Consider the following 54,477-nt stretch of genomic DNA (forward strand, 5'->3'; position numbering starts at 1 on the left):
GGCCGTTGCGCGCGAACGCGCCCGAGAACGCACGCGGCCAGGCATAGGCCGCATAGGATTCGGCGCGCGCGACCGCGAGCGTCTTCGGCACATTGACGTTGAACTCGTGCGGCGGCGAGAACTGGCAGTCGGTGTAGCAGGCGCCGCAGGAATGGCAGAGATTGGCGAGATAGTTCAGGTCGCCGTCGGAGAACGCGCGGCGCATCTCCATCGCGGGAAACACCGCGCACAGGCCCTCGCAGTAGCGGCAGGAATTGCATACCGTCATCAGGCGGTCGGCTTCCTGCAATGTCCTCGTCCCGTGCATCGCTAGTGTATCCCGTATCTCGCTACTTTTTCGTCAATCCCTTGCCTTCCAGCCATGTCTGGATCAGGCCGGCGACCTCGGCGTTGTTCTTGTCCATCATCATCATGTGCGAATTGCCCTTGATGCCGACCTTGGGCAGATCGACCACATCGACGCTGCCTCCGGCGGCGCGGATGGCGTCGGCAAAGGCGCCACCGGTGGCGCGGATCTTGGGCCAGCGCGAATCGCGCTCGATATAATCGCCGTAGACCATCAGCGTCGGAATGTTCTTCAAGCTTTCGACCTTGGCGGGATCGCCGACGCCGGCCGGCTCGATCGCGATCAGCGCCTTCACCTTGTCGGGCCGCGCCTGCGCGACCTTGAAGCCGAACGTGCCGGCCTGGCTGTGGAACAGGATGATGCACGGGCCGACGCGGTCGATCTCGGCAATGTAGGCGGCGATCGTCGCGTCATCGGTGGTGGTCCAGCGCGGCACGTTCTGCTTGACGAAGTTCTCGTAGCCTTCGTTCGGGAACTGGCTGCCGGGCATCAGCTTGCGCTTGGCCGGATCGGGATCGTAGGAGCCCGCGCCGTCGCCGATGCGGAAGCGCTCGAACGGATTGGCGGTGGTGAGAAACACCGGCTCGCCCTTGAAGATGTCAGGATATTGCGCCCAGCCGGCGCGGCCGCGCTCGACCGCGTCCGAATTGTAGACGCTCCAGCCCTTGCGCAGGAAATAGTTCAGCCAGCCCTCGCGTCCGTCCGGCGTCGTCTCATAGGTGACGCCGGTCAGGCCGCCGCCATGCCACAGCAGCAGCGGATAGGCGCCCTTCTCGTTTTGCGGCAGGAAGTACTGCACGTACATCTGCTCGACCTGGTAGGTGCCGTTCGGGTCGACTTTCGCGGGCACACCGCCGGGCGTGAAGGTGACTTCCTTCACCGGCTTGCCCGTAATCTCGACCAGACGGCCGCCGACATGGAACGAGCCCATGTCGCGCAGCGCGATCGGCTCGGCGGCGTGAGCGGTGGCCGAGGCCATCAGGACAGCCGCAGCGGTGACAATCGCAAGGCGTGACATCGTTCCTCCAATCTTCCCCTTCTCCCCGCGTGCGGGGAGACGGTCGGGATGAGGGGGCTCTCCCAGCACCGCGCTCTTGGAGACTCCCCCTCACCCGTATCGCATCTTCGATGCGATACGACCTCTCCCCGCAAGCGGGGCGAGGTAAGCAAGGCGCGAAACTCAGTTCCGCGCATTCTTCGCCGCTTCCCGCCCGGCGACGCGGCCGAACACGCTGCCGATGGTCATGCCGATGCCGGCGGCGTAGCCCTTGCCGAGCACGTTGCCGGCCATGATCTCGCCAGCGGCGAACATGTTGGCCGACGGCTTGCCGTCCTTCATCAGCATCCGTGACTGTTTGTTCACGCGGGTGCCGAGATAGGTGAAGGTGATGCCGGGCCGCACCGGATACGCGAGATAGGGCGGCGTCTCGATCCTGCGCGCCCAATGCGTCTTCGCCGGCGTGATGCCTTCGGTCCGGCAGTCGTCGAGGATGGTGTGATCGAACGTCCCGGGCTGCACCGCGGCGTTGAAGTCGGCAATGGTCTTTTCCAGCGCGGCCGCGTCGAGCTCGAGCTTGCCGGCGAGCTCGGCAAGCGTGGCGCCCGCGATCGGCGGAAACAGCGTCGGCATGAAGCTCGTTACGACGGTCGAGTCGAAGATGATGTAGGCGATCTGGTCCGGCTGCGCGGCGACCAGGCGGCCCCAGATCGCATAGCGCTTCGGCCAGATGTCCTCGCCCTCGTCGTAGAAGCGCTCGGCATGCTTGTTGACGACGATGCCGAACACGACCGAGTCGTGGCGCGTGATGATGCCGCCGTCGAATTTCGGCGCACGGGCGTCGATCGCGACCGCGTGGCACTGCGTCGGATCGCCGATCTCCTGCACGCCCTTGGCCAGCAGCATCTTCAGGATGGCGCCGCGGTTATACGGCGTGCCGCGGATCAGGAAATTGTCGGCAGCCTCGCCCCAATATTGCTTCAGCCATTCGATATTGGCCTCGAAGCCGCCGGCGGCCGCGACCAGCGTCGAGGCGCGCACTTCGGTCCTGCCGCCGACCGGCTGCTTCAGCTGCGCCGACAGGAACATGCCGTGCTCGATATTCAGATCGATCACCTCGGCATCGTAGAGAATGTCGACGCCGAGCTCCTCTGCGGTGCGATAGAGCGCGTTCAGCATCGCGCGGCCGCCGCCGAGGAAGAACGAGTTGGTGCGGCCGAGGCTCAGCGTGCCCCCGAGCGAGGGCTGCCAGCGTACGCCTTGCTCGACGATCCAGTTCAAGATGTCCTTGGACTCGTGGATCATGAAGCGGGCCAGCTCCTCGTCGGTCTGGCCGCCGGTCACCAGCAGCAAATCCTTCCAGAATTCCTCCTCGGTGTAGGGACCGGTGAGGATCTCGGTCGCCGCGTCATGGGCGCAGCGCATGTTGCGGGTGTGGCGGGTGTTGCCGCCGCGGTAGAATTTCGGTGCGCCTTCCAGCACCAGCACGGAGGCGCCGGCGCGCCGTGCGCTGATCGCAGCGCAAAGGGCGGCGTTGCCACCGCCGATCACCAGCACGTCGAACCTGCGCGTCAGATCAACCATGCGTTCTTGTGATCGTTGTCGGCATGGAAAGCAACATGTCGGGGCAGGCGATCGGCCTGCCCCGAATGCATATGCCAATCAGGCCGCGACCGTCTCGCGTTGCTCGATGGTCTGGCCGCCGCGATAGACGATCAGCGCCGCGACGATGCCGAGCACTGCGGCGCACATCAGCCAGTAGCCGGGCGAGGCCTTGTCACCGGTGTGTTGGATCAGCCAGGTCGAGGCGAACGGCGTGAAGGTGCCGAACAGGCCGGCCGCCAGCGCAAAGGCGAGCGAGAAGCAGGTGGTGCGGACATGCGCGGGCACGATCTCGACCAGGCAGCCGAGCATGGTGCCGCTGTAAACGCCGAAGTAGAACGAGAACATCATCTCGACCGCCAGCATCTTGCCGAAGGTCGGCTCCGTCACCAGCCAGTGCAGCGCCGGATAGGCCGTCACCAGCGACAGGCCGGCGATCGCGAGCAGCACCGGTTTGCGGCCGAGCCGGTCGGAGACCGCGCCGCCGACCGGATTCCAGATGAAGTTGGTTACCGCAACCAGCAGCGTCACCAGCAGCGCATCCTGGGTCGAGAGCTTCAGAACGGTCTTGCCGAAGGTCGGCGTGTAGACGGTGACGAAGTAGAAGGTGGTGGTGGTGAGCACCGCGATCATCATGCCGAGAATGACGATGCGCCAGTTGGCAATCGCCGAGGCGAACACCTCGCTTGCGGTTGGATGCTTCTTCATCGCCAGGAATGCCGGGGTTTCCTCCAGCGTACGGCGTAGGAAGAAGATCACCGGAATGATCATACAGCCGACGAAGAACGGAATGCGCCAACCCCAGGCCGCAACGGTCGCGGCCGGCATGCTCTCGCTCAGGATGTAGCCGAGGATCGAGGCAACGAAGATCGCGACCTGCTGGCTCGCCGACTGGAACGAGGTGTAGAAGCCGCGATTGCCGGGCGTGGCGATTTCAGCGAGATACACCGAGACACCGCCAAGCTCGACGCCGGCGGAGAAGCCTTGCAGCAGGCGGGCGATCAGCACGATGATCGGGGCGGCAATGCCGATCGTCGCATAGGTCGGGCAGATCGCGATCACCACGGTGCCGACAGCCATGATCGCCAGCGTCACGATCAGGCCTTGGCGGCGGCCGATGCGGTCGATATAGGCGCCAAGCACGATCGCGCCGACCGGGCGCATCAGCGCGCCGAGCCAGAACACGCCGAATGCGTTGAGCAGTGCGGCGGTCTCGTTCTCGGATGGGAAGAACGCCTTGGCGATCAAGGGCGCATAGAAGCCGAACAGGAAGAAATCGAATTGCTCGAGGAAATTGCCGCTGGTCGCGCGCAGGATCGCGCCGAGACGTGACTTGATTTGCGGTGCTTGCGATGGACTCGTCTGCGACATAACGCCCTTTCCTCCCCGTGACGAAACGGCCGGCGCAAATTGTCTCGCCGGCCAAGGCAGTTGACTGCCATATGCGGCAATTTGGCACGCCCGTCCGGTGTGACCAACCCGAAATCGCGCCGCCGCTATCGGAAAAAAGCCGTAGAGAAAAAACTGCGTGCGCCGCATCAGGCCGTGGTATGCGCCGTGGCGCCGAGCCAGGAGCGGAATGCCGACAGCTTCGGTGAATCGGCGCGGCCCTGCGGTGTGACCAGATAGAAGCCGGCGTCGGCCGGCAGCGCGATCTTGAAGGGAACCACGAGGCGGCCCTTGGCGATGTCGTCCTGCACATAGGAGGTGCGGCCCATCGCGATGCCGATGCCGTCGATCGCGGCCTGGATCGTCACGAACAGCAGGTCGAAGGTCACGCCGGGCTGCTTCGAGATGTCGGTCGGCAGTCCGGCCGCGGTCAGCCACAGCCGCCAGTCGTCGCTGTTGGCGTTGCTGGTGTGAAGGAGCACGTGGTCCCTGAGGTCCTCAGGGCATTTGAGCGGCCTGGTTCCCTGCAGCAGCGACGGGCTGCACACCGGAAACAGCTCGTCCGCCATCAGCCAGTCGGCGCGCAGGCCGGCCCACTGGCCGCGGCCGTAGCGGATCGCGGCGTCGACCTTGTCGCGCTGGAAGTCGACCAGGCTGGTCGAGGTGGTGATGCGGACATCGATGCCGGAATGCGCCTCCTGGAAGGCCGACAGCCGCGGCAGCAGCCATTTCGCCGCGAGCGATGCCAGCGTCGAGACGGTGAGCACGTGATCGTCGTCCCGGCGCAGCAGCCGGTCGGTCGCGAGCCTGAGGTCATTGAAGGCGGCGCGGACGCCGGGAAGGTATTCGGCGGCCTCCGGCGTCAGGCTCAGCGAGCGGTTCTGGCGGATGAACAGGCGGGCGCCGAGCTCTTCCTCGAGGCGGCGGATCTGATGGCTGATCGCGGTCTGCGTCACGTTCAGCTCGGACGCCGCCAACGTGAAGCTCATGTGCCGCGCGGCGGCCTCGAATGCCCGGAGGCCGTTCAGCGAAGGCAGGCGGCTGGTCATCCCTGGGTGGTCTCCAAATACATGACTTTAATTCATGCGAAACGGTACAAAGTGTCGTTTGTGAACGGGCCGAATAGCTCCGATATTACCGCCAACAGGTTACCGATAGGAGCCGTAAATGTCCATTTTCACCCATGAATCGATGACAAATCATCATACGCCGGATCATCATGCGTCGGGGCTTTTGAACCAGGTCGGCGAAACCCTCCATGTCTGGTGGGAGCGTTATGAGCGCCGCCGCGAGCTGTCGCAGTGGACCGAGCGCGACCTGCACGACATCGGCATGTCCCGCAGCGACATCGTTTTCGAGACCGAGAAGCCGTTCTGGCGGGCCTGATAGGCCGTCATCGCTGGCGCCGCCTCGATTGAGGGGCGCCGGGCCAATACTTTCACCCGAGGAGCGTGTCATGACTGCGCTGCATCTCGACGATCTCAAGCAATACTCTGACTTGCTGCGCGCCAAGAACGGCAGCGAGATCAAGGTGCGCTTCGTCGAGCCGCGCGACCGCGAAGAGCTGCAGAGCTACATCCGCTCGCTCTCCGCGGGGTCCCGTTACAACCGCTTCCTGGGTGCACTGAGCGAGCTGCCGAAGACGGAGCTCGAGCGTTTCGTTCACGTCGGCGAGGCTGACCGGTTCACGGTGGTCGCGACGATGCTGGTCGATGGTTTTGAGACCATCGTCGGCGAAGCCCGCTATGCCTTCCATGCCGATACGTCGAGCGTCGAGTTCGGCCTGTCGATCGATGACCGGTGGCAGCGCCACGGCATTGGCAAGGCGCTGTTGAAGAATCTCGAATGCCGCGCGGCGTCGTTTGGAGCCGAGCGCATCTTTGGCGACACGTTGCGGTCCAACGCGACGATGATCGGCCTTGCCCGCAAATCCGGTTACGCCTTCGCTGCAAGCCCCGGCGACTGGAAGCTGGTGCGCTTTGCGAAGGAGATCCACGTCGAACCGCAAGACATTCCATGTGCCAGCTGGCGGCTTGCCGCCACTTCCCGCTCGGCCGCGATGTCCTCGCTTGCGGTTTGACTGACTAGGCCCGGTTCTGGCCCCTCCAGAACCGGGCCCTTTTCTTTTTTGATTGCTCTGTCCTTACAGCTTGCTCTGCTGCAGCCTCTCCCCCTGTGGGAGAGGCCGCAACGGATGCAGCGCAGCGGAATGCGTTGCAGGTGAGGGGTGTGGTCTCTCGGCAGGCTCGCCCCCAGGAGGGACCTGAGCCCCTCACCCGGATTGCATCTTGCGATGCAATCCGACCTCTCCCACTCGGGGAGAGGTGACTCCAAGGGCGCTACGCGCCTAGTTCCCCCGGAACACCGGCTTGCGCTTCTCGATGAAGGCCTGCACCGCCTCCTTGTGATCCGCGGTCGTGGTGAGGCGGATCAGCCGCTCGGCCTCGTGGTCGCGCGCGGTGGCGAAATCGAACTGTAGCGCTTCGTCGAGATTGTCCTTCATGTAGCGCAGCGCCAGCGTAGGGCCTTCGGCGATCGACTTCGCGAGCGCAAAGGCTTCGTCCTGCAGCGTCTCGTCCGGCACCACGCGGTTGACGAGGCCGATCTGCTCGCACCTTGCGGCGTCCACCTTCTCGGAGGTGAACATCAGCTCGCGGGCGCGTGAGGTGCCGACCAGGCGGGTCAAGAGCCAGGCCATGCCGTAGTCGCCGCTCAGCGCCACGCGCAGATAGCCGGTCGAGATGAAGGCCGATTGCGCCGCGATCCTGATGTCGCAGGCCATCGCGATCGCAAGCCCCGCGCCGACCGCGGGACCTGGCAGCGCGGCAATGGTCGGCTTGCGCACCGAGGCCAGCGCGCCGGTGAGCAGGCGCTGGCGCTCCTGCAGATCCGCGACCTTGTCCTCATAGGACATTTCGAGCTTCTTCGGATCGCGATTGGCGCCCATGCCCTTGACGTTGCCGCCGGCGCAGAATGCCTTGCCGGCGCCGGTGATCAGCAGAACGCCGACCTCGGGGTTCTCGCCGCAGGTCCGGATCATCGTGCGCAGCGCCGGCGTCAGCGTGTCCGACAGCGAGTTGCGGGCATCGGGGCGGTTCAGCGTGATGACGGCGACGCGGTCGCGGATCACGCAGAGCAGTTCGTCGGTGCCGGTCTCGATCTTGATTTCGCTGGTCATGTTTCCTTCCCCTGTTTCCGTCGTCATTGCGAGCGGAGCGAAGCAATCCATAGCGCCGCAAGTGGAGAAATGGATTGCTTCGTCGCTTCGCTCCTCGCAATGACGAATGCGGTTGCGGTTTGCCCTCAGCCTACGCCGCTTACATGATCTCCGTCATCTCAAAACTTCTCAACCCAGGGCCGCAATTCCAGCTCCCAGGTCCAGGCGCTGCGCGGCTGTTGCAGCACGTTCCAGTAGCTCAATGCAATCGCGTCGGGATCGAGCATCGAATCCGGCCGATCGGCGGGCTCGGCGCGCGCTGCGCTGCGGATGCCGCCGTCGATCACGAAATGCGCGACATGGATGCCCTGCGGCGACAATTCGCGCGCCATGCTCTGCGCTAGGCCGCGCAGCGCGAACTTGCCCATCGCGAACGGCGCCGATTGCGCATAGCCCTTGACGCTGGCGGAGGCGCCGGTGAACAGGATCGCGCCCTTCTTGTTAGGGAGCATGCGCTTCGCCGCCTCCTGCGCCACCAGGAAGCCGCCGAATGCCGAGACCGCGATCGCCTGCTCGACCTCGGAGGGGACGAGTTCAACGAACGGCCCGCGCGAGCGGCCGGAGGCGTTGTAGACCACGAGGTCGGGTGTTCCGATCTCGCGCTCGACCAGACCGAACAGACGTTCGACATCCTCGGCCTTGGTGGTGTCGCAGGCATAGGCGCGCGCGCCGGTTTCGGTGCAGAGCGCGCCGAGCTTCTCGATGCTGCGGGCGCCCAGCGCCACGCGAATTCCCTCTCGCGAAAATAGCCGCGTCAGCGAGGCGCTGAGGCCCGCGCCGGCACCGACGATCAGGGCGATCTTGTACTTGGGAATATCCATTGGGCTTTCCTTTGCTCGGCCGGAGGAGGATAGTCGTGCCCAAACAAATGAGCACCGCAGCCGGAAATTCAATGCAGCCGCACAAGCAGGATCCGAAAACGCCATCCACCAGCCAGCCGGGCCTGTTGGCGCCCGATACGACGGGAATGAATTTCTACCGGGCCGATCCGGCGCTGACCGATCTTCTGAAACTGCATCTTCCCGAAGCGTTGTTCCGCCACATCGAGCCGCATCTCGACCGGCTCGGCGGCCTGGCCGGCGGCACTCTCGACGAATGCGCGCGGCTTGCCGACCGGCACACGCCCGTGCTGCACCAGCGCGACAAGTTCGGCCGCGACGTGCAAACAATCGAATATCATCCGGCCTATCGCGAGATCGAGAAGGCCGCGTTCGGCGAATTCGGCATCCACGCGCTGTCGATCCGCAAGGGCATCATGGGCTGGCCCGACAAATATCCCGTCGTCGCCAAGCACGCCTTCACCTTCCTGTTCAACCAGACCGAGTTCGGCATGGGCTGCCCGATCAACGTCACCGACGGGTGCGCCAAGCTCTTGGCGAATTTCGGCAGCGAGGCGTTGAAGGCGAAATATCTCGACGGCCTGACCCAGACCGACATGAGCAAACTGACGCAGGGCGGCCAGTTCATGACCGAGAAGGAGGGCGGCTCCGACGTCGGCACGCTCACCACGCGCGCCGTGCAGGACGGCGACCACTGGCGGCTCTATGGCGAGAAATGGTTCTGCTCGAACGCCGACGCCAAGGTGGTGATGTTGCTGGCGCGCCCCGAGGGCGCGGGGCCGGGCACGAAAGGCGTCGGCTTGTTCCTGATGCCGCGTTTCCTCGATGACGGTTCGCAGAACCACTACCGGATCGTTCGCCTGAAGGACAAGCTCGGCACGCGCTCGATGGCTTCCGGCGAAATCAAGTTCGACGGTGCGATCGCCTATGCCGTCGGCAAGCTCGATCGCGGTTTCGTGCAGATGGCCGAGATGGTGAACTCGTCGCGGCTCTCCAACGGCGTGAAATCGACCGCGCTGATGCGTCGCGCCTGGCACGATGCGATCACGGTCGCGAAGGGCCGCGTGGTATTCGGCCAGCGCATCATCGATCTGCCGCTGGCGCGACGGCAGCTGATGAAGATCATGCTGCCGACCGAGCAGGCGCTGTCGATGAGCTTTTTGACCGCTGATGCGCTCGACCGCGCCGAGGCCGGCAGCCAGGATGCCGCGGCGCTGCTCCGCATCCTGACCCCGACCTTGAAATTCCGCGCCACCCGCGACGCCCGCAAGGTCTGCGGCGACGCGATGGAGGTGCGCGGCGGCATCGGCTACATCGAGGAATTCGTCACGCCGCGGCTGCTGCGCGACGCGCATCTCGGCTCGATCTGGGAGGGCACCGGCAACATCGTCGCGATCGATGCGCTGAAGCGCGCGGTCGGCCGTCATGGCGCCGACAATGCGCTTGCCGCCGATCTGCACGCGCGGCTCGACGATAGTCCCAATGTGCCGCAAGCATGGCGCAACCGGCTGCGCGATCTCAGCGACCGCGCGATCGCGTTTGCGCGCGAGGTCGCGAGCCGCATCGACAATGAGGGCGATGCGCGACGCGCCACCAGCCTGCTCTATCATGTCGCAAGCGCGGTGGCGCTGGCGTGGGAAGGTGGACGTATTCACGAGATGCGCGGCGACGCGCGCCGGCTGTTGCTGTCGCGGATGGTGGTCGATCACCGCGTGACGCCGGGCGATCCGTTCCGGCTAACGGAAAATACCGTTCAGCGCAGGATGACCGAGCACCTGCTCGGCGATCGCGCCATCGGCATGGCCGAGGTTGGCGAATTGCTCATCGCAGCGTAGGCTCGTCGTGGCCGCTCGCGCAGTCTCACCTCTCCCATCGGGAGAGGTCGGATCGCGCCAGCGATCCGGGTGAGGGGTTGCGCTCTATCGACCGACCTGAACCCCTCACCCGGACCGCATCTTCGATGCGCTCCGACCTCTCCCCCTGGGAGAGGTGGAGAGCGTGCGCAACAAAAAACATGAGAGGAAATTCCGATGAAGGCCGCCGTCCTGCATGAAGTCAATCAGCCGCTGGTGATCGAGGATGTCAGCGTGCCCAATCCGGGGCCGCGCGAGGTCCTGATCCGCACCGCGGTCGCGGGCCTCTGCCATTCCGACCTGCATTTCATGGAAGGCCTTTATCCGCATCCGCTGCCCGCCGTGCTCGGCCATGAATCGGCCGGCGTGGTCGAGAAGGTCGGCTCCGACGTCAATTACGTGAAGCCCGGTGATCACGTCGTCACCTGCCTCTCGGTGTTCTGCGGCACCTGCGACAACTGCACCACCGGCCGCACCGTGCTGTGCACCGACACCACGGTTAAAATGCTGCCCGGCGCCTCCAACCGTTTGTCCTGGGGCAGGAAGGAGAAGCTGAACCAGTTCCTCAATCTGTCGTCCTTTGCCGAGCAGATGCTGGTGCATGAGAACGCCATCGTGAAGATCAAGAGGGAGATGCCGCTCGACCTCGCCGCGCTGATCGGCTGCGGCGTCATCACCGGCTACGGCGCCGTGGTGAACACCGCGAAGGTGACCGCGGGCGAAACCGTGGCTGTGATCGGCTGCGGCGGCGTCGGCATGGCCGCGATCAACGGTGCGCAGATCGCCGGCGCCGGCCGCATCATCGCCATCGACACCAATCCAGCCAAGCTGCAGCTCGCGACCAAGCTTGGCGCGACCGACATCGTCGATCCCGCTCGCGGCGACGTGGTGCAGCAGGTACGCGAGCTCACCGGCGGCGGCGTGCAGCACTCCTTCGAGGTACTCGGCCGCAAGGACACCGCCGAGCAGGCCTTCGCCATGCTGGCGGCGGGCGGCACCGCGACCATCGTCGGCATGATTCCGTTCGGCCAGAAGATCGAACTGCACGGCTTCGACTTCCTGCGCGAGCGCCGTATCCAAGGCTCGTCGATGGGCTCCAACCACTTCCGCGTCGACATGCCGCGCCTCGTCGACTTCTACATGCGCGGCAAGCTGCATCTGGAAGACTGGATCTCGGCCAAGCTGAAGCTTTCCGAGATCAACGAGGGGTTTGCCAACATGAAAGCCGGCAAGACGCTGCGCAGCGTAATCATGTTCGACAGCTGACGCGGACTCTTCACCTCTCCCTGCGCTTTGCGGGGAGAGGTCGGATCGCCCCGGCAATGCGCAGCATTGTCGCAGCGATCCGGGTGAGGGGCCGGGCACGATTCTGTAACACGGACAGTCTCTCCGACTCCGCGATCGACCTGTCGGCACAGATCGAAGCCGCGGTTGGCAGCGTGCCATGCCCCTCACCCGCCGCCTCCGCTGCGCTCCGGCGTCGACCTCTCCCCGCAAAAGCGCGGGAGAGGTGAATCCGCGCGCCGCCTTGCAGAGATCACATTGATAGTTCGATATCTGCCGTAGTATGGTGGGCATCTGCTGCCAGGCCACCACCCATCCTCCCGCCATGACCACCGTCGTCGAAGTCTTCTACGATTTCAGGTCGCCCTACGCCTACTTTGCCTCGCACCGTCTGCGCGGCGACGCGATCGTGCGCCGGGGCTACGACTGGCGATGGTGCCCGGTTTCCATCGACGTGCTGCTCAACCTGCAGGCCGGCCGCGAGCCGTGGGCGGCCTATGTCGATCCATTGCCGGGGCCGAAGCGGGCGCATCTGATCGCCGATGTGCGGCGTCTTGCGGCGTATCACCGCCTGCCGCTGCGCGCGCCGAGGCCGCTGCGGCCGAATCCGATTCCGGCGCTGTGCCTGGCGCGTCTGCTCGACGATCGGGAGCGGCAGGGCTTCAGCTTTGCCGTGTTCGATGCGCTGTGGCAGGAGCAGCAGGACATCTCGACGCCGGAGGTGCTGCGAGCGTGCCTGGCGCGCGCGGGCGCCGGGACGGACCTGCTCGATGCCGCATTCGATGATGCTGCGCGCGCCGATCTGGCCGAGGTCACCCGGCAGGCCTATGCCCGCGGGGTATTCGGTGTGCCGAGTTTCGTCGCCGGTGATGAGGTCTTCTTCGGCAGTGACCGGCTGGACTTGCTGCTCTGGAAAATCGAGAGCTAGCACCATGCGTCATGGCCGGGCTTGTCCTGGCCATCTCTGTCTTGGGGTGAGCGAAGACGTGGATGCCCGGCACATGGCCGGGCACGGTCGTGGAGGGCGACGCTCTCTTACCGCGCGACGTGTGCCGAGACGGCGAGCCATTTTCCGTCCTGCCTCGCCCAGCAATCGGTGTAGCGGCCATAGGCCTGCTCGCCGTCGGCGTTGGTGTAGCTGGTGCGGGCGTGGATGATGGCGAAATCGCCGAGGATGCGGATTTTGACGTCCTCGGCCTTCAGGCCCTTGATCTTCACCGGGATCGCCGTCTGCTTGAGGAAGGCTGAGCGATCGACCAGGCTTTTGTCGGGATTGGTGGCGTAGAAGTCCTGCGCCAGGATTTCATCGAAGCGCTTGACGTCGCAGTTCTGAACTGAATCGACGTAGTCCTTGTTGAGTTTCGTCAGCTCTTCCAGGTCTGTGCCCATTGGTTTTCTTCCTATTCCCTTCGTCATTGCGAGGAGCGAAAGCGACGAAGCAGTCCATGCCTCCGCATACGCGGATATATGGATTGCTTCGCTTCGCTCGCAATGACGATGCGGCCGGCTCTCAATCATCGAACATCTTCGGCGGCGCGAAACCGCCGAACTCGCGCTCGATCAGCTCGGCGAGCTTGAGCGGCGTGCGGTCTTCGAGCCAGGGGCCGACGATCTGCACGCCGACCGGCAGTCCGTCGGGCGCAAAGCCGGTCGGGATCGCGGTCGAGGGCAGGCCGGGCAGGGTCGCGATGCCGGGCCAGGCGAGCTGGTCGGTGTAGACGTGCGGCTCGCCGTCGATCAGGATCTTGCGCTGCTCCTGATCGGGCGAATGATCGTGCGGATAGGCCGGCGTCGGCATGATCGGGCAGATCACTGCGTCGAACGATTTGAACAGCTCGCGCCATTGCGCACGCAGCCGCGCGCGGCCGCCGTCGGCGATCACCCAGTCGCGATGGCTGAGCGCGATGCCGCGCAGCCGCTCGGCCTGCAGGCTGGTGTCGCTGGCCGGCAACGCGGCTGCCGCCGCGCAGGCGCCGGCATAGACCTCCGGCGGGAAGGTCGCTGCCAGGAACGACAGCAGGATGCGCATATAGAGCCGCGAGGACGCAGCAAAGTCCGGCAGCAGCGGGCTCGAGCGCGACACTTTCGCGCCGGACTTGTCGAGATTGCTTGCGAGCTTATCGATGCTTCCGCGGATCACCTTGTCGGTCGGCAGCACCGGATCGCTGTCGATCACGAGGATGCGGAAATCCTTCAAGGCGGTGTGGCGCGCCGCCGGCAGGTCCAGCCGGTAGGCCTTGCCGGCTTCGAGCGGATCGGGGCCGGCCATCACGTCGAGCACGAGTGCGAGGTCGGCTGCGCCGCGCGCCATCGGGCCAATCACGGACAGATCACGATCGAACGGCAGTGGCGGCAGCGGCGGCGGGGTGTGGCCGCGCGACGGCAGCAGCGCGAAGGTCGGCTTGTGCGCATAGATGCCGCAGTGGAAGCCCGGCACGCGCAGCGAGCCGCCGATGTCGGAGCCGAGCGACAGCGCGCCGTAGCCCGCGGCAAGCGCTGCCGCCGATCCGCCGGAGGAGCCGCCCGGCGTGCGGCCGAGGTCATAAGGGTTGTTGGTGGTGCCGTAGATCTCGTTGTAGCTCTGCCAGTCGGCGAGCGCGACCGGCACGTTGGTCTTGCCGAGGATCACGCCGCCGGCGTCCTTTACCCGCTGGATCGAGAGTGCGTCCTCGGTCGGCACGAAATCCTTTTGCGGCAGGAAGCCCCAGGTGGTCGGCAATCCGGCGACGTTGAAGGATTCCTTCACCGTCATGGGGATGCCGAGCAGTGGCTTGTGCTCGCCGCGCGCGATCGCGGCGTCGGCGGCGCGGGCGGCAGCGAGGCCACGCTCGAAATCGCGCACGCAGACCGCGTTGACCTTGCCGTCATGACGCTCGATGCGGCCGATCGTATCTTCCGCGAGCTCGACGGCGGAGACCTGCTTGGTGCGCAGCGCCTCGGACAGTTCGACGGCGGTCTTGAAACTGTATTGTGATTTGGCCACGGCGTGCTCCCGGTTTGTTGTTGGCGCGATGATGGGCAGTTTGGCTGCCGCCCGCAAGCGCTGCGCGATCAACGCAGCGTGCGGGCCGTCACACATCGCTTAGCCGCGGGATTTCCGCCGTGTTTGATCGGAATTGCTACGCCGCGCCGATCAAGATGCCGACTGCGAGCACGATCGCGCCGCCGAGCACGATCTGGAACACCGCCTGCAGGAACGGCGTGTCCATGTAGCGCGAGCGTATGAAGGCGATCGCCCACAATTCGAAGAACACCACGATCCCGGCGATCGCGGTCGCGATCCAGAATGCATTCGGCCAGGCATCGGGCACGAGATACGGAATGGTATGCCCGAGACCGCCGAGCGTCGTCATCAATCCGCAGGTCAGGCCGCGGAGCCATGGCGAGCCGCGGCCGGTCAGCGAGCCGTCGTCCGACAATGCTTCGGCAAAGCCCATGCTGATGCCGGCGCCGATCGAAGCGGCGAGGCCGACCAGGAAGGTCTGCCAGTTGTGATGCGTGGCGAAGGCGGCGGCGAACAGCGGTGCGAGTGTCGAGACCGAGCCGTCCATCAATCCGGCGAGGCCCGGCTGGACATATTGCAGCACGAACATCCGCCGCCGCGTGCGGTCTTCCTCGGCGCGCACATCGGGCTTGAGGATCTCGCCGGTCAGCTTGACCGCGAGTTTCTCGTGGCCCTTCTCCTCCTCGGCGAGATCGCCGAGCAGACGGCGGACGCCGGTATCCTCGGCCTTCTCCGCCGCCTTGGCGTAGAAGCGCTCGGCTTCCAGCTCCATGGTCTCGACTTCCTTGCGGATGGTGTCGAGCGGCAGGTTCTTGGTCAGCCAGATCGGACGCCGGCGCAGGAAGCCTTTGACGTCCTCGCGCCGGATCGGCGGCAGATGCGGGCCGAAGCGCTGCTCGTAGGTTTCGAGCAGCCGGTGGCGATGGCCGCGCTCCTCCTCCGCCATCTCTTCGAAGATCTTTGCGGTATCGGGATAGCGGCCGGCAAGGTCCTCGGCGAAGGACATATAGATGCGGCTGTCCTCCTCCTCGGAGGCAATCGCGACCGCCAGCACCTCGCGCTCGGTCAGATCGGCGAAATTCTTCACAGCAACGCCTTCTTCACCTAACTTAGAATTAGAATAATTCTAATATTGCTTGGCGATGCCGTGGTCAATCCAAAGGGCCCTGCCTTCGTTGCGTTTTTGATCACGAACAGGGGAACCAGGCGATCTCGCGCCCGTTCGAGTTCCACCCCTGATCAGCGGAGACTCCATGAGCACGGTCAAATATCGCCTGAATGATCCACGCCTGGCACCGCGGCGGACCAAGCTCGAGATTCCGGGCTGGGCGGGACGACGCGAGCCGCGCACCGACGGTTCACGCGAGCAGGTCTGGCACTGCGTGCCGTTCTCGGAAGGCGCGCAGTATGGGATCGAGCTGTTCTACCCCTACGACTTCGAGCTGCACGTCACCACGCGCGACGGCCGGTTGCACCTCGATGCGGATTGGGGCGAGCCGCCGGACAGCGGCGTGCAGTGGCCGCCCTTCCGGGACTTCGGCACCACGTTCTACACCTACCAGATCCTGCTCGACCTCAAGGTCGAACGGGGCATGGCGGTGCGCACCGAACCACATCCGCGCTTCTACACTGACCGCACCGACACCGTGCCGATCGCCGTTCCGGCGCTGATCCGCAACTGGTGGCCGATGATGTTCTTCTGCGTGTTCAAGGCGCCGGCGGAAGGACGCACGCACATCTTCCGGCCGAATGAGCCGTTCGCGCAGATCATCGTGATTCCGGAGGAGGCGGATTTCCAGCTCGAGCCGATGGGCGAGGAGGAAGCCGCCGAGCGCGAATTGCAGGCGCGCCGCATCTACAGCAATCGGCCCAAACTGGCTGCCGGCACCGAATGGACCTCGTCGACCGACACGGTGTTCGACGGCACCTATCGCCATCTCCACCGCGCCGCCAAGGAGAAGGCGCGAGGGACCTGAGGCGCGGTCGCATCATTGCAGGCAAAAACAAACGGGGCCCGCAGGCCCCGTTGTCGTATCGCCCAACCGCCGCGGCTCAGTAGTCGCGCCGATAGAAGCTGTGGTGATGATGGTGGTGGTGATGATGGTGATGGTATCGCCGATAGCGCGGCACCACGATAACCCGAGGTCCATAGCCACGATCATAGTCGCGATAGTAGCCATGGTGGTGGTGATGGTGATGATGGTGGTGGTGATAGAACTGCGCGAGCTGGACGGTCTCGCGCGCCGGAGGAGGCGTCGCCTCGTCCAGGGCTTGCAGCTTTGCCGAGGCGTTGGTGATCGGCTCCAGCAATTCTGCGTAGGAGTTCGCCTGTAGTACGTCAGTCGGTGCGGGTGCCGGCGCAGCTTGCGCGGCCCCGAGCGCGCCCAGCGATGCGACCGCTCCCAACAGTCCGGCAATCTTCTTTTCCATAGTCCTCCTCCAGATCGGTCCGCCGGACAAGACCGGCTGACTGCAACGCCAGGTTCCATGGAATGTTCCCGGAAATGTCCCGACGATTTCCCGGAGATTTCCCGGGAATTTCCTCTTGCGTCAGCCCGCTACTGCGCCGCACGCGCGAGAAACTGAAGCAGCAGCCGGGCCACTTCATCCGGTTGCTCCTGCTGCACCCAGTGGCCAGCGCCGTCGACCAGATGGCAACCGATCATTTTGGTACAGGCCTTCGTCTGCATCGCCTCGAACACGCCGGGCCGCTGATAGGTGCCCCAATCCTGCTTGCCCGAGATGAAGGCGGAAGGTTGGTCGATGCTGCGGCCGCTCCAGGTCTGCAATTCCGGCGTGAACGCGCCCGACGTGCCGCAGCGATACCATTGCAGCCCGCCCTGGAATCCGGTGCGCTGATACTCGGCGCTGTAATAGGCGAGCTCGCGGTCCGGCAGCCATGTGTTGGCGGCGATCGCCTCGCGCGAGGGCATCTCCTTGGCGACCGTAGCGGCCATGTCCTTGGCGAGATCCATCACATAGTAGGTCGGCAGCTTTGCCAGTTCGCTCGCAGACCATGACTCCAACCGGTAGGGCTTGTTGTCTTTCCAGTCCGCACTCTTGTGATGGTAGTAGGCGCGCAGGAAGTCGTGCACGCCCTGCGGGGCGCGATGCATGTCGTCATTCGCCGGACGCGTCGAATAGTACCATTGGTAGTGCTTGCGCGGACGCGGCAGCGCGGCGAGCTCGCGGTGCACGGGGTCGTCAGTCGCGGGCCTTGCCGTTTCGTTGGCGGTGTTGAACGGCAGCGCCGGCGGGCCCGAGAACGGCGCGCTCATCATCACGACCGCGCGGAACACGTCGGGGCGGATCAACGCGCACCACGCCGCGACCGACGAACCGAAATCGTGCCCGATCACCGCATCGACGTGGCTGTAGCCGAACGCCGAGACCAGCCCGAGCGCATCACGCACCAGATTGGGCAGGCGGAAGGTGGCGAGATCGGCGTCATAATCCGCGCTCCAGCCCGTCGTGCGGCCATAGCCGCGCTGGTCCGGCGCGATCACGTGATAGCCGGCAGCGGCAAGCTTCGGCATCACCTTGCGCCAGGAAAACGCCAGCTCCGGAAAGCCGTGCAGCAGCAACAGGCAGGGCCGGCCGGACGTCTCGAAGCCGGCTTCGAGCACATGCATGCGCAAGCCGTTGATCCCGTCGACATAACGCGAGCGGATGGTGGAGGGCAGCGGGACGTCGGAGAGGGCTTCCATCTGAGATCACCTGTTGGGCATCGCCGCACAACCAGCGCAATTTGCTGTATGCTGGCGGCCATTGTCTCACGATAGCAACATTGCCCAGGGGATGCATACCGCATGCGCCACGCGAGGATTGCAGAGCTGCCCGGCTGGATGTCGCGTCTCGGTCTGACGATCGTGGCGGCAAGCCTGCTGCTGATGTCGGCCGCGCGCGCCGCCGACATCAAGCAGCTCACCGACAAGCTGCCGCGCGCCTATATCGGCGAATTCCTGTGGGACGGCGATACCACGGTGCAGAACGTCGTCATCACCTTCGACAAGGTCAAAGCGCTGAACGAGCAGAACGCGGAAGCGCGCGGCTGCGGTTCATACGAGATCGGTCGCCACGTGACCAAGATCGGCGTCGAGATGTTCATCCGGCTGTCCGATCTCGAGGTCGAGATCTTCGAACGGCCGCCCGATGGCGACGGTGCGTTCGAGTCCGAGGGCAGCCATCGCGGCAAGCTGTCGGAGGATTTGCAGCAGATCGATGCACAGTGGACCACCACGGCATCAGGCAAGCACGGCCGCCTGCATCTGCGCGCCGCGGCCTCCGCCGCCTGCGAGCCGGCGGCGGAGTTGTAGGTCTGGGTCAGCAAAGTCGGCAGGTTGGGAGCAAGCAGCATCCCCGTGCACCTTCACCCTCCCCTGGAGGGGATGGGTCGGCTCACAGCGAGCGAAGCGAGATGTGAGGCGGGGTGGGGTGATCTCGCCACGCGGGCAGCGCTCGATATGAGAGACCTTCACCCCACCTCGGTTCGCATTTCATGCGAACCGATCCTCCCCCTCCAGGGGAGGATAAGAGGCGTCCCCTCCAGGGGAGGGTGAAGCGCGATTACGCCTTGGCGGGCGCCTTCGGCCAATAGCGGTCGCGCAGATGGCGCTTCACCAGTTTCCCGGTTGGCGTGCGCGGCAGCTCCTGCTCGAAGTCGATGCTCTTCGGGCATTTGATCGGCGACAGATGCTGGCGGCAGAACGCGATCAGCTCGGCCTCGAGCTCCTTGCCGGCCTTGCCGATGTCGTGCGGCTGCACCACGGCCTTGACCTCTTCGCCCATCTCCTCGTTCGGCACGCCGAACACCGCGACGTCGGAGACCGCAGGGTGCGTGATCAGCACGTCCTCGGTCTCCTGCGGATAGATGTTCACGCCGCCGGAGATGATCATGTAGCTCTTGCGGTCGGTGAGATAGAGGAAGCCTTCCTCGTCGAGGTAGCCGACGTCGCCGAGCGTCGACCAGCCCCTGGCGTTGTAGGCCTTCTTCGTCTTCTCGGGATCGTTGTGATAGCTGAAAGCCGGCGCGTCGGCGAAATAGACCTGGCCGATCTGGCCGGTCGGTGCCTCCTCCTCGTTCTCGTCAAGGATCTTGACCTTGCCGACCACCGCGCGGCCGACCGTGCCGCGATGGGTCAGCCATTGCTGCGAGGTCGAGACCGTGACGCCGTTGCCTTCGGAGCCGGCGTAGTACTCGATCAGGATCGGTCCCCACCAGTCGATCATCTTGGCCTTGACGTCGACCGGGCAGGGCGCCGCAGCGTGGATCGCGCCCTTCAGCGAGGTGACCTTGTAGCGGGTGCGCACCTCGTCGGGTAGCTTGAGCATGCGCACGAACATGGTCGGCACCAGCTGTGACTGCGTCACCTTGTGCTTCTCGACCTGCTTCAGGAATTCCTCGGCGTCGAAATGCTCCATGATCACGGAGGTGCCGCCTAGCACGGTCGCCATCATGTTGAAGCGCAAGGGAGCCGCGTGATAGAGCGGCGCCGGCGACAGATAGATAGAGTCAGCGTTCATGCCGCACATGTCGGCGGTGAGGATCCGCAGGAACGGGTTCGGCACGTCGATCCGGTTGCCCTCGAACTCTTTCTTGATGCCCTTGGGGCGGCCGGTGGTGCCGGAGGAATACAGCATGTCGTAGCCGGCGACCTCGTCGGCAACCGGCGTGGTCGGTTGCGCGGCCGCCTCCTTGTCATAGAAGCGGAAGCCCGGTGCAGGCTCATCCATCATGTAGAACAGTGGTTCGCCCGCCTCGCCCTTGATCAGGCCCTTCACCTTGTCGGCACACTGCGGGGTGGTGATGAACACCTTGGCTCCGCAATCCTTGATGATGTAGGCGATCTCTTCTTCGGTGAGGTAGCGGCTGATCGCCGTGTAATAGAGCCCCGAGCGCTGCGCGGCCCAGCAGATCTCCATGAAGGCGAGACGGTTTTCCATCAGCAGCGCGATGTGGTCGCCGGGCTTCAGGCCGAGCGAGCGGAACAGGTGTGCGCCCTGGTTCGAGAGCTCGTCGAGCTCGCGATAGGTGATCGCCTTGCCGGACGCCGCCATCTGGTAGGCGATCTTGTTCGGGGTGTTGCGCGCGTGGATGGACGGATGGGTCAAAGATGTTTCCTCAAACAAGCTGGTCGTCCCGGCGAAGGCCGGGACCCATAACCACTAATGATTGTTGTTGGACTGGGTTGTGGCCCCAGCCGGGCCTAACCACAAACGGCTGTGGTTATGGGTCCCGGCCTGCGCCGGGACGACATCTTTTGTGTGGAGAGCCTTGGGCTCGCCTAACGCTACTTTACAGCCGCTCGACAATCGTCACATTCGCCATGCCGCCGCCTTCGCACATGGTCTGCAGGCCGTAGCGCTTGTTGCGCTGCTTCAGCGCATGCAGCAGCGTGGTCATCAGCTTGGTGCCGCTGCCGCCGAGCGGATGGCCGAGTGCGATCGCGCCGCCATTGACGTTGAGCCGGGCTGGGTCGGCGCCGGTGGTCTTCAGCCACGCGGTCGGCACCGAGGCGAAGGCCTCGTTGACCTCGAACAGGTCGATGTCGTTGATCTTCATCCCGGCCTTCTGCAGCGCGCGCTGGGTTGCCGGCAGCGGCGCTTCCAGCATGATCACGGGATCGCCGCCCATCATGGTGAGGTGATGGATGCGCGCCATCGGCTTGACGCCGAGCGCCTTCAGGCCCTTCTCGTTGACGACCATGACGCCGGAGGCGCCGTCGCAGATCTGGCTGGCGCTCGCCGCGGTCAGCTTGCCGTTCTCGGCGATCAGCTTGACGCCCTTGATGCCGTCGAGGCTGGCATCGAAGCGGATGCCTTCGTCGATGTGGTGGGTGTCGGTCGAGCCGTCGGCGCGGGTGATCTTCACCGGCACGATCTCGTCCTTGAAATGGCCGGCTTGGGTCGCCGCGATCGCGCGCTGGTGGCTGTTGTACGAGTATTCGTCGAGCTCATCCTTCGACAGGCCGTACTTCTCGGCCATCATCTCCGCGCCGGTGAACTGGCTGAAGACGATGTTGGGATACTTCGCCTCGATGCCCGGGCTCTTGTAGTGGCCGAAGCCGTTCTTGGCGGGCAGCGACGAGGCGAGCCCCATCGGCACGCGGGTCATCGATTCCACGCCGGCGGCGATCACGCAGTCCATGGTGCCAGACATCACCGCCTGCGCCGCGAAGTGCAATGCCTGCTGCGAGGAACCGCACTGCCGGTCGATCGAGGTGGCCGGCACGCTCTCCGGCAGCTTGGAGGCCATCACCGCGTTGCGCGCGATGTTGGTGGACTGCTCGCCGGTCTGCATCACGCAGCCCATGATCACGTCCTCGACCTGCGCCGGGTCGGCTCCGGAGCGTTCGACCAGCGCATCGAGCACGGTGGCGGCCAGATCGGCCGGATGCCAGCCGGCGAGACGCCCTCCCTTGCGGCCGCCCGCGGTGCGAGCGGCGGCGACGATATATGCCTCGGCCATGTCTGATCTCCCTGATGTTTTCTGGATTTGGGGTCCTAAAAGTTGGGCCGGATTTAAGGGGCGGCTCAGCATTTAGTCAATCAATCAATTAACTCTTGAGTGCAGCCCCGCCATGGGCTTATGTGCGGCCTCGATTTACCGTCGAGTCCAGACACAGAGCGGGACCAGAGCGCAGTTGAATACCAGCGTACCGACGAAACTCGCCGCGGGCAGAAACGCCACTGCCGACAAGCTATTGGTCGCAGCCAGCGAGCTGATGATCGAACGCGCCTCGATCGAGGTCTCGCTGTCCGACATCGCGCAGAAGTCCGGGGTCAACGCCGCGCTGGTGAAATATCATTTCGGCAACAAGGACGGGCTGTTGCTGGCGCTGCTGGCGCGCGACGCCGCCACCGAGATATCGCAGCTCGAATATTTGCTGGCGCAGCCGATCACGCCGTCGGAGAAATTGCGCCTGCATATCGGCGGCATCATCCGCGCCTATCACCAGTTCCCCTATATGAACCGGCTGATCCATTATCTCCTGCACGAGAGCTCGGCCGGCGCCGCGGACGAAGTGTCGAAATTCTTCGTCGCACCGCTGTTGGATTTTCACCGCCGGCTGCTCGCAGAGGGCATCAAGGCCGGTCAATTCCGCAAGATCGATCCGGTGCTGTTCTACACCAGCCTGATCGGCGCCTGCGATCACCTGTTCTTCGGCCGCCACGCGATGTCGCGCGCGGTCGGCGTCGGTCCGGTCACCGACGAGGTCTGCCGCGAATACATCAAGCACATGGAAGCCTTGATCTTCGGCGGCGTGCTCAATCCCGATAAGGAAACGGCAGCGATCGCCGCCGGATAAAAAAGTTCGAGTCTAGAGAAGAAACGCCCAAGGAAAGGTTGTTCTCATGCAGTTGAAAGACGTTGCCGTTCTCATCACCGGCGGTGGCTCCGGCCTTGGCGCCGCAACCGCGCGCGCCATGGCCGCCAAGGGCGCCAAGATCGGCGTGATCGACCAGAACAAGGAAAACGCCGAGAAGGTCGCCAGTGAGGTGAAGGGCGTTGCCCTGCACGCCGACGTCACCGACGAGGAAGCGATCAAGGCGGCGATCGCCAAGGCCGAGGCCGCGCACGGCATCGCGCGCGTCTTGATGAATTGCGCCGGCATCGGCGGTTCGCAGCGCATTATCGGCAAGGACGGAACGTACCCGCTGGCCAAGTTCGTCCGCATCATCAACGTCAATTTGATCGGCACCTTCAACGTGCTGCGGCTGTTCGCCGAACGCCTCGCCACCGCCGAGACGATCGGTGAGGAGCGTGGCGTCGTGATCAACACCGCGTCGGTCGCGGCCTATGAGGGCCAGATCGGCCAGATCGCCTATTCGGCCTCGAAGGGCGGCGTCGTCGGCCTCACGCTGCCGGCCGCGCGCGACCTCGCCAGCCTGAAGATCCGCGTCAACACCATCGCGCCCGGCCTGTTCCTGACGCCGCTGCTGATGGGTCTCAACGAGGAAGCCCGCAAGAGCCTCGGCGCCCAGGTGCCGCATCCGGCCCGCCTCGGCGACGCGTCGGAATACGGCAACCTCGCCGTCCACATCGTCGAGAACCCGATGCTCAACGGCGAGACCATCCGTCTCGACGGCGCCATCCGCATGGCGCCGCGCTAGCGCGAGCGCCGCCTCTTGCCCTCCCCCCTTGCGGGGGAGGGCGGCAGCGAAGGCTGCCGGGAGAGGGGTTCTCTCCGCGGCCACCCCTCTCCGAAGCGAATACGCGGCACCGACGCGCATGCCCTCTCCCGCAAGGGGAGAGGGCGCATCAACCGGCACCGCATCTGCAGATGCAGGAGTGTGACGCGTGACAAATCCGCTGCTGATCGAACATCACGACGGAGTCGATTGGGTCACACTCAATCGACCGGAGAGCCTGAACGCACTCGATCCGTCGTTGATCGATGCGCTCAACACCTATTTCCAGGGCCTGCAGCGCAATCGCGACACCCGCGTCGTGGTGCTGAAGGGCGCCGGCGCGAATTTCTGCGCCGGGCTTGATCTCAAGCACGCGATGGCCCGCCGCGGCGGACAGACCGAGCCGCCGAGCGTCGCTGACTCCTTGGACTCGCAGCGCCGCATTGCCGACATCGTGATGCTGATGCGGCGCGCTCCGCAGCCGATCATCGCGCTGGTGCAGGGCGCGGCCGCCGGCGGCGGCTTTGCGCTGGCGCTTGCCGCCGACATCCGCATCGCGGCGAAGAACGCGCGGATGAACTGCGCCTTCATCAAGCTCGGCTTAGGGGGCTGCGACATCGGCACCAGCTATTTCCTGCCGCGCCTCGTCGGCGTGTCGGTCGCCTCCGAATTGATCCTCACCGGGCGCTTCATCAACGCCGATCGCGCGCTCGCCGTCGGTCTCGTATCCGAAGTCGTCGAGGCCGCCGATCTCGATACCGCTGCCAATCCCTATGTCGACGCGATGATGACGGCCGCGCCTGTCGGTCTGCGCCTCTCGAAGGAATGCATCAACATGAGCGTCGATGCCGGCTCGATCGAGGCCGTGATTGCGATGGAGGATCGCAACCAAGTGCTGTGCAGCCGCTCGGAAGATTTCCAGGAGGGCATCAGGGCCTTCCTTGAGAAACGAAAGCCTGTCTATATCAGGCGCTGAGAACAGATCCTCAAAAGGACAAGAATTCCGGGAGACGCAAAATGGATGGAGACGCGGCGATGCTGACGAAACCCGCCTTTCGCAAGGTGGATTGGCTCGCGCGTGACATCGCGATTGAACGGCGCGCCGACGGCACCGTCGTCCTGAAGTCGCGGATTCCGCTCCAGGCCTATGAGACGCACATCCCGGCCTATCTCGCCAAATGGGCGACGCGGGCGCCGGAGCGCATCTGGCTCGCGCAACGCGGCGGCCCCGACCGGCAGTGGCGCAAGGTCTCCTACGGTGAAGCCAAGCGCACCGTCGATGCGCTGACGCAAGGCCTGCTCAACCTCAGCGTTGCCGACGGCCGGCCCGTCGCGATCCTCTCGGGCAATTCGATCGAGCACGCGCTGATGACGCAGGCCGCGATGCAGGCGCGGCTGCCGGCCGCGCCGGTGTCGCCGGCCTATTCGCTGATGAGCCAGGATCATCTCAAGCTCAAATATCTCTTCAACCTGATCAAGCCCGCCGTCGTGATGGTGCAGGATGGACCTGCCTTCGAGAAGGCGCTGAAGGCGATCGACCTCACCGGTATCACGGTCGTCCACGTGCTGCGCCCTTGCGAGGGCATCAAGAGCGTGGCCTTTGCCGAGCTCGCGGCAACGCCTGTCACGGCTGATGTTGACAAGTCGATCGCGAAGATCACGCCCGACACGGTCGGCAAGCTGCTGTTCACCTCGGGCTCGACCGGCATGCCCAAGGCCGTCATCAACACCCAGCAGATGATGTGCGCCAACGCGGCGATGATGATGCAGGTGCGGCCGCGTGAAACGGCAGGGCCGATCCCGACCGTGCTCGACTGGATGCCGTGGAATCACACCATGGGCGGCAATGCTGCATTCAATCCGGTGCTGGTCGATGGCGGCACGCTCTACATCGACGATGGCCGGCCGATGCCGGGCCAGCTCGAGGAGACCATCCGCAATCTGCGCGAGGTCTCGCCGACCTATTACGCCAACGTGCCGGCCGGCTATGCCGCGCTCGCGGCCGCGATGGAGAAGGATGAGGCGCTGTGCCGAAGCTTCTTCAAGAATCTCTCGATCATGGCATATGGCGGCGCCCGCCTGCCCGACGATCTCTATGACCGCATGCAGGCGCTGGCGGTGAAAACGACCGGTGAGCGCATCGTGTTCTACACGGGCTGGGGCTCGACCGAGACCGCGCCGACCTCGACCGGCACTTATTGGGACACCGAGCGCGTCGGCCTGATCGGCCTGCCGTTCCCCGGCGTCGAGCTGAAGATGGTGCCGTGCGGCTCGAAGTTTGAATTGCGGCTGCGCGGCGTCAACGTCACGCCGGGCTATTTCGGCCAGCCCGATCTCACGGCGAAGATGTTCGACGAGGAAGGCTTCTACTGCATCGGCGATGCCGGCGTGTTCGTGGAGCCTGCGGATCCGCTGCAGGGCATCATCTTTGCCGGCCGCGTGGTCGAGGACTTCAAGCTCACCACCGGCACCTTCGTCCATGTCGGCTCGCTGCGTACGGACGCGATCGCCGCCGCGACGCCGGTCGTGCATGATGCGCTGGTGGCGGGGCAGGACCGTGAGTTCATCGGCCTGCTGTGCTGGCCGAACCTGCATGCCTGCCGCCAGCTCGTCGGCAATGCGGATGCGAGCTATGAGGAGGTGATCCGGCATCCCGACGTGATCGCCTGTCTCGAGAAGGGCCTGCAGGCGCACAACGCGTCCACCACCGGCAGCAGCATGCGGATTGCGCGTGCGATGCTGATGGTCGAGCCGCCATCGATCGACGGCAACGAGCTCACCGACAAGGGCTACATCAACCAGCGCGCCGGCCTCGAACGCCGCGCCGCACTGGTGGAGAAGCTCTACGCCGGCAAGCCCGGCGACGACGTGATCATCTTGAACTGATCGTAGGATGGGTAGAGCGCAGCGAAACCCATCACTCCTGACGAAACAACCGATGGGTATCGCTTCGCTCCACCCATCCTACGAAAAACAACAGCAACGCGGGTAAACGCCATGAATTTCGATTTCTCCGACGAACAGAAGCAGATGCGCGACGAGGCGCGGAAGTTCCTCAGCGAGCAGTGCCCGCCGAAGGCCGTGCGCGAGGTGCTCGACGGCAAGGCGCCTTACGACAAGTCGCTGTGGAAGGGCCTCGCCGAGATGGGCTTCCTCGGTGTCGCGATCCCTGAGCAGTTCGGCGGCGCGGGCGCAGGCCATCTCGAGCTTTGCGTGATCGCCGAGGAAATGGGCCGCGCGCTGGCGCCGGTGCCGTTCTCCTCGACGGTCTATCTCGCCGCCGAAGCGATCCTGATCGCGGGCAGCGACGCACAGAAGCAGAAATGGCTGCCGAAGATCGCCTCGGGCGACGCCATCGGCACGCTGGCGCTGTTCGAAGGCAAGGGCAATCCCTCGCCGAAGGCGGTCAAGGTCACGGCCAATGGCGGCGTGCTCAACGGTGTCAAGAAGCCGGTCGCCGATGGCGCGATCGCCGATTTCGCCGTGGTCGCGGCGCGCACCGGCTCGAGCGGACGCGAGTCCGACATCTCGCTGTTCATCGTCGACCTCAAGGGCGCCGGCGTCGAGGTGAAGCCGCTGACCAACATCGACCTCACCCGTGGCCAGGCCGAGATCACCTTCAAGGATGCCAAGGCCGAGCCGCTCGGCGCCGCCGGCGAGGGCTGGAGCGTGATCACCCAGGTGCTGGATCGTGCCGCCGTGCTGACCGCGTTCGAGCAGGTCGGCGGTGCTGACCGCGCGCTGGAGATGGGCCGCGACTACGCGCTCGACCGTATCGCGTTCGGCCGTCCGATCGGCTCGTTCCAGGCGGTCAAGCACATGCTGGCCGACATGTATGTCTCGGCGACGCTGGCGCGCTCGAACTGCTACTACGGCGCCTGGGCGCTCTCGACCAATGCCGGGGAATTGCCGGAGGCGGCGGCCGCCGCGCGCATCAGCGCGACGCAGGCGTTCCAGCACTGCGCCAAGAACAACATCCAGGTTCACGGCGGCATGGGCTTCACCTGGGAGTTCGACTGCCACATGTACTATCGCCGCGCCAATGCGGTCGCGCTCGGTCTCGGCAGCCTGTCCTATTGGGAAGACGCGCTGATCGACCGCATGCGCAAGAAGAACGCGGCGTAAGCGAGGTACAGTCATGAATTTCGACGATACCCCGCAGGAGGCCGCATTCCGCGCCGAGGCGAAAGCCTGGATCGCGGCCAATGCGCCGAAGCAGTATGAGGACGAGCTGCGCAAGGCCTCGCTCGGCCGCGTCGCGCTCAAGGGCGCCAACATCCTCGAGGTCGCCAAGGCCTGGCAGAAGAAGAAGGCCGACGCCGGCTGGGCCTGCCTGCATTGGCCGAAGGAGTATGGCGGCCGCGGCGCGTCGCCGATCGAGCGTGTGATCTGGCAGCAGGAGGAGGGCCCGTTCGGCCGCCTGAGCTCGATGTTCATCATCGGCCACGGCATGTGCGGCCCGACCATGATGGCGTTCGCTGGCGAGGAGCAGAAGCGGAAATATCTGCCGCCGCTCGCCTCCGGCGAGAAGATCTGGTGCCAGCTGTTCTCCGAGCCCGCCGGCGGCTCCGACGTCGCCGGCCTGCGCACCCGCGCCGAGAAGCATGGCGACGAATGGGTCATCAACGGCCAGAAGATCTGGACCTCGGGCGCACATTATTCCGACTACGGCATCCTGCTGACCCGCACCGATCCTGATGTCGCGAAGCACAAGGGCCTGACCATGTTCTTCCTGGACATGAAGAGCCCGGGCGTCGAGGTGCGGCCGATCAAGCAGGCGAGCGGCGCGTCCGACTTCAACGAAGTCTATTTCACCGACGTGCGGATTCCGGACACGCAGCGGCTCGGCAATGTCAATGACGGCTGGAACGTGTCGCTGACCACGCTGATGAACGAGCGGATGTCGATCGGCGCCGGCGTCGCCACCGGCTTCCCCGAGCTGTTCGACTTCTGCAACAGCCTGATGCTGGAAGATGGTCCCGCGATCGAGAACCGCGCGGTGCGCTCCAAGCTCGCCAACTGGGCGGTGAAGGCGAGCGGGCTGAAATACACCAGCATGCGCGCGATCTCCGCGCTCTCCCGCGGCGAACGTCCGGGACCGGAGAACTCGATCGGCAAGCTGGTCGCCGGCTCAATGATCCAGGACGTCGCGACCTACGCGCTCGATCTGCAGGGCGCAGCCGGCGCCTTGAGCGGGCCCGAGGATGCCGAGGTCGCCGGCAAATTCCAGGCGATGCTGCTGCGTGCGCCGGGCACCCGTGTCGAGGGCGGCACCGACGAGATCATGCGCAACATCATCGCCGAACGTGTGCTGGGTCTGCCCGGCGACATCAGGGTCGACAAGGACGTTCCCTTCAACAAGATCCCGACCAAGGGCCGCGCGTAACGGCGCCGGAACAACGAGAGAGGTTCGCCATGAATTTCGATGACACGCCGCAGGAAGCCGAATTCCGCGCCGTTGCCCGCAAATGGATCGCCGCCAACGCGCCGAAGGAATTCGAGGAGGAACTCTCGAAGTCCTCGCTCGGCCGCATCCGGCTCGCCAAGCACAACATGGTCGAGGTCGGCAAGGCCTGGCAGAAGAAGAAGGCGGAGGGCGGCTGGGCCTGCCTGCACTGGCCGAAGGAATATGGCGGCCGCGGCGCCACCCCGATCGAGCGCGTGATCTGGCAGCAGGAAGAAGGCGTCTACGGCAAGCTGACGCAGCCGTTCCAGATCGGCGAAGGCATGTGCGGCCCGACCGTGATGGCCTGGGGCAGTGAGGAGGCCAAGCGCCGCTATCTGCCGAAGCTCGCTGCGGGCGAGGAGATCTGGTGCCAGCTGTTCTCCGAGCCGTCGGCCGGCTCAGACGTCGCAGGGCTTCGCACCCGCGCCGAGAAGAAGGGCGACAACTGGGTCATCAACGGCCAAAAGATCTGGACCTCAGGCGCGCATTACTCCGACTACGGCCTGTTGATCGCGCGCACCGATCCGAATGTGCCGAAGCACAAGGGCCTCACGATGTTCTTCCTCGACATGAAGAGCCGCGGCGTCGAGGTCAGGCCGATCAAGCAGGCCAACGGCATGCAGGAGTTCAACGAGGTCTATTTCACCGACGTCGTGATCCCGGACAGCCAGCGCCTTGGCGCCGTCGGCGAAGGCTGGAGCGTGTCGCTGACCACGCTGATGAACGAGCGCATGTCGATCGGTGCGCGCCTTGCGACCGGCGTGCCCGAGATGTTCGAGTTCTGCTCGAACCTGATGCTGGAAGATGGCCTTGCGATCGACGATCCGGCGGTGCGCTCCAAGCTTGCGAGCTGGGCGGTGAAGGCGAGTGGGCTGAAATACACCAGCTACCGCGCGATCTCGGCGCTGTCCAAGGGCGAGCGGCCAGGTCCGGAAAATTCCATCGGCAAGCTCGTCTCCGGCCTGATGCTGCAGGACATCGCGACCTACGCGATGGACCTCGAGGGCGCCGCCGGCAGCCTCACTGGCACTGATGAGGAACAGGCCAACGGCCAGTTCCAGCAGATGCTGTTGTCGTCGCCCTCGATGCGTATCGCCGGCGGCACCGACGAGATCCTGCGCAACATCGTCGCCGAGCGCGTGCTCGGGTTGCCGGGTGATATCCGGGTCGACAAGGACGTGCCCTACAACAAGATCCCAACCAAGGGGCGCTGAGCATGGATGCGAAAACGAACACGCGCTATTCATCCGAGGACCGCATTGGCGCGCTCGAGGAGTTGCTCAACGAGCGCTACTCGGTGCGCGCGTTCCTGCCGCGCGAGGTGCCGCGCGACGTCATCGAACATATCCTCAGCGTCGCGCAGCGCACCGCGTCCTGGTGCAACAGCCAGCCCTGGCAGGTGCTGATTGCGAGCGGAGAGGCCAAGGAGCGCTTTCGCAAGGCGATCTATGCCGAGGCTGCGTCCGGCGCCAAGGACGACCACGACTTCACGCCGCCGCGCGAATATGTCGGCGTCTATCTGGAACGGCGCCGCGAGAGCGGCTTCCAGCTCTACAACACGCTCGGCATCGCGCGCGGCGACAAGGCGGCCTATTCAAAGCAGGCCCTGGAGAACTACAATTTCTTCGGCGCGCCGCATGTCGCCGTCATCCACACCAACGAGCCGCTCGGCATCTATGGTGCGATCGACTGCGGCGGCTATGTCTCGAACTTCATGCTGGCCGCGCAGGCGCTCGGGCTCGGCACCATCCCGCAGGCCGCGCTCGCCCGCCATTCCGGCTTGATCCGCCGCCATTTCAACCTGCCTGACGACCGCCGGGTTGTCTGCGGTATCTCGTTCGGCTATGCGGACCATGCGCACAAGGTGAACAGCTACCGCACCTCGCGCGCAACTGTGGCTGATACTGTCACATTCGTTGATGTATAGTTTCCTCAAGGCGGGATGTATCCTCCCGCCGAGGACAAGAAGAAGCGACAAGAAAAACCCAAGAAGAACAATGGCGAATAACGCCACTCCGACGCCGGCCGAGATCAGCTGGCAACTGCACCGCCTGCCTGCGCTCGATCGCGACGCGTTCATCGCCGCGCATTATCTGGGACAGCCCGTTGCCTGGAAGACCCGCTTCTTCGACGCGATCGACTGGGGCGCGGGCCAGGTGCTGCAATTCAGCTTTCTGCAACGCGGCTGGCACCGCCATTCGCGGCTCGACAACCCGATTTATGCCTATATCGACGTCGAGCAACATCCGGAAACACGCGGCCTGCGCCGCGGCCGGCGGATCGATCTCCAGGGCACGATCAAGGGCGTCGATTTCGTGACCGGGATTACGCTGACGCTCGACAAGTTCGAGATCCTGCCGGTCAATTTTCTCGACCGCTTCGTCATCAGCTCCGACAGCCGGTACTAGCCCTTGCGTCCTGCCGCCGCGCGGCGCGGCGGCGCATCGGCGTAGCGTGCGGCCATCGCGCCGGTGAGTTCTGCCATCTTCTCGCGCAGCCCGTCGGGCGCGATCACCTCGACCTCGGCGCCGAGCCGCAGCAGCTCGGTCGCGGCATGCCACACCGTCTTGCCGACCGGCATGGTGGCGATATGCCAGCCGTCGGCGTCGGTGCCATCGGCGAGCTGCATCCGCGCCTTCACGTAAGGATGCGCCAGCGCATCGAACAGCTTCAACCCGAGCGGCGACAGCCGCACCGTGGCCTCGTTCGGATGCAGCTCGGCCTCGAGCCGCTCGATCGAGGCGCGCCAATAGGAAGCGAGGTCGAAGTCCGCCGGCCGCGCGAACGGCGTCTCCAGGACGGTGCAATCCAGCACGCGCGCGACGCGGTAGGTGCGCACATTGCCGTCGACGAGGCCCGCGAGATACCAGCTGCCGCCCTTCAGCACGAGGCCGAGCGGCGCCGCGCGCCGCCGCTTCTCGGCCTTCCAGCTCTGGTAGCGGATCTCGATCAGGTTTTCGCGCAGCACCGCGCCGGCAATCGCGCGCAGATGCTTCGGCTCCTCAGACTCGCCGAACCAGTTGGGCGCGTCGAGGTGGAAGCGCTGCTGCAATCGGTTGGCGTTGGAGCGCAAATTCTCCGGCAGCGCCGCCATCAGCTTGGTCTGCGCCGCGGCCATCGCGGCATCGAGGCCGAGCGCGGCGGCGGGCCCCGGAAGCCCGGCCATGAACAGCGCCTCGGCCTCGCCCTGCGACAGGCCGTTCAGTCGCACCCGGTAGCCGTCGAGCAGGCGGTAGCCGCCCTCGGCGCCGCGATCGGCATAGACCGGCACGCCGGCGGCAGCGAGCGCGTCGATGTCGCGATAGATCGTGCGTACCGAGACTTCGCAGGCTTCCGCCAGCTCAGGCGCGGTGACCTGTCCCCGCGCCTGCAGGGTGGTCAGGATGGAAAACAGCCGGCTCGCGCGCATGGGAAAATCATACCTGACGCAGGATGTCAGGTATAGGCGGACATAAGGAGGCCATGCCCCTGTCGGCGCAAGGAGACCTGCCCATGACTACCGCTGCAACCACCGACCGCGTCACGCTGTATTACTCGCCGCAGAGCCGGGCCACCGGCACCCGCGTGCTGCTGGAGGAACTCGGCGCGCACTACGACCTGCACATCCTCAACATGAAGGCGGGCGAGCAGCGCAAGGACGCCTATCTCGCCATCAATCCGCTCGGCAAGGTGCCGGCGATCCGCCACGGCGACGCGCTGGTGACCGAGCAGGTTGCGATCTTCATCTATCTCGCCGATCTGTTTCCGCAGGCCGGCCTGACGCCGGCGCTGGACGACCCGCGCCGCGGCCCGTATCTGCGCTGGATCGCCTATTACGGCTCCTCATTTGAGCCCGCCGTGATCGACCATTTCATGAAGCGCGTGCCGGCGCCGATCACGCAGTCGCCCTATGCCGATTACGACACCATGCTGGGTGCGCTCGAGGCGCAGCTCGCCAAGGGGCCCTATCTGTTCGGCGATGAGATCACGGCGGCCGACATCCTGTGGGGCGTCGCGCTGAGCTGGACCATGATGTTCGGCATCGTGCCGAAGAGGGACGTCTTCGTCCGCTACGCCGAACGCATCACCGCGCGCCCGGCTTTTGTCCGGATCTCGAAGGCCGACGATGAGATGGCGGCGCAGCATGCGGCCGCCGTGGGAGTGTGATACGGATCGTGCCGATGGCGAAAGTCCTGCACAGCACCAACTGCTTCAACACCCTGATCCGCGTCGCCGAGGATTGCCCGGCACAGCGCGGCGAGGAGCCGCAGCCGCGCGGCGGCCAGCCGACGGTCGCCGTGCTGCAATTCCGGATGATTTCAGGCGCGCCCTACAAATACACCTCCGATGACGTGGTGTTCGCCACGTCGTCGGCCGGCCGCGCGCTTGATGCGAAAGCCGCGAAGAAAGAGCGTAGCCTCGCCAGGGAGATCTTCTTCTCCCGCGGCCAGGCCTGCATGCGCGCCTCGCCGCTCGGAAAACGCTTCGGCTGGGGCGTGCACGCCGATGCCGAAGGCCGCATCGCGATCTACGCCGTCGACAGCAAACGCTACCAGGCGCTGGCGCACGACCCTGACATCACGCAGACCCGCGCGATGCGGTCGAAGCGAGCGTGAGGTGCTCCCCGCGTAGCGCGTCTCGAAGGATGCACGGCCACCAGCTGGGCCGTCGACCCTTCGAGGCTCGCTCCGCTCGCACCTCAGGGTGACGGTATTGGTAGCGCCATGCGCCGCGCTAAAACCTCGGCGCCCGCTTCTCGGTGAAGGCCTTGATGCCCTCCTTGATCTCGTCGCCGCGCATGCTGTCGCGGTGGCGGGCGTCGGCGGCGGCCTCATCCAGCTCGCCGCGGGCGAATTCGTTGATCGCGCGCTTCATGCCGGCCATCGCCTTCGGCGCATTGCCGGCCAGGATCGTCGCAAGCCTGTCGACCTCCTCGTCGAGCAGGTCGAGCGACACCATCGCGGTGAGGTAGCCGATCCGCAACATCTCCGGCGCCGTGATCTTCTGCGCGGTCAGGAACAGCATCTTGGCGTTGTCGACGCCGAGCCGCGTGACGTAGCGCTGGATACCGCTCTTGTAGTAGTGCAGGCCGAGCCGCGCCGCCGGCATGAACATCTCGGCGGTATCGACGCCGATGCGGAAGTCGCAGGCGAGCGCAAGATCGGTCGAGCCGCCATAGACGCCGCCATTGAGCCGGCAGATCGTCGGCACGCTCAAATCCTCGAGGCGGTTGACCACGACCTCGAACGCCGAACCCGCGCTCTGCTGCTCATTGGCGCTCACCGCACGCTCGGCCACCGAGTTGAGGTCGTAGCCCGCCGAGAATGCGCGGCCGGTTCCGGTCAGCACCAGCACCCGGATCGCAGGATCGGCCTCGATGCGGTCGAACAGGCGGACGAGCTCGCCGAGGTCCTCGGCCTGCAGGCGGTTGAGATGCTTCGGCCGGTTGAGGCGGATCGTGGCGCGCGCGCCCGCAATTTCGAGCACGGGTCCGCTGGCGGTGTCGGCCGCATCAGCCATCTTGGTCTCCATCATTGGTTCTCACGTTCGCGCCGCTTCGCCTCGGCGTCGATGGTCTCGGCGAGATCGGGATGCCTTGCCATCAACAGGCGGAAATCGACCAGGTCAAGCACCAACAGCCGGGTCACCTTGCTGGTCGCGACGCTGGCGCCGCGCTTGGCGTTGCCGAGCAGCGCCATCTCGCCGAAGAACGCGCCTTCGCCGAGCTTGACCTTGCGTCCGGGCAGGTCGACCTCGACCTCGCCGGCGGCGACGAAATACATGCAGTCGCCATTGGTGTCCTTGCGGATGATCATGGTGCGCGGCGGCAGGTCGATGGTCCGCAGCACCTGGGTGACGTCGGCGATCGCGGCGGGGCCGAGATGCGCGAAGAACGGCACCTTGCTGACGGTCTCCCAGGTTTTCAGGAAATTGTCGCGGCGGGTTTCGTTGGCAAAGCCGGTCGCCAGAATACCGGTCCACAGCCCGAACACGCCGAGGCCCGAGATCATCACCATGGCGGCGACCATGCGGCCGAGCGGGGTGATCGGCACCACGTCGCCATAGCCGGTCGTGGTCAGCGTCACCACCGCCCACCACAGCGCCGCCGGCACGCTGCCGAAGGTTTGCGGCTGGACGTCCCGCTCCAGGAAGTATTCGGCGACCGAGGCCAGGAACACCACCATCAGGAAGATCACGAGCACGCTGAGCAGCGGGCCGGATTCGACCACCAGCACGCGGCGGAGCTGGCGCAGGCCGGGAATGCCGGGCACCACCTTGAGCACCCAGAGCACGCCGAGCAGCCATGCGGTCTTCGGCTCGAGGCCGGCGAGCAGCGCCAGCGGCACCGCCAGTGCGCCGATCGCATCGACGATGCCGGCGCTGGACAGCTGGTAGAACCAGAACTTGTCCTGCCGCCGCATGTGACGCAGCCGCACCAGCCATTCGAACACGAAATAGGCAAGGCAGGCCCACAGCAGCGCATCGACCCAGTGCGGCACCGCGTCATAGGCCGGCGCGACCGTCAGCAGCGTCATCATGGCGACGCCGACCGTGACCGCGACATAGGCCGCCGTGGTCATGTTGCGGCCGGCGGTGGCGGAAACGAAGCGCGTCAAGGCCGGAAGGACGAGCGGCTTGGACATCGGAACGGAGCTTGCCTGTCGCTGAACTGCTGGAATCAAGGCCCTGCGAGCGGCGGAGCCTGTGTCACAAACTGCCTCTCCCGGTTGAGGCCGTCAACGCGCAGGCCGCGACGGCATGATCGCGGCGAAGTCCCATATGCTGGACAAATGGCCTAACCATGTTGGCCCGTTTTTGCGCCCGCGAATGTGAGAAATCAGACAAATCATCGCTTTTTCCCCGTATATCAGGGATGCTGGCCGCCGACGCGAGGGCAGGCAACCTCGGCAGGAATGAAGCGACTAATAGGGCGATCTTGTACACTTCTTGAGAATTGGTTGGTTTCCGATGGATACCTCACATCTCGCGGAGCACGCCGGCGCCGCCGGCAGTTTCTTCGCATCGATCTTCGTGGTCGCGACGCTGTCGATGCGGACCATGATCCCGTTGCGCGTCTTCGCCATCCTGACCAACATCATCCTGATCGCGACCGCGGTCCCGACCCACAATTACGCGACGCTGATCCTGCATGCCGTCCTGCTGCCGGTGAACACCTATCGTCTGCACCAGATGCTGCAACTGGTCCGCAACGTGAAGAAATCGGTCAACAGCGATCTGTCGATGGATTGGCTGCGGCCGTTCACGACGGAGCGCAAATGCACCGCGGGCGAGGTCCTGTTCTACAAGGACGAGAAGGCCGACAGCATGTTCTACATCGTCAGCGGCCGCTTCCGCCTGGTCGAATCGGGCATCGAGCTCCCGGTCGGCGCCCTCGTCGGCGAGTTCGGCATGCTGTCGCCGTCGAACACGCGAACCCAGACGCTGGAATGCGTCGAAACCGGCATGGTGCTGTCGGTGACCTATGACCAGGTCGAGCAGCTCTACGTCCAGAACCCGGCGTTCGGCTTCTACCTGCTGCGTCTGTTCAGCGCCCGCCTGTTCGAGAACATCGCGACGCTCGAGCAGCGGCTCGCGCACCACGCCACCCCGCAGGTCGCGGAGCCAAAACCTGCATGAGCCCCACGACCAGTTCTGGAGGCGTCGCAGTGCCGGATGACGACAGTCTGCTGGCTTCGCTCCGTTACCTGTTTGCCGATATCATCGGCGATGAGGACGAGGGGCCGCCGGTGCTGCCCGAGGCCTGCCCGGACCATCTCGGGCCGGCGGTCACCGCGGCCATCCACCTGTTGATCGTCTATCAGAGCACGAGCTACGCCCAGCTCTATATCGACCGGCTCAAGCGCTTCGTCGGGCGCCGCGGCGTTGACGACACCCTGCTTGCCGAGATCGCGCGGCTGATGGCCGAGCGCATGGCCTATGAGGATGCGATCCGCATCGCGCAGCTCAAGCTCGGCGAAGTCAATGCGGCGGGCGGCCTTGCGGCGCGCTCCGCCGACGACGTCAAGAAGCTGCGCCTCGACGAGCTGATCGACGCCTTGCCCGAGATGGTGGCCGATCCGGTCCTCGGCGTGCTCGATCAGTTCGGCTGGCGCCGTCGCCGGGTCTCGATCCGCTTCAGCGCCAACACCCGCTTCAGCGTTCGCCGGCTCAGGATCGAGGCGGGCCTGAAGCGCTGGCGGCTGTTCTCGGGGCGCTATGCCAAGGAGCGCGTCTGGGTCGAGCGCTGGCTGCACATGATCGACCGCAGCCTGACCAAGCAGCCGGCCGCAGCCCCGGCCATCGTCGAGACCGCGACCATGATCCAGGGTTACGGCGATCCCTATCGCCAGGGCATCGCGGATTGGCACGTGATCATCGACGGGTTGGTCAAGCCGACCTTCGACGGCGCGCTCGCGCTTGCCGACCTTGCCGGCGCCATCACCGAGGCCCGCGCCGCCATCATGCCCGATCCGCGGCAGGCGTCGCTGAAGCGCAAGATCGCCGAGATTCGCGCGCGGGTGCCGGCGGCGGCGTCGCGTTGAACGGGGCAGGCGCTCTCCGCCGTCATTGCGAGGAGCGAAGCGACGACGCAATCCATATCTGAACTTGCGGCACGATGGATTGCTTCGCTTCGCTCGCAATGACGCGGGGATGGAATGCGTACCGTCATCCTGAGGTGCGAGCGGAGCGAGCCTCGAAGGATGAATCGGCCCCGCTGATGGCCGTCCATCCTTCGAGACGCGCTACGCGCTCCTCAGGATGACGGGACGGACATCGCGGAGCTAAGCCTTCCTCGAAACCACCTACCGCTTCACGTGTGGCGGCTCGTCGTAGCCGCGGCGGCTGGAATAGAACAAGAGGCCCATCAGGCCGACGCAGACCGTGGCCAGAACCGCAATTCCGATCGTGAACATGACGATGCCGTAGGTCGGCACCGGAGCGTCTACAGCGAGTCCTTCATAGGCGTAGACGCCGACGGCGACCAGGAAGACCAGCAGGCCGATGCTGATTGCAATGCGCATGGGGTTCTGCCTTTCCTGAAGGCCAGGAGCACGGCAGGCTGCGAGGCAGGTCGCAGGCAAGGCAGGTTGTGCCGATTATCCCGCCACCGCGGTGACCTTGGCCAGCGCCTGCTGTCCGGCTTGGGTGAGCTCGGAGAGCGTCGTCCTGCCGCTCTTGGCGCATTTGATGATGTATCTGGCAACGCGCCTGCGGGTGTCATGTTCCTCGCCGTGAAGCGCGTTGGCGCAGACGCGTTCGAGCGCAAAATTCATGGCGGCGAGCGTACGTGAGTCAAATCGTTCCTCGATCATCGCGGCTCTCCCATCGCAGCTTGCTCCGGCCTTGCGGCTATTTGCGGAGTGTCAGCGACTCGCTGACTTCCATCACGGTCTCGCTCTGTCTGGCCTTCTTCATCAGCGTTTCGCGCTCCCGCCCCGGCGGCAGCTTGCGTGCTGCGATGCGCGAATCCTCGGCGAATTTTTGCAGGCGTTCCTCGAATGATCCGGGAGGTCGTGACCTGTTGCGCTTCTTCTTGATCATGCCGCCTCCTCGCTGGAACCAGCAATACTAGGCATGTTCCCTGGAGGGCGTCGTTAACCCATGACATCGGCTTAAACGAAATCGCCGTCAGCACCGCAGGAACGATCTTCGGCGCCATGCGTAACGCTCACACGTTCGCTGCTTGCTCCCCGAAGGCAGTGGACCAATCCGGTGACGGGCCTCGGCGAATTGCATCGCCGGGGCCCGCATCGCTTCAGGCAATTGAGTCAAAGGATACCAACCAAGGGAAACGAACCAAGGGAGACGAGCAATGGCACATTCGAACCACGGCATCGTGAAGGACGACAAGGGCCAGGAGCAGCCGGCCGACAAGGCGCGCGCGCAGACCGCCCACAAGACGGATCGGCGAAAGCCGGCAAAGCCCGAAGCGACGCGCGATCCGAAGTTGAACGACGCGGACAAAACTCCGGGATCCGGCATGACGGCTGATGATCGCGGAGATCCCCCGACCGCGGCTGAACCGTGTTTTGCTGTGCAGCAACTGCGGCAACCTGACAGGAACGAAGACCCTGCTCCACCGTTGGCCCGGGGAGATCGATGGAGAATGATATGGCGATGGACGAGAGGGAGCTCGGGAACCTGATCGGCAGCGACAAGGTCGAAGGCACCGCGGTCTATGGATCGGACGAGCGCAAGATCGGCTCGATCGAGCGCGTGATGATCGACAAGAAGAGCGGCCGGGTGTCCTATGCCGTGCTCGGCTTCGGCGGCATCCTCGGACTCGGCAACGACCACTATCCGCTGCCCTGGCAATCGCTCAAATACGACACGCGGCTCGGTGGCTATGTCACTGGCGTGACCGAGAGCCAGCTGCGCGGCGCGCCGAAATACGGCAGTGAGCGGGACTGGAATTGGGCCGACATCGGCACCACGCGGGCGGTGAACGATTACTACGGTGTGCCGCTCGTCTGAGCGACGACGGCTCCTGCGAGGCTCGCTCTTTGCAGGCTCCCCCTTGCAAGGCTCTTGGGACGCCAACGGCGGCGATGCCCTGACAGCGACCGAACTATACGGCGCATGAGGACAATAACCGTCGCGTCTTCCGGCGTCAGTACACTAGTGCACATACGTCAATAGCTGTGCAATGTAACATACGTTATTGAAAACGGCCCGGCAGTTACCCGATTAAACATGCGGGGAGATCAATGTCGTTGGCGTCGCTAGTCCGGAAATTGGAGCAGTTTGTACGGCTTTCGCCGGTCGACCACGTCATTCTCAATCGCGCGGCGACGGAGCGTGTCCGCCATTTCGCACCGCGCGTCGATATCGTCCGTGAAGGCGAGAAGCCGAAGGATGTCCATCTAATCCTGTCCGGCTGGGCCTATCGCTACAAGCAGCTCGAGGACGGCCGGCGCCAGGTGGTGTCGTTCTTCCTGCCCGGCGACATCTGCGACGTGAATGTCTTTATCCTGCGCGAGATGGATCATTCGATCGGCACCATCACCGCGGTGTCGATCGCCGATCTCTCGCGCGAGTTCTTCGACAAGGTCGCAGCCGAACATCCGCGCATCGTCACTGCGTTCTGGTGGGAAACTCTGGTCAATGCCGCGATCCAGCGCGAATGGACCATGAGCCTCGGTCAGCGTACGGCGCTGGAGCGGATCGCCCATCTGCTGTGCGAGATCTGGCTTCGGCTGCGTCTCGCAGGCCTGACCCAGGGCGACAGCTGCGACTTCCCGCTGACCCAGGGCGATCTCGCCGACGCCACCGGGCTTTCCAAGGTCCACGTCAACCGGACCCTGCAGGAGCTGCGCGCCGAAGGACTGATCGTGCTCAAGGGCAAGACCCTGTCCGTCCCCAACCTCGACCGGCTGATGAGTGCGGGCCTGTTCAATCCGAACTACCTGCATATGGATCACGAGGGGCGGCAGCTCGACGCCGTCGGGACCCGGTCAGACGCTGCAGCGGGATGACCGGCGCGACCTTTGGGGGAGGCGCAACGCGCAGTGCTCCACGGGCGCTAGCAGGATCGGGCGCGTCGCAGTTCACATGAGCCAGTGGCGGTTGCCACCCAGCTAGGAACGGTTTCCCTGTGATTCCAGTTGTTGACCGTGGCCGCCGACCATGACGGAGGCGATCGTATGGTGCGCTATTTCTTCGATATCAGGGATGGCACCGGGCTCTATCCGGATGAAGAGGGCTTGGAATTTGCGGATCAAAGGTCCGCCGAGATGGAAGCCGCCCGCACCCTCGGCGAACTGGCGAGGGACCTTGCGGCGCTGGACGACCGGCACGACGTTGCAATCGAGGTGCGGACGGAAGGCGGCCCCGTATTCAAGGCTGCCTTCATTTTCGAAACCCGTCATCCAAGGCAATAAGGCTGCCTCTGTTCGAGTCGCAGATCGCTTGCTTCTGTTCGGGATGCCCGGTCTGTCCGGTCAACCAGCGACCCCCGGCGCCGGAGGTTTCACAACGCCAGGGATCACTACTCCCGATGGGCTTGGGGGCTGAAGTCGGGAGCTTCGAGTCGACTCCCGCTGTTCCCCTTGGTTCCAAACGGGGCCTCCTAATTTCTGTTCGCCGGTGGTCTCAACCGGAGTAGCTGACGGCTCTCGGCGCGCGCCAACAGCGTGTTGTCTATTGGGTGCAAGTTTTCGATCTGTATCAGCCGCGCCAACGCAGCTCATCGCGTGACGGGATGCTTCGCAACGGTGGCCTTGGCCCTGGCGATCGCCTCCTGGGTGCTTTGGAAGGTCTGCGTCCTGATCGTTGGACCGCCGGCAAGGGGTGTGATTTCGACCAGATAGCCGCCGCCGCGCTGCTCGACGATGGTTAGTCGATACCCCTGATATTCGATCTCGTCGACTGGCATTTCGGGCTCGCCCATCTTCAATCGGTCGGTGCGCTTTCTGCTGATCCGGATGCTTCCCGCAATCGGCGGCGTTAGGCCGGCGAAGTCAGCCACTCGGTCATCTCTGCGGCCATCTCGTCCTGACGAGCCCTGCGGAGCAGCGCATCGCGCTTGGGGCCGAGAGGAAGGGCGTTCGCCTCCTCGCGCAGATCGTTTGCCTGTTGGGCAAGGCGTTCTTCCAGCGACTGGATTTGGCGCACGCGACGACGACGCTTGGTCATGACGCTGCTCCCTTGTTGATGCAGGCGGGAGCACTCTTGGTCTCTCAGTCACCGACGCCCACGGGCCATGCCTTGGTCGGTGATGGGGGCAAACGGCTTGGCCGAGGGAAGGTTGCTATAAGTCGGAAATCCGACACACGAGCCGCTGCTGCCTCTGTCGCTATCGCCTCTATCGCCATTGCCTCTATCGCTCCTCCGGCCATCACGTCGCAAGCGATTGCGTCGCGGAAAGCTGGCTGGGAACCAGATATCCCTATTTACCAAGAGGCCTGGCTTCAAACGTGACGACAACTTCGAGAAAAGGCGGAGCGTCGTCGTCCCGGATCTGGATTGCGACACGGCCTTGCGCGTGTCGATAGCCAAAATCGCGAGCAACGACGCCGAGTGTCTCCAGCGCCTCTCGTTTCGCTGCTTCCCGGCTCGGGAATACCGCGCCGGTCTCATCGACCGAGGTCCCGCCGTCGTCGTGGAAGTCGAAATAGAATCGTGGCATAGCGATAAAATGTTTGGAACCAAAAGAGGTTCCTAATTTTTGCGCGCGCCCTCGAATGTCGCGAGAGGCAGACCCTCCTCATTCCGGACGGTGAGCGTCCGTCCGGTGAGTGCCGCAATCCGGCGCCCGGCGTCGAGCGCGGCTTCCTCGTCCGTGAGATCGAGAACGATGACCGACGTTGAGGAAAGCCCGGCGCCCGAAACCGTGAAGACGGAAGATTTTCTCTCGTTCATGACTATCTCGGCGGCTGCAGTCCAGGCGAGCTGAGCCACTCGTCGAGATGCGCTGCCGTATCAGCTTGCCGCGCCTTGCGGAGCAGATCCTCCTTCCTGGGGCAGGGCGGGAGCACAGCAGCATACTCGCGCGCTTGCCGCGCGTAACAGATGAGGCGATCTCGAAGTGTTTTGGTTTGCTCGAAACGACGTCGCTTCTGCATGGCGCAGCTCCCCTGAATCGGGCGGGAGCGCAACTGGCGTTCTCATCACTGATGGTTGCCGAGGGCGGTGCAGTGATGGGGTCAGTAGATTCCCGATATGTCGGGTTGTCGACTCAATTCTGCGGGGGAAGGGCAAAACAATCAGGAACCGGCTCGCTTCAGCAGCTCGTAGCACTCGCACGAATTGGCCAGCAGAAGGCGGCGATTCAATATCTGCAGCTTCCCGCGCGAATAGGTGATCGCGCCCCGCTTTTGAATATCTTTCGCAGTATCCGTGATGGTGGTGCGGCGCACTCCGAGCATCTGGGAGAGTAATTCCTGCTTAAGGTCGAACTGATCGCTCTCTGCCCGGTCCGCCGTGTGAAGCAGCCAGCGGCAGAACCGCTCCTCAACAAGGTGGAGTGAGTTGCAGGCCGCGGTAATCCGGGCTTGGTCGAGCAATATGTCAGCATTCTTGAGGCATATTTCCGCCATCGCGCTACTGCTTGCCAGGATCGCCCGGAAGTCCTCCATCGAAATCCTCAAGGCGCGCACGGGCAATTGAGCGACGATGCGGACCAGCGATACCTGCGAGCCAAGGCCTGCGCGGGCACCGATCAAGCCTTCTCGCCCGACGACCGAAGTCTCAGCCATCCGCCCGTCTCTCAGGACAACCAGGAGCGAGAGCATGCCCGATAACGGGAAGTAGATGTCCGTGACTTCCTCGCGCTCCTTTTGGACGACGTCGCCTTGGGTGAACCTCACGACGTCCGACTTCGCCGTCAGTGACTGCAGGTCCCGACGAGGCAGAAGCGCCAGGAGATCGTTACGAAGAGGATTGTCCACGATGCGCAACCTTTCGCCCGATCGGTCGGGCAGGTCCGCAGTGAGTAGGTAACGCTCCGAAGGCGTTCCGCGGAATGGATATGAAAGCCCAATCAGGCCATTACCGATCCGTTCCTATTATTTTGGGGCATACGCACTGACCATAGGTCGCGCAGAAACGCGCCTATCAAGGGGATTCGGGGCCGCGCCGAAGCCTTGGCGGAGGCGGGACCGGGCGATCCAGTACGCCGCGGCCCCTCGGCTCAACCACAGCCGCCTCGGGAATGCTGGATCACCCGCATGCGCGGGTGATGACACCGAACAAGCCGCGCAAACGTGCCGCATACCCGATGTCGTCCCTGCGAAAGCAGGGACCCATAGCCACCGATCGATATTGGTTTGCGCGGCTGTGGCTCCAGCGCGTCTCAACGACTCAATCCTGTGGTTATGGATCCCTGCTTTCGCAGGGACGACAGCGAATATGCGGGGCGACGATCACTCACCCGTTCGCGGTCTTCACCACCACGAGGTTGTCATCCGGTGTCGCCGGGTGGCGCTTGAGATGATCGCGGCGCAGGGCGATCTCGTCGCGGACCAGCTCGTAGCCGAGCTTGAAGGTGTCGAGGCCGTCGCCGGAAACCGTGCCGTCGCGCAGGCCGATCACCGCGCCGCGCAGGATCGCCTCGAGCTCGTCCTGCAGTTCGTCGAGGTCTTCGCTGCAGGTGGTGTGCTCGACGCGCTCGCCGATGTCGAGGATCCGGCCCGCCAGCTCGCTGGCCCGCGCCGGCGCGACGCGGGTGATCTTGGTGTAGATCGCAGCGAAGATCGAGCCGATGATGCTGAGCGCGGCGGCGCCGAGATACATCACGTCGCTGTAGCGATCCATGAACGACTTGGTGTCGTCGTTGATGTATTCGGCAGCACCCTGGTGGGCGACGATGAAGGCGTCCTTGTCGGTCGCGGCCGGCTCGATCCTGGAGGCGAAGCCGTTGTCGAGCGCGAGCTCCGACTTGTTCTCATAGACGATGCGCGCGAGCTCGGCGGCTGTCGTCGTGGGCATCCAGGATTGCGCCACCAGGAGCCATTCCAGCCCGATGGTGTCGACCTCGTCATCGGGGATCGCCGGCGAGGACGACAGCATGCCGGTCGAGACCGTCTCCTCCGAGATCGCCGGATATTTGCGCGCCAGCGCCTTGGCCTCGTCGATCGCGTTCAACGTGAAGCCGCCGGCGCGCTTGGCGTATTGCTCGTAGGTCTTGTCCTTGACGATCTTCGAGGCATGCTCGATCACGACCACGGCGGCAAAGCCCGACGCGAACAGTCTGTCGAACGGGGTATTCGGCGGCGCCTGCTGCACCCGCTGCGCCGCATCCGGGCTGTCGGAAATCTCGAGCGCGCTGCGGACGAAATTGACGCCGTTCTCGCCGTCGCCGACGACAGCGATCTTCTTCCGCTTGAGCTCGGGCAGCGACTTGATCTTCTTGCCGCCGGGGCTGAGCACCAGCACCACGTCATGCTCGAGGATCGCGATGGCTCGGGCGCGCGGCGGCACCTTGGCGTCGGTGCGCAGGATGGCAAGCGAGGCGTCGCGGCGATCGAACTGCGCCAGCGCCTTGGCGTTGTCCGCGTTCGGCGTGATCTTCAGCCGCAGCCGCGACGAATTGTTCTTCAGCACGGTCGCGAGGCGGGCGGCGAACTTCGCCTCCGGGCCGTTGGCATCGCCGACCGCGAACACCAGCGTTTCGGAATTGCGCAGCCAGACCCGGCCGCCGATCACCGTGATGGCGCTGAGCAGCAGTGTCAGCAGGGTGAAGATGATGATCTGCGCACGGTTGCTCTTGGCGACCGGAGCGCGCGGCCGCGGCGGCATCGGCGAAGGCGCGGGGGCTTCGGCACTCATGACTGATCACGAGGCTCATCACGCGTCCGGGACGGCCCGTTGCCGGAACGGCGCCGCGCTGCCCGCTGATTCCGTAAATGACTATAAAAGAAAGAAAATTTCCTGCGCGGCCGACGATATACCGCCCCGGCGGGAATGCAAACCGGTCACCGGCCGTAACCTTAATCTCGGCTCGCCTGCGCCGCGATGCCACATGACCATCGCCACTATCGACGGCCGAACCCAGATGTGATTTTCGAGGGACCGCAGGTGCATTCCGCCGCGGGAGATGTCATAAATGATACAAGCTTCGGTTTGCGGAATTGTGCTGACGGCCTGACCCGGATTTCTTGCAATCACATTCATCGCAGTAAAAGGGCGTCAGCTTGTTGTTTCCTGCCATGTCATCGTCGGTGTCGGTTGGTGCCCTGGTGGGATGGATGTTGCTTCTCACCGCAAAGCACATCATCGCCGACTTCATGCTGCAGAACGCCTGGATGGCGATCGGCAAGGACCAGAAGACCGGCTGGGCCATGCCGCTGCTCGCGCATTGCCTGGTCCATCTCGCGGTCGCGCTGGCGCTGATCCTGGTGGTGGCGCCGCGGTTCTGGTACGTCGCCTTCGTCGACTTCGTGATCCACATCATCGTCGATCGCTGCAAGGGATACTGCGCCTCGCATTTCGGCGTGACGCTGGAATCCGGCCATCCCTGGTTCTGGACCCTGATCGGGGTCGACCAGGCGCTGCACCACCTCACCGGCTTCGCGCTGTCGATCTACATGGCCGCGAACTGAGCGGCTGACGGACGCCGCTTCCTTCATTTCAAGCAATCGACCGTCCGGCCGCGGCGGGCGGATGTGATTCGCGTGCAACGGGCAAGCCTCTCCGGAGACGACCGGAGGCCGTGGTTAACCTTTCGTTAGAGGATTGCGCTGCATCTTCCCGATCGAGGGGGATTTGCAAATGTTTTCAAGCCGCGACGCCTTCGAGAACGATGCCTGCCCGGTTGCGGACGACCTGCTCGGCCAGATGTATCGCGCCAATCCGAACGGGCTTTCGTTGCTGGTCGCCAATGTCGCGCCCGATATCAGGGCGAGGCTGGCGCTGTTCTGCTATCGTCGCAGCCATCTGCACGCGCTCGCGGTGGCGATTGCGTCGAGCTGCAGCGAGTGGGAGCTGGTCAATTCCGGCGGCCGTGTCGGGTCGACGCTGTACGCGCTGTCGCGCGAGCCGGCTCGCGCGACGACAACTTCGCATGGCGGCCGCAAGCCGATCACGCTGTCGACCAAGCCGCTGTCGAGCTTCGCACCGATCGTTGATGACGAACTCGACGACGAGGACGTCAGCGAGACGGTGACTGTGACGGCTTAAATCGTGCTTAATCCGGCTGCGCGCTCGCGATGAGCGGCAGCCCGTGCCGGCGCCGCGCCATCGCGCATTCCGCATCGCCCGGCAGACAGGTTCGGCACACTTCCGGCCGCACCGCATAGACCTCGCAGCGCGTTGCTTCTCCGATCTTCCCCGACAGCGCCGAGCAGCGGTCGCCCTCGCAGCGCATCCCCGATTGCCGCGCGTTGACGAATTGCGCCGGGATCAGGTCGAGCTGCGCATCGTCCTCGATCGTGAAGCGCGGCCAGTTCGCCGAATAGCTGCAGCAGGCGCCGCAGGATTGGCAGGGGCTCGCGTCCGCCGCCTCGATCGCGTTGCCGGCCATCAGGTGTCCCTCGGTGCTTCCCACACCAGGCTGCGCCGCCAGCGCGCCCTCAGCAGGTCGCGCCGCTCCGGGTACTTCTCGTCGTGGTAAACCGCGGTGACCACGCGGTCGGTGCGGAAGCTGCGGAAATCCTTGCGCAGCTCGCACCAGGCGGCGAGCAGCCGCACCGCCTCGTGATAGCCGACCGCGATCGGCCAGATCGTTCGCTCGCTATCGCGGCCATGCTCGTCGCGATAGTTGAGCGTGATCTTCTTGCCTTCGTGTATCTGGCTGCGGGTCCTGACCATGTCGATGCGGTCAGGCTCCCGGTTCCAGGCCGAGCGGGCGCGGCTTGCCGGCTCCAGCACGAACGGACGTAAGCGGTCGGGCACGGTCTCGGCGATCTTGGCCATCAGGTCCTCGGCCGCGCGCGCCAATGCCGGATCGGCGTGACCGACCACCCATTGCGCGCCGAGCACGCAGGCCTCGATCTCGTCTGGCGTCAGCATCAAGGGCGGCAGGTCAAAACCCTTCTCCAGGATGTAGCCCATGCCGGCCTCGCCGCGGATCGGCACCCGCTGCTCGATCAGGCTCGCGATGTCGCGATAGATCGTCCGCTTCGATGTCTCGAGCTCGGCTGCGATTGCATCAGCGGTCAAAGGCTTACGGGTGCGGCGGAGCACCTGGATGATCTGAAACAGCCGGTCGGCGCGTCTCATGGCAGTTCTCTTTGGTCGCTCTCTTGCAGCTGTCTTGACGAGCGTCTTGACGGTTCTCGCGATGTCCCGACGCGTCGGCTTTTCGCGCCCCCTGTCACTGCTGCTGACAGCATGTTGGCAGCAGGTGGGGGCTATATCAGGACAACACCTCAAGTGAAGGGAATTTGTCCATGACGAATCTTGATGAACTCGGTTTCAGGCAGGCGCAGAGCTTCGCGCTGGAACAACTGGTCACGGTCTACTCCACCTCCGGCGACCTGCGCTGGGCCCTGGTCGCGCTGGTCGCACAGTCGATCGGCGCAGCCTGGTCCTACGGGCGGGCACGGCTGGTCAAGCGGGTTCGCGAGGCGGTTCGCCGCCTCGCACCCGCAGGCCCGCTCGGCAGGGAATGCCACTACTGCTGACACCATGCTGGCAGCAGGGGACAGCTAGCTTCAGTTTACGACCACAGGCGATCGGGAGCTTCATATGATTACGCTTTTTGGCTTTGGCACGGGCTTCGGTCTGCCGGAAATTAGCCCCTTCGTGACCAAGACCGAGGTCCAGCTCAAGATGGCCGGGCTTGCCTATGTGAAGGAGAAGGCGATGCCGCCGGCCTCTCCCAAGGGCCAGCTGCCGTTCATTTCCGATGACGGCGAGACGATCGCCGATTCGACCTTCATCCGCGCCCATATCGAGGGCAAATACGGCTTCGATTTCGATGCGCCGCTGAGCTTGCAGGCGCGCGCCCAGGCCTGGGCCTTCGAGCGCATGATCGAACATCACGTCTACTGGGCGCTGGTCGGCGCGCGCTGGGTCGACGATACCAATTTCGCCAAGGGACCCGCGCATTTCTTCGACGGCGCGCCCGATCATCTGCGCGACAAGATGCGCGAGGACGCCCAGTTCCGCGTCGCCGAGAACTATCTGTTGAGCGGGCTTGGCCGCCACGGGCCCGACGAGGACGTCGACGTCGCCATGCGCTCGCTGTTTGCGTTATCGGTGCAGCTCGGCGACAAGCCCTATCTGATGGGCAACGCGCCTTGCGGCACGGATGCCACCGCGTTCGGCGCGCTGGCGGGGATCCTGACGCCGTTCTTCGATTCGCCGCTGCGCGAGCGCACCGAGAAGTTCGACAATCTCACCGCCTATGTCGGCCGGATGATGCAGCAATATTATCCGGAATTCGCCTGGTCGCCGTTGCAACAGCAGGCCGCTTAAACCGGCGTAGCGGGAGCGGGCTCGCCCTTCAATGCGGCGAGCTCCGCCTCGAGCTCGGCGATGCGCTGGTCGCGTGAGGCGAGGGCTTGTGCCACATCGGCCGCGTCGAATTTCTGCGGGATGTGCTGCGGGCAGTTGGTGTCCCACGCGGTGACCTTGAACAGGATCACCTGCTCAGGCCGCGCGCGATAGCCTCGCGGCATCAGCGCGCGTGTCAGCGCCGGATCGTCCTCCACCACCCGCGCCTCGCCCCACAGCTTGACGCGGCGGCGGTGCGCATAATCCATCACGAAGATATACGCCTTCGCATTCTCCGAGAGATTTCCTTGCGTGATGAACTGCCGGTTGCCGCTGTAGTCGGTGAAGGCGAGCGTGTGCTTGTCGAGTACCTTGATGAAGCCCTTCGGTCCGCCGCGATGCTGGATGTAGGGCTGTCCGTCCGCCGAGGCAGTCGCGAAATAGAAGCTGTTTACCTCGCCGAGAAAGCCGGCGAGTTGCTCGTCGATCTCGCTGCGCCAGCCGCCATGCGTTTCGACCTCGGCGTAGGCGTCGCGCGAGCCCTTGCGGGCCTGGATCGCCTTGACCGCCGGAGTGAAGGCGACATCGCTGGGATAGGTGTGGGAATCGGACATCTGGGCCTCCCGTAACGGGCGTCCTGAGAGCACAAGATGGGCGTTTCCGGATCGCAAGCAATCTTGTGAATTGACACTTCACTGTTGCCGATTATGCAATAGTGCCGTGGACCGGATCGATGCCATGCAGGCCTTCGTCGCGGTGGCGGACCTCGAGGGGTTTGCCCCCGCCGCCCGCAAGCTCGGCCTGTCGCCCTCCGCCATCACCCGGCTGATCGCCGCACTGGAGGAACGACTGGGGGCGCGGCTGCTGCAGCGGACCACGCGGCAGGTGACGCTGACCGACGCCGGCTCGCGCTACCTGGAGCGCGCGCGGCGGATCCTCGCCGATGTCGAGGAGGCCGAGGATGCGGTGGAGAGCGAGCGCACCCGCCCCGAAGGCCGCCTCGTGATCTCGGCGCCGTTCGGCTTCGGGCGGCTGCATGTCAGCCCGGTCGTCTCCGCCTACCTGAAGCGCTATCCCGATGTCGGCGTCGACCTGCGGCTGTCGGACCGCCGCATCAACCTCGTCGAGGATGGCGTCGACCTCGCGGTCAGGCTCGGGCACCTGCCGGATTCGACGCTGGTGGCACGGCATGTCGGCCAGATGCGCCGCATCGTGGTGGCCTCGCATGGCTACCTCAAGCTCCGCGGTGAGCCGAAGCGGCCGGCAGACTTGACCTCCCATGACACCATCCAGTTCGGCGCCATGACGGCGACGCCGGACTGGCGCTTCATTGAAGACGGGCAGGAAATCCGCATCACGCCGACGCCGCGCTTCACCAGCAACAGCTCGGATTCCGCCATCCAGTTCGCCGAGCAGGACGGCGGACTGACCCGGGTGATGGCCTACCAGGCCGCCGAATCGCTGAAGGCGAAGCGGGTCCGAATCGTGCTCGCCGATTTCGAGCAGCCGCCGGTGCCGATCCACATCGTCTACCCGACATCCCGGCTGCTGTCGGCGAAGGTGCGGACCTTCATCGACCTCGTCACCGAGATCACCGACTGGCACTTCGGCTAGCGAAAGTGCTTAGCTTACCGGCGGCTTCTTCGGCACCACGCGGAACGTGCCGCTGGCGCGCGCGATCGTCACGCCGTCGGCCTTGATCAGGCTTTGCGCGAAGCAGATCGTGCTGCCGGTCTTGATCACATCGCTCTCGATCGCGAGCCACTGTCCGACATTGGCCGAGCCGACGAAATCGACCGTGAGCGAGATCGTCACATACGATGTGGTCCAGCCGGTGGCCTGGCCGCAGCTATAGCCCATCGCGTTGTCGGAAAGCGCTGCGATCAGCCCGCCATGAATCAGGCCGCGGCCGTTGGTGTGCGGCCTCGCCAGCCGCAGGCCGATGATGACGGACCGCTCGGTCTTCTTCTGGTAAAGCGGCTCCCACGGCTCGGTGAGCGGGCTCTTGCGGAACAGCGGCTCGAAGCCTTGCGGGATATCTTGGCAGTTGTCTTGGGGAATGTCCGGTGCGACTTGCGTTTCGGTGGTCATCTGAATCTCGCCTATGACGTTGGGTTGACGCCATTGAACGCGATGTCGATGACGGTTTCACCGCCTACAAAGTTTTAAACGGGATTTGCGCGGATGTTTGAAAGCGCCAGCGCGGCGGCCGGTCATGCCGGCAATTCGTAGCCGGCTTCGCTCTCGATCTCGATCGTCTTCTGCACCGCCGGCCGCGCCATCATCCTGTCGTAATGCGCCGTGAGGTGAGGGAACGTCTCCGGCGGCAGCTTGAGCGAACTGGCGAGCCGCCAGTACAGGCGGAACAGATGGATATCGGCGATCGAGTAGTTGCCGATAGCCCAGCCGTTGCCCAAGCGGCGGTCGGCGATCCCCCAGACCGCCTTCGCGTAGTCGGGTCCGCGCGCCCTTGCAGGGTGCAGCGTGGACGCGATGAACGACATCCATGACAGCGCCTGCGCCTCGGCCTCGAGATCGTCGCGCGGCAGCAGCTTGGCCTCGGGAAAGCGCCTGGCGAGATAGAACAGGATCGCCGCGACTTCGGTCAGCGGGCGGCCGTCGATCACGAGCGTCGGGACCTTGCCTTCCGGGTTGAGCGCTAGATAGCCGGGTGCCTGCATGTCGTTGCGCCTGAACGACATCGGACGGGCTTCGAAGCCGATACCGATCTCGTGCAAGGCGATGTGGACGGCCATCGAGCTCGCGCCCGGTGCGAAGTACAGCGTGAACATGCCGGCTGCTCCCGGGGGTCTCCGGTGTTGAGGCTGGACGTCGCAATCGCGCGATGCAAGCACGATCTTGGATTCGGTGGGGCCCATCACCGTCACCCTGAGAAGGCCGCGGAGCGGCCGTCTCGAAGGGTCGACGGCCCGGCTCGGTGGCCGTGCATCCTTCGAGACGCCGCTTCGCGGCTCCTCAGGATGACCGGGTCTGGAGTCGTCTCCTCGCTAGAACGGCAGCCCCACATAGTTCTCCGACAGCGAGGTCGATGCCGCCTTCGAGCTGACGAGGTAGTCGAGCTCGGCGATCTGGATGCGTGCGGCGAATTCGCCCTCGTCGGGGAATTTGTGCAGCATCGAGGTCATCCACCAGGAGAAGCGCACCGCCTTCCAGACCCGCGCCAGCGCCTTGGCCGAATAACCGTCGAGGCCGGCAGAGGATTTCTCGTCGTAATATTCGCGCAGCGCTTGCGACAGATAATGCACGTCGCTGGCGGCGAGGTTGAGGCCCTTTGCGCCGGTCGGCGGCACGATATGCGAGGCGTCGCCGGCCAGGAACATCCGGCCGAACCGCATCGGTTCGGCGACGAAGCTGCGCAGCGGCGCGATGCTCTTTTCGATCGAGGGGCCGGTGACGATCTCGTCGGCGGCCTTCTGGTCGAGGCGTCGCTTCAATTCATCCCAGAACCGCTCGTCCGACCATTGATCGACATGATCGTCGAGCGGGCACTGCACGTAGTAGCGGCTGCGATGAGTCGAGCGCATCGTGCAGAGCGCGAAGCCGCGCTCATGGTTGTTGTAGATCAGTTCCGGCGAGACCGGCGGCGTCTCCGACAGGATCCCGAGCCAGCCGAACGGATACACCCGCTCGTAGCTGGTGATGGCGGAGGCCGGCGCGCTGGCGCGGCTGACGCCATGGAAGCCGTCGCAGCCAGCGATGAAATCGCAGGCGATTTCGTGGCTGACGCCGTCCTTGATGTAGCTGACGCGCGGATGATCGGTGTCGAAATCATGCGGCTTGACGTCGGCGGCGGAATAGATCGAGGTCAGGCCGGCGGCCTTGCGGGCGTTCATCAGATCGAGCGTGACCTCGGTCTGGCCGTAAATGGTCACGGTCTTGCCGGTCGCCGCATGCATGTCGATGCGGTGCCGCGCGCCGCCGAACGCCAGCTCGACGCCGTGATGGACCAGGCCCTCCTGGTGCAGGCGGGCAGCCGCGCCGACGCTGTCGAGCAGCGACACCGTGCCTTCCTCGAGCAGGCCGGCGCGAATCCGCCCCAGCACGTATTCCGGGGTCTGCCGCTCGAGAATGACGTTATCTACGCCGAAAGTATGAAGTAGTTGCCCAAGCAACAGTCCGGCCGGACCTGCGCCTATGATTGCTACTTTTGTCCGCAATACCTGCTCCTCCCGATCGGATAGGTTCGAGCCGGGCGCCCGCGCCGGGGCGGCCGCCGTCAACTTGCCATGGCAACTATATCATATAACAGGTTTGGCAAGGCCGATTTGCCGCGGAATGCTTTCGCCGCAGCGCAAGATGCCGGAGGGCCGGGTGCGACGAGGCGTCCGCCCGGTGGATTTCGTCTTGAATATCCGTGCGAATTAGATAACATGTTAAGTAATGAGACCGGGCACCAAGCCCGCCGTCCTGGAGAGGAGGAGACGTGATGAGGAAGAGTTTGTTGGCGCTGCTGATGGCAGCCGCCATCGTGCCGGCCGCAGTCCCTGCCATTGGACCTGCCTTAGCGCAGGACAAGACCGTCAATCTCAAGGTGTCGCTCTGGGTGCCGCCGGCGCATCCGCTGGTGCCGGCGACGCAGGCCTGGGCCGCCGACATCGAGAAGGCGTCGGGCGGCACCATCAAGGTCACCGTGTTTCCCTCCGAGCAGCTCGGCAAGGCGTTCGACCATTACGACATGGCGCGCGACGGCATCGCCGACGTCACCTATGTCAATCCCGGCTATCAGCCCGGCCGCTTCCCGATCGCTGCCGCCGGCCAGCTCCCGTTCGTGTTCTCGGACGGCAAGAAGGGCACGCTGGCGCTGAACGAGTGGTACCACAAATACGCGCCGACCGAGATGAAGGACACCAAGCTCTGCTTCGCCTTCATCCACGATCCGGGCGCGCTGCACGGCAAGAAGAAGATCGTGCTGCCGAGCGACCTCTCCGGCGTCAAGGTGCGTCCCGCACAGAGCACGATCGGCGAGATGGTCAAGATGTTCGGCGGCACCAATGTGCAGGCCTCCGCGCCGGAATCGCGCGACGCGATCGAGCGCGGCGTGGCCGACGAGATCACCTTCCCCTGGGGCTCGATCTTCCTGTTCGGCATCGACAAGGTGGTGAAGTACCACATGGACGTGCCGCTCTATACGACGGTGTTCACCTACAACATGAACCTCGCCAAATACAATTCGATGTCGGATGCCCAGAAGAAGGTGATCGACGATCACTGCTCGCCGGAATGGGCCTCCAAGGTCACCGATCCCTGGACCGATTTCGAAGCCAATGGCCGCACCAAGATGAAGGCGCTGCAAGGCCATGAGGTCTATCAGCTGACACCAGATCAGCTCGCCGAATGGAAGAAAGCGGTCAAGCCGCTGCGCGACAGCTGGGCCGAGGCGGTGAAGAAGGCCGGCGGCGATGCGGAGAAGATCGAGGCCGATCTGCAGGCCACGCTGAAGAAGTACGAGGCGGGGATCTGATTTCGCTCCCCTTCACCTCTCTCCGCTTG

General features: G+C 64.6%; 61 protein-coding genes (1 of these 61 cut by a window edge). 29 read left to right on the top strand and 32 right to left on the bottom strand.

Annotated elements, in window-relative coordinates; all coding sequences use genetic code 11:
* The 5 genes from tcuB to FBZ93_RS36130 form a co-directional block, all read right to left on the bottom strand.
* Positions 1-307: the 5' portion of a tricarballylate utilization 4Fe-4S protein TcuB gene (tcuB, locus tag FBZ93_RS36110; protein ID WP_146992159.1), read on the bottom strand. Its footprint begins 797 nt before the window's first position; the window shows 307 of its 1,104 coding nt (coding positions 1-307); its start codon is at positions 305-307; its stop codon lies off the left edge, out of view.
* 22 nt (positions 308-329) lie between these two features.
* The gene (locus FBZ93_RS36115) at positions 330-1,364 is read right to left on the bottom strand and encodes an esterase (RefSeq protein WP_146992160.1); all 1,035 of its coding nucleotides are present in this window, start codon (positions 1,362-1,364) and stop codon (positions 330-332) included.
* Positions 1,365-1,526: 162 nt separating this feature from the next.
* Positions 1,527-2,927 carry an FAD-dependent tricarballylate dehydrogenase TcuA gene (gene tcuA / locus FBZ93_RS36120; RefSeq protein ID WP_208764106.1) on the bottom strand — a complete coding sequence of 467 codons (1,401 nt, stop codon included), beginning with the start codon at positions 2,925-2,927 and terminating at the stop codon, positions 1,527-1,529.
* Between the two features lie 78 nt (positions 2,928-3,005).
* Entirely contained in the window at positions 3,006-4,316 is a 1,311-nt protein-coding gene (locus FBZ93_RS36125) for an MFS transporter (RefSeq protein ID WP_146992161.1), read from the bottom strand.
* Positions 4,317-4,483: 167 nt separating this feature from the next.
* Positions 4,484-5,383, bottom strand: coding sequence for a transcriptional regulator GcvA (locus tag FBZ93_RS36130; RefSeq protein ID WP_146992162.1), 900 nt, complete (start codon positions 5,381-5,383; stop codon positions 4,484-4,486).
* Positions 5,384-5,501: 118 nt separating this feature from the next.
* Between FBZ93_RS36130 and FBZ93_RS36135 the strand changes: the two genes are divergently transcribed.
* Together FBZ93_RS36135 and FBZ93_RS36140 are read left to right on the top strand one after the other, a co-directional pair.
* Positions 5,502-5,720: a DUF1127 domain-containing protein gene (locus tag FBZ93_RS36135; RefSeq protein WP_167529377.1), complete on the top strand. Its 219-nt coding sequence runs from the start codon at positions 5,502-5,504 to the stop codon at positions 5,718-5,720.
* 70 nt (positions 5,721-5,790) lie between these two features.
* The gene (locus tag FBZ93_RS36140) at positions 5,791-6,414 is read left to right on the top strand and encodes a GNAT family N-acetyltransferase (protein ID WP_146992163.1); all 624 of its coding nucleotides are present in this window, start codon (positions 5,791-5,793) and stop codon (positions 6,412-6,414) included.
* Between the two features lie 267 nt (positions 6,415-6,681).
* Here the strand turns inward: FBZ93_RS36140 and FBZ93_RS36145 are convergent, their stop codons facing one another.
* Positions 6,682-7,512, bottom strand: a complete 831-nt coding sequence (locus FBZ93_RS36145) for an enoyl-CoA hydratase (RefSeq protein ID WP_146992164.1) — start codon at positions 7,510-7,512, stop codon at positions 6,682-6,684.
* 158 nt (positions 7,513-7,670) lie between these two features.
* Positions 7,671-8,372 (bottom strand): SDR family NAD(P)-dependent oxidoreductase, encoded by a 702-nt coding sequence (locus tag FBZ93_RS36150; protein WP_092085284.1) that lies wholly within the window; start codon positions 8,370-8,372, stop codon positions 7,671-7,673.
* A gap of 71 nt (positions 8,373-8,443) precedes the next feature.
* Here FBZ93_RS36150 and FBZ93_RS36155 point away from each other — a divergent pair, with 71 nt between their 5' ends.
* The 3 genes from FBZ93_RS36155 to FBZ93_RS36165 all read left to right on the top strand — a co-directional run bounded on the left by FBZ93_RS36155 (position 8,444) and on the right by FBZ93_RS36165 (position 12,455).
* Complete coding sequence (locus tag FBZ93_RS36155) at positions 8,444-10,225, top strand: acyl-CoA dehydrogenase family protein (protein WP_146992165.1); 1,782 nt, start codon at positions 8,444-8,446, stop codon at positions 10,223-10,225.
* 195 nt (positions 10,226-10,420) lie between these two features.
* Positions 10,421-11,509, top strand: coding sequence for a Zn-dependent alcohol dehydrogenase (locus FBZ93_RS36160; RefSeq protein WP_146992166.1), 1,089 nt, complete (start codon positions 10,421-10,423; stop codon positions 11,507-11,509).
* A 343-nt stretch (positions 11,510-11,852) separates the two neighbouring features.
* Positions 11,853-12,455, top strand: a complete 603-nt coding sequence (locus tag FBZ93_RS36165) for a 2-hydroxychromene-2-carboxylate isomerase (protein WP_167529378.1) — start codon at positions 11,853-11,855, stop codon at positions 12,453-12,455.
* 107 nt (positions 12,456-12,562) lie between these two features.
* Here FBZ93_RS36165 and FBZ93_RS36170 read toward each other — a convergent pair whose 3' ends face one another.
* The 3 genes from FBZ93_RS36170 to mbfA form a co-directional block, all read right to left on the bottom strand.
* Entirely contained in the window at positions 12,563-12,916 is a 354-nt protein-coding gene (locus tag FBZ93_RS36170; RefSeq protein WP_146992168.1) for a nuclear transport factor 2 family protein, read from the bottom strand.
* A gap of 121 nt (positions 12,917-13,037) precedes the next feature.
* On the bottom strand, positions 13,038-14,510 hold the full coding sequence (locus tag FBZ93_RS36175; protein ID WP_146992169.1) for an amidase: 1,473 nt from the start codon (positions 14,508-14,510) through the stop codon (positions 13,038-13,040).
* A 136-nt stretch (positions 14,511-14,646) separates the two neighbouring features.
* Positions 14,647-15,618: an iron exporter MbfA gene (mbfA, locus tag FBZ93_RS36180; protein WP_146992170.1), complete on the bottom strand. Its 972-nt coding sequence runs from the start codon at positions 15,616-15,618 to the stop codon at positions 14,647-14,649.
* A 166-nt stretch (positions 15,619-15,784) separates the two neighbouring features.
* Between mbfA and FBZ93_RS36185 the strand changes: the two genes are divergently transcribed.
* Positions 15,785-16,507: a hypothetical protein gene (locus FBZ93_RS36185; RefSeq protein ID WP_146992171.1), complete on the top strand. Its 723-nt coding sequence runs from the start codon at positions 15,785-15,787 to the stop codon at positions 16,505-16,507.
* Positions 16,508-16,583: 76 nt separating this feature from the next.
* On the opposite strand, the gene FBZ93_RS36190 is transcribed toward FBZ93_RS36185, so the two are convergent.
* Positions 16,584-16,961: a hypothetical protein gene (locus FBZ93_RS36190; RefSeq protein ID WP_146992172.1), complete on the bottom strand. Its 378-nt coding sequence runs from the start codon at positions 16,959-16,961 to the stop codon at positions 16,584-16,586.
* Between the two features lie 128 nt (positions 16,962-17,089).
* On the bottom strand, positions 17,090-18,238 hold the full coding sequence (locus tag FBZ93_RS36195; RefSeq protein WP_146992173.1) for an alpha/beta hydrolase: 1,149 nt from the start codon (positions 18,236-18,238) through the stop codon (positions 17,090-17,092).
* A gap of 102 nt (positions 18,239-18,340) precedes the next feature.
* Here FBZ93_RS36195 and FBZ93_RS36200 point away from each other — a divergent pair, with 102 nt between their 5' ends.
* The gene (locus FBZ93_RS36200) at positions 18,341-18,847 is read left to right on the top strand and encodes a hypothetical protein (RefSeq protein WP_146992174.1); all 507 of its coding nucleotides are present in this window, start codon (positions 18,341-18,343) and stop codon (positions 18,845-18,847) included.
* Between the two features lie 250 nt (positions 18,848-19,097).
* Here FBZ93_RS36200 and FBZ93_RS36205 read toward each other — a convergent pair whose 3' ends face one another.
* A complete protein-coding gene (locus FBZ93_RS36205; RefSeq protein WP_146992175.1) occupies positions 19,098-20,642 on the bottom strand; it encodes an acyl-CoA synthetase in 1,545 nt (514 codons plus the stop codon).
* A gap of 184 nt (positions 20,643-20,826) precedes the next feature.
* Positions 20,827-21,999, bottom strand: a complete 1,173-nt coding sequence (locus FBZ93_RS36210) for an acetyl-CoA C-acetyltransferase (protein WP_146992176.1) — start codon at positions 21,997-21,999, stop codon at positions 20,827-20,829.
* A 112-nt stretch (positions 22,000-22,111) separates the two neighbouring features.
* On the opposite strand from FBZ93_RS36210, the gene FBZ93_RS36215 reads away from it, so the two are divergent.
* The 9 genes from FBZ93_RS36215 to FBZ93_RS36255 all read left to right on the top strand — a co-directional run bounded on the left by FBZ93_RS36215 (position 22,112) and on the right by FBZ93_RS36255 (position 31,517).
* Positions 22,112-22,840 carry a TetR family transcriptional regulator gene (locus FBZ93_RS36215; RefSeq protein ID WP_074130587.1) on the top strand — a complete coding sequence of 243 codons (729 nt, stop codon included), beginning with the start codon at positions 22,112-22,114 and terminating at the stop codon, positions 22,838-22,840.
* 46 nt (positions 22,841-22,886) lie between these two features.
* The gene (locus tag FBZ93_RS36220) at positions 22,887-23,645 is read left to right on the top strand and encodes an SDR family NAD(P)-dependent oxidoreductase (RefSeq protein ID WP_146992177.1); all 759 of its coding nucleotides are present in this window, start codon (positions 22,887-22,889) and stop codon (positions 23,643-23,645) included.
* A 187-nt stretch (positions 23,646-23,832) separates the two neighbouring features.
* Positions 23,833-24,639, top strand: coding sequence for an enoyl-CoA hydratase/isomerase family protein (locus FBZ93_RS36225; RefSeq protein ID WP_146992178.1), 807 nt, complete (start codon positions 23,833-23,835; stop codon positions 24,637-24,639).
* A gap of 41 nt (positions 24,640-24,680) precedes the next feature.
* Positions 24,681-26,549, top strand: a complete 1,869-nt coding sequence (locus FBZ93_RS36230) for an AMP-binding protein (protein WP_146992179.1) — start codon at positions 24,681-24,683, stop codon at positions 26,547-26,549.
* Between the two features lie 111 nt (positions 26,550-26,660).
* Complete coding sequence (locus FBZ93_RS36235; RefSeq protein WP_146992180.1) at positions 26,661-27,788, top strand: acyl-CoA dehydrogenase family protein; 1,128 nt, start codon at positions 26,661-26,663, stop codon at positions 27,786-27,788.
* Positions 27,789-27,801: 13 nt separating this feature from the next.
* A complete protein-coding gene (locus tag FBZ93_RS36240; protein WP_146992181.1) occupies positions 27,802-29,049 on the top strand; it encodes an acyl-CoA dehydrogenase in 1,248 nt (415 codons plus the stop codon).
* A 29-nt stretch (positions 29,050-29,078) separates the two neighbouring features.
* The gene (locus tag FBZ93_RS36245; RefSeq protein WP_146992182.1) at positions 29,079-30,323 is read left to right on the top strand and encodes an acyl-CoA dehydrogenase; all 1,245 of its coding nucleotides are present in this window, start codon (positions 29,079-29,081) and stop codon (positions 30,321-30,323) included.
* 2 nt (positions 30,324-30,325) lie between these two features.
* Positions 30,326-31,036, top strand: a complete 711-nt coding sequence (locus tag FBZ93_RS36250) for a nitroreductase (RefSeq protein ID WP_146992183.1) — start codon at positions 30,326-30,328, stop codon at positions 31,034-31,036.
* A 70-nt stretch (positions 31,037-31,106) separates the two neighbouring features.
* On the top strand, positions 31,107-31,517 hold the full coding sequence (locus FBZ93_RS36255) for a hypothetical protein (protein ID WP_146992184.1): 411 nt from the start codon (positions 31,107-31,109) through the stop codon (positions 31,515-31,517).
* Here FBZ93_RS36255 and FBZ93_RS36260 read toward each other — a convergent pair.
* Positions 31,514-32,518: a helix-turn-helix transcriptional regulator gene (locus FBZ93_RS36260; RefSeq protein ID WP_146992185.1), complete on the bottom strand. Its 1,005-nt coding sequence runs from the start codon at positions 32,516-32,518 to the stop codon at positions 31,514-31,516. The genes FBZ93_RS36255 and FBZ93_RS36260 overlap by 4 nt on opposite strands.
* Before the next feature lie 83 nt (positions 32,519-32,601).
* Here FBZ93_RS36260 and FBZ93_RS36265 point away from each other — a divergent pair, with 83 nt between their 5' ends.
* The gene (locus FBZ93_RS36265; protein WP_146992186.1) at positions 32,602-33,255 is read left to right on the top strand and encodes a glutathione S-transferase family protein; all 654 of its coding nucleotides are present in this window, start codon (positions 32,602-32,604) and stop codon (positions 33,253-33,255) included.
* A gap of 14 nt (positions 33,256-33,269) precedes the next feature.
* A complete protein-coding gene (locus FBZ93_RS36270; RefSeq protein ID WP_146992187.1) occupies positions 33,270-33,704 on the top strand; it encodes a DUF6157 family protein in 435 nt (144 codons plus the stop codon).
* A 118-nt stretch (positions 33,705-33,822) separates the two neighbouring features.
* On the opposite strand, the gene FBZ93_RS36275 is transcribed toward FBZ93_RS36270, so the two are convergent.
* Together FBZ93_RS36275 and FBZ93_RS36280 are read right to left on the bottom strand one after the other, a co-directional pair.
* Positions 33,823-34,608 carry an enoyl-CoA hydratase/isomerase family protein gene (locus tag FBZ93_RS36275; RefSeq protein ID WP_146992188.1) on the bottom strand — a complete coding sequence of 262 codons (786 nt, stop codon included), beginning with the start codon at positions 34,606-34,608 and terminating at the stop codon, positions 33,823-33,825.
* Between the two features lie 11 nt (positions 34,609-34,619).
* On the bottom strand, positions 34,620-35,732 hold the full coding sequence (locus tag FBZ93_RS36280) for a cyclic nucleotide-gated ion channel (RefSeq protein WP_146992189.1): 1,113 nt from the start codon (positions 35,730-35,732) through the stop codon (positions 34,620-34,622).
* Positions 35,733-36,057: 325 nt separating this feature from the next.
* Between FBZ93_RS36280 and FBZ93_RS36285 the strand changes: the two genes are divergently transcribed.
* A complete protein-coding gene (locus FBZ93_RS36285; protein ID WP_146992190.1) occupies positions 36,058-36,726 on the top strand; it encodes a Crp/Fnr family transcriptional regulator in 669 nt (222 codons plus the stop codon).
* Complete coding sequence (locus FBZ93_RS36290; protein WP_167529379.1) at positions 36,723-37,631, top strand: DUF6537 domain-containing protein; 909 nt, start codon at positions 36,723-36,725, stop codon at positions 37,629-37,631. The genes FBZ93_RS36285 and FBZ93_RS36290 overlap by 4 nt, the downstream gene beginning before the upstream one ends.
* A 261-nt stretch (positions 37,632-37,892) precedes the next feature.
* Here FBZ93_RS36290 and FBZ93_RS36295 read toward each other — a convergent pair whose 3' ends face one another.
* From FBZ93_RS36295 to FBZ93_RS36305, 3 genes are all read right to left on the bottom strand, one after another.
* The gene (locus tag FBZ93_RS36295) at positions 37,893-38,111 is read right to left on the bottom strand and encodes a hypothetical protein (RefSeq protein ID WP_146992191.1); all 219 of its coding nucleotides are present in this window, start codon (positions 38,109-38,111) and stop codon (positions 37,893-37,895) included.
* Positions 38,112-38,186: 75 nt separating this feature from the next.
* Complete coding sequence (locus tag FBZ93_RS36300; RefSeq protein WP_146992192.1) at positions 38,187-38,402, bottom strand: hypothetical protein; 216 nt, start codon at positions 38,400-38,402, stop codon at positions 38,187-38,189.
* Between the two features lie 37 nt (positions 38,403-38,439).
* Positions 38,440-38,631 carry a hypothetical protein gene (locus FBZ93_RS36305; RefSeq protein ID WP_146992193.1) on the bottom strand — a complete coding sequence of 64 codons (192 nt, stop codon included), beginning with the start codon at positions 38,629-38,631 and terminating at the stop codon, positions 38,440-38,442.
* A 570-nt stretch (positions 38,632-39,201) separates the two neighbouring features.
* On the opposite strand from FBZ93_RS36305, the gene FBZ93_RS36315 reads away from it, so the two are divergent.
* The 3 genes from FBZ93_RS36315 to FBZ93_RS36325 all read left to right on the top strand — a co-directional run bounded on the left by FBZ93_RS36315 (position 39,202) and on the right by FBZ93_RS36325 (position 40,970).
* Positions 39,202-39,564 carry a PRC-barrel domain-containing protein gene (locus FBZ93_RS36315; protein WP_143201534.1) on the top strand — a complete coding sequence of 121 codons (363 nt, stop codon included), beginning with the start codon at positions 39,202-39,204 and terminating at the stop codon, positions 39,562-39,564.
* A 239-nt stretch (positions 39,565-39,803) separates the two neighbouring features.
* Entirely contained in the window at positions 39,804-40,565 is a 762-nt protein-coding gene (locus tag FBZ93_RS36320; protein WP_146992194.1) for a Crp/Fnr family transcriptional regulator, read from the top strand.
* Between the two features lie 168 nt (positions 40,566-40,733).
* Positions 40,734-40,970 carry a DUF6894 family protein gene (locus tag FBZ93_RS36325; RefSeq protein WP_146992195.1) on the top strand — a complete coding sequence of 79 codons (237 nt, stop codon included), beginning with the start codon at positions 40,734-40,736 and terminating at the stop codon, positions 40,968-40,970.
* A 305-nt stretch (positions 40,971-41,275) separates the two neighbouring features.
* Here FBZ93_RS36325 and FBZ93_RS36330 read toward each other — a convergent pair whose 3' ends face one another.
* From FBZ93_RS36330 to FBZ93_RS36360, 6 genes are all read right to left on the bottom strand, one after another.
* On the bottom strand, positions 41,276-41,557 hold the full coding sequence (locus FBZ93_RS36330) for a hypothetical protein (protein WP_146992196.1): 282 nt from the start codon (positions 41,555-41,557) through the stop codon (positions 41,276-41,278).
* The gene (locus tag FBZ93_RS36335) at positions 41,536-41,724 is read right to left on the bottom strand and encodes a hypothetical protein (protein WP_146992197.1); all 189 of its coding nucleotides are present in this window, start codon (positions 41,722-41,724) and stop codon (positions 41,536-41,538) included. Before FBZ93_RS36335 ends, FBZ93_RS36330 begins: the two co-directional genes overlap by 22 nt.
* Before the next feature lie 253 nt (positions 41,725-41,977).
* Positions 41,978-42,217, bottom strand: coding sequence for a DUF6894 family protein (locus FBZ93_RS36340; RefSeq protein ID WP_146992198.1), 240 nt, complete (start codon positions 42,215-42,217; stop codon positions 41,978-41,980).
* 32 nt (positions 42,218-42,249) lie between these two features.
* Entirely contained in the window at positions 42,250-42,450 is a 201-nt protein-coding gene (locus FBZ93_RS36345) for a hypothetical protein (protein ID WP_146992199.1), read from the bottom strand.
* Between the two features lie 344 nt (positions 42,451-42,794).
* A complete protein-coding gene (locus FBZ93_RS36355) occupies positions 42,795-43,478 on the bottom strand; it encodes a Crp/Fnr family transcriptional regulator (protein WP_146992201.1) in 684 nt (227 codons plus the stop codon).
* Between the two features lie 478 nt (positions 43,479-43,956).
* Positions 43,957-45,357, bottom strand: a complete 1,401-nt coding sequence (locus FBZ93_RS36360; RefSeq protein ID WP_246667787.1) for a TAXI family TRAP transporter solute-binding subunit — start codon at positions 45,355-45,357, stop codon at positions 43,957-43,959.
* 419 nt (positions 45,358-45,776) lie between these two features.
* Here FBZ93_RS36360 and FBZ93_RS36365 point away from each other — a divergent pair, with 419 nt between their 5' ends.
* Positions 45,777-46,130, top strand: a complete 354-nt coding sequence (locus FBZ93_RS36365; protein ID WP_208764108.1) for a DUF3307 domain-containing protein — start codon at positions 45,777-45,779, stop codon at positions 46,128-46,130.
* 169 nt (positions 46,131-46,299) lie between these two features.
* Positions 46,300-46,707, top strand: a complete 408-nt coding sequence (locus tag FBZ93_RS36370) for a hypothetical protein (RefSeq protein ID WP_146992202.1) — start codon at positions 46,300-46,302, stop codon at positions 46,705-46,707.
* A 7-nt stretch (positions 46,708-46,714) separates the two neighbouring features.
* On the opposite strand, the gene FBZ93_RS36375 is transcribed toward FBZ93_RS36370, so the two are convergent.
* On the bottom strand, positions 46,715-47,050 hold the full coding sequence (locus FBZ93_RS36375; protein WP_146992203.1) for a YkgJ family cysteine cluster protein: 336 nt from the start codon (positions 47,048-47,050) through the stop codon (positions 46,715-46,717).
* Positions 47,050-47,748, bottom strand: a complete 699-nt coding sequence (locus FBZ93_RS36380; RefSeq protein WP_028336549.1) for a helix-turn-helix transcriptional regulator — start codon at positions 47,746-47,748, stop codon at positions 47,050-47,052. The genes FBZ93_RS36375 and FBZ93_RS36380 overlap by 1 nt, the downstream gene beginning before the upstream one ends.
* Before the next feature lie 170 nt (positions 47,749-47,918).
* Here FBZ93_RS36380 and FBZ93_RS36385 point away from each other — a divergent pair, with 170 nt between their 5' ends.
* Positions 47,919-48,152, top strand: coding sequence for a hypothetical protein (locus tag FBZ93_RS36385; protein WP_146992204.1), 234 nt, complete (start codon positions 47,919-47,921; stop codon positions 48,150-48,152).
* A gap of 64 nt (positions 48,153-48,216) precedes the next feature.
* Positions 48,217-48,948, top strand: a complete 732-nt coding sequence (locus FBZ93_RS36390) for a glutathione S-transferase family protein (protein WP_146992205.1) — start codon at positions 48,217-48,219, stop codon at positions 48,946-48,948.
* Here FBZ93_RS36390 and FBZ93_RS36395 read toward each other — a convergent pair.
* Positions 48,945-49,580 carry a pyridoxamine 5'-phosphate oxidase family protein gene (locus FBZ93_RS36395; protein ID WP_146992206.1) on the bottom strand — a complete coding sequence of 212 codons (636 nt, stop codon included), beginning with the start codon at positions 49,578-49,580 and terminating at the stop codon, positions 48,945-48,947. The genes FBZ93_RS36390 and FBZ93_RS36395 overlap by 4 nt on opposite strands.
* A 106-nt stretch (positions 49,581-49,686) precedes the next feature.
* On the opposite strand from FBZ93_RS36395, the gene FBZ93_RS36400 reads away from it, so the two are divergent.
* Entirely contained in the window at positions 49,687-50,580 is an 894-nt protein-coding gene (locus tag FBZ93_RS36400) for a LysR family transcriptional regulator (RefSeq protein ID WP_146992207.1), read from the top strand.
* A gap of 9 nt (positions 50,581-50,589) precedes the next feature.
* On the opposite strand, the gene FBZ93_RS36405 is transcribed toward FBZ93_RS36400, so the two are convergent.
* The 3 genes from FBZ93_RS36405 to pobA all read right to left on the bottom strand — a co-directional run bounded on the left by FBZ93_RS36405 (position 50,590) and on the right by pobA (position 53,144).
* Positions 50,590-51,057, bottom strand: a complete 468-nt coding sequence (locus FBZ93_RS36405) for a PaaI family thioesterase (RefSeq protein WP_146992208.1) — start codon at positions 51,055-51,057, stop codon at positions 50,590-50,592.
* 122 nt (positions 51,058-51,179) lie between these two features.
* Entirely contained in the window at positions 51,180-51,758 is a 579-nt protein-coding gene (locus FBZ93_RS36410) for a glutathione S-transferase family protein (protein ID WP_167529381.1), read from the bottom strand.
* Positions 51,759-51,974: 216 nt separating this feature from the next.
* Complete coding sequence (gene pobA, locus FBZ93_RS36415; RefSeq protein ID WP_146992210.1) at positions 51,975-53,144, bottom strand: 4-hydroxybenzoate 3-monooxygenase; 1,170 nt, start codon at positions 53,142-53,144, stop codon at positions 51,975-51,977.
* Between the two features lie 269 nt (positions 53,145-53,413).
* On the opposite strand from pobA, the gene FBZ93_RS36420 reads away from it, so the two are divergent.
* On the top strand, positions 53,414-54,448 hold the full coding sequence (locus FBZ93_RS36420) for a TRAP transporter substrate-binding protein (protein WP_146992211.1): 1,035 nt from the start codon (positions 53,414-53,416) through the stop codon (positions 54,446-54,448).
* Positions 54,449-54,477: the final 29 nt, after the last annotated feature.

Source organism: Bradyrhizobium macuxiense, from assembly GCF_007993935.1.
GTDB lineage: Bacteria > Pseudomonadota > Alphaproteobacteria > Rhizobiales > Xanthobacteraceae > Bradyrhizobium > Bradyrhizobium macuxiense_A.

Coding starts and splice junctions, on each gene's coding strand:
- FBZ93_RS36115 (WP_146992160.1), bottom strand. CDS start 1,364: ATGTCACGCCTTGCGATTGTCACCGCTGCGGCTGTCCTGATGGCCTCG.
- tcuA (WP_208764106.1), bottom strand. CDS start 2,927: ATGGTTGATCTGACGCGCAGGTTCGACGTGCTGGTGATCGGCGGTGGC.
- FBZ93_RS36125 (WP_146992161.1), bottom strand. CDS start 4,316: ATGTCGCAGACGAGTCCATCGCAAGCACCGCAAATCAAGTCACGTCTC.
- FBZ93_RS36130 (WP_146992162.1), bottom strand. CDS start 5,383: ATGACCAGCCGCCTGCCTTCGCTGAACGGCCTCCGGGCATTCGAGGCC.
- FBZ93_RS36135 (WP_167529377.1), top strand. CDS start 5,502: ATGTCCATTTTCACCCATGAATCGATGACAAATCATCATACGCCGGAT.
- FBZ93_RS36140 (WP_146992163.1), top strand. CDS start 5,791: ATGACTGCGCTGCATCTCGACGATCTCAAGCAATACTCTGACTTGCTG.
- FBZ93_RS36145 (WP_146992164.1), bottom strand. CDS start 7,512: ATGACCAGCGAAATCAAGATCGAGACCGGCACCGACGAACTGCTCTGC.
- FBZ93_RS36150 (WP_092085284.1), bottom strand. CDS start 8,372: ATGGATATTCCCAAGTACAAGATCGCCCTGATCGTCGGTGCCGGCGCG.
- FBZ93_RS36155 (WP_146992165.1), top strand. CDS start 8,444: ATGCAGCCGCACAAGCAGGATCCGAAAACGCCATCCACCAGCCAGCCG.
- FBZ93_RS36160 (WP_146992166.1), top strand. CDS start 10,421: ATGAAGGCCGCCGTCCTGCATGAAGTCAATCAGCCGCTGGTGATCGAG.
- FBZ93_RS36165 (WP_167529378.1), top strand. CDS start 11,853: ATGACCACCGTCGTCGAAGTCTTCTACGATTTCAGGTCGCCCTACGCC.
- FBZ93_RS36170 (WP_146992168.1), bottom strand. CDS start 12,916: ATGGGCACAGACCTGGAAGAGCTGACGAAACTCAACAAGGACTACGTC.
- FBZ93_RS36185 (WP_146992171.1), top strand. CDS start 15,785: ATGAGCACGGTCAAATATCGCCTGAATGATCCACGCCTGGCACCGCGG.
- FBZ93_RS36190 (WP_146992172.1), bottom strand. CDS start 16,961: ATGGAAAAGAAGATTGCCGGACTGTTGGGAGCGGTCGCATCGCTGGGC.
- FBZ93_RS36195 (WP_146992173.1), bottom strand. CDS start 18,238: ATGGAAGCCCTCTCCGACGTCCCGCTGCCCTCCACCATCCGCTCGCGT.
- FBZ93_RS36200 (WP_146992174.1), top strand. CDS start 18,341: ATGCGCCACGCGAGGATTGCAGAGCTGCCCGGCTGGATGTCGCGTCTC.
- FBZ93_RS36210 (WP_146992176.1), bottom strand. CDS start 21,999: ATGGCCGAGGCATATATCGTCGCCGCCGCTCGCACCGCGGGCGGCCGC.
- FBZ93_RS36215 (WP_074130587.1), top strand. CDS start 22,112: ATGGGCTTATGTGCGGCCTCGATTTACCGTCGAGTCCAGACACAGAGC.
- FBZ93_RS36220 (WP_146992177.1), top strand. CDS start 22,887: ATGCAGTTGAAAGACGTTGCCGTTCTCATCACCGGCGGTGGCTCCGGC.
- FBZ93_RS36230 (WP_146992179.1), top strand. CDS start 24,681: ATGGATGGAGACGCGGCGATGCTGACGAAACCCGCCTTTCGCAAGGTG.
- FBZ93_RS36235 (WP_146992180.1), top strand. CDS start 26,661: ATGAATTTCGATTTCTCCGACGAACAGAAGCAGATGCGCGACGAGGCG.
- FBZ93_RS36240 (WP_146992181.1), top strand. CDS start 27,802: ATGAATTTCGACGATACCCCGCAGGAGGCCGCATTCCGCGCCGAGGCG.
- FBZ93_RS36245 (WP_146992182.1), top strand. CDS start 29,079: ATGAATTTCGATGACACGCCGCAGGAAGCCGAATTCCGCGCCGTTGCC.
- FBZ93_RS36250 (WP_146992183.1), top strand. CDS start 30,326: ATGGATGCGAAAACGAACACGCGCTATTCATCCGAGGACCGCATTGGC.
- FBZ93_RS36255 (WP_146992184.1), top strand. CDS start 31,107: ATGGCGAATAACGCCACTCCGACGCCGGCCGAGATCAGCTGGCAACTG.
- FBZ93_RS36260 (WP_146992185.1), bottom strand. CDS start 32,518: ATGCGCGCGAGCCGGCTGTTTTCCATCCTGACCACCCTGCAGGCGCGG.
- FBZ93_RS36265 (WP_146992186.1), top strand. CDS start 32,602: ATGACTACCGCTGCAACCACCGACCGCGTCACGCTGTATTACTCGCCG.
- FBZ93_RS36270 (WP_146992187.1), top strand. CDS start 33,270: ATGGCGAAAGTCCTGCACAGCACCAACTGCTTCAACACCCTGATCCGC.
- FBZ93_RS36275 (WP_146992188.1), bottom strand. CDS start 34,608: ATGGCTGATGCGGCCGACACCGCCAGCGGACCCGTGCTCGAAATTGCG.
- FBZ93_RS36280 (WP_146992189.1), bottom strand. CDS start 35,732: ATGTCCAAGCCGCTCGTCCTTCCGGCCTTGACGCGCTTCGTTTCCGCC.
- FBZ93_RS36285 (WP_146992190.1), top strand. CDS start 36,058: ATGGATACCTCACATCTCGCGGAGCACGCCGGCGCCGCCGGCAGTTTC.
- FBZ93_RS36290 (WP_167529379.1), top strand. CDS start 36,723: ATGAGCCCCACGACCAGTTCTGGAGGCGTCGCAGTGCCGGATGACGAC.
- FBZ93_RS36295 (WP_146992191.1), bottom strand. CDS start 38,111: ATGCGCATTGCAATCAGCATCGGCCTGCTGGTCTTCCTGGTCGCCGTC.
- FBZ93_RS36300 (WP_146992192.1), bottom strand. CDS start 38,402: ATGATCGAGGAACGATTTGACTCACGTACGCTCGCCGCCATGAATTTT.
- FBZ93_RS36305 (WP_146992193.1), bottom strand. CDS start 38,631: ATGATCAAGAAGAAGCGCAACAGGTCACGACCTCCCGGATCATTCGAG.
- FBZ93_RS36315 (WP_143201534.1), top strand. CDS start 39,202: ATGGCGATGGACGAGAGGGAGCTCGGGAACCTGATCGGCAGCGACAAG.
- FBZ93_RS36325 (WP_146992195.1), top strand. CDS start 40,734: ATGGTGCGCTATTTCTTCGATATCAGGGATGGCACCGGGCTCTATCCG.
- FBZ93_RS36335 (WP_146992197.1), bottom strand. CDS start 41,724: ATGACCAAGCGTCGTCGTCGCGTGCGCCAAATCCAGTCGCTGGAAGAA.
- FBZ93_RS36340 (WP_146992198.1), bottom strand. CDS start 42,217: ATGCCACGATTCTATTTCGACTTCCACGACGACGGCGGGACCTCGGTC.
- FBZ93_RS36345 (WP_146992199.1), bottom strand. CDS start 42,450: ATGAACGAGAGAAAATCTTCCGTCTTCACGGTTTCGGGCGCCGGGCTT.
- FBZ93_RS36360 (WP_246667787.1), bottom strand. CDS start 45,357: ATGAGTGCCGAAGCCCCCGCGCCTTCGCCGATGCCGCCGCGGCCGCGC.
- FBZ93_RS36365 (WP_208764108.1), top strand. CDS start 45,777: ATGTTGCTTCTCACCGCAAAGCACATCATCGCCGACTTCATGCTGCAG.
- FBZ93_RS36370 (WP_146992202.1), top strand. CDS start 46,300: ATGTTTTCAAGCCGCGACGCCTTCGAGAACGATGCCTGCCCGGTTGCG.
- FBZ93_RS36375 (WP_146992203.1), bottom strand. CDS start 47,050: ATGGCCGGCAACGCGATCGAGGCGGCGGACGCGAGCCCCTGCCAATCC.
- FBZ93_RS36380 (WP_028336549.1), bottom strand. CDS start 47,748: ATGAGACGCGCCGACCGGCTGTTTCAGATCATCCAGGTGCTCCGCCGC.
- FBZ93_RS36385 (WP_146992204.1), top strand. CDS start 47,919: ATGACGAATCTTGATGAACTCGGTTTCAGGCAGGCGCAGAGCTTCGCG.
- FBZ93_RS36390 (WP_146992205.1), top strand. CDS start 48,217: ATGATTACGCTTTTTGGCTTTGGCACGGGCTTCGGTCTGCCGGAAATT.
- FBZ93_RS36395 (WP_146992206.1), bottom strand. CDS start 49,580: ATGTCCGATTCCCACACCTATCCCAGCGATGTCGCCTTCACTCCGGCG.
- FBZ93_RS36405 (WP_146992208.1), bottom strand. CDS start 51,057: ATGACCACCGAAACGCAAGTCGCACCGGACATTCCCCAAGACAACTGC.
- FBZ93_RS36410 (WP_167529381.1), bottom strand. CDS start 51,758: ATGTTCACGCTGTACTTCGCACCGGGCGCGAGCTCGATGGCCGTCCAC.
- FBZ93_RS36420 (WP_146992211.1), top strand. CDS start 53,414: ATGAGGAAGAGTTTGTTGGCGCTGCTGATGGCAGCCGCCATCGTGCCG.